We start from the raw sequence: 57,671 nt of genomic DNA, 5'->3' as shown, positions 1-57,671 counted from the left end.
CGCACATCCTGATATTATTCAGGCAGTACAAACTGCGGCGGAAGATGGTTTAAGTTTTGGTGCACCAACCGTACATGAAACTACTTTAGCGGATACGATTTGCGAGATCATGCCTTCAATTGAAATGGTGCGTATGACCAGTTCAGGTACAGAAGCGACGATGACCGCAATTCGTTTGGCACGTGGTTATACAGGGCGTGACAAGATTGTAAAATTTGAAGGGTGTTATCACGGTCATTCAGATTCGTTATTGGTGAAAGCAGGCTCAGGTTTACTCACTTTAGGTGAAGGTGAACCAACCTCAAAAGGCGTACCTGCTGATTTTGCAAAGCATACTTTAACGCTGCCATATAATAATATTGAAGCTTTAAAAGAATGTTTTAGCAAGTTTGGGCATGAGATTGCTGGTGTGATTATCGAGCCAGTTGCAGGCAACATGAACTTGGTTACGCCAATTGATGGTTTCTTGCAAGCGATTCGTGATGTATGTGATGAGTACAAATCGGTATTTATTATTGATGAAGTGATGACGGGTTTCCGTGTTGCTTTAGGTGGCGCACAATCGGTTTATAATGTTAAACCTGATTTAACCACTTTGGGTAAAATTATTGGTGCGGGTTTACCGGTTGGTGCTTTCGGTGGTAAACGTGAAATTATGCAATGCATCGCGCCTTTAGGTGGTGTTTACCAAGCAGGAACTTTGTCGGGTAATCCATTGGCAATGCGTGCCGGTATCGCGATGTTCAAACATCTACGTGAACCTGAATTTTATGACAAGCTTGCGGCACAGTTAGCAAAATTGCTTGCAGGGTTACAAGCTGCGGCAGATGAAGCAGGTATTCCATTTAAAACCCAACAAGTCGGTGGAATGTTCGGTTTGTATTTCACAGATCAAGATGACATTACGAGCTTTGATTCGATGTTAGCGTGTGATGTTGATGCATTTAAGAAATTTTTCCACGGCATGTTAGCGCGTGGCGTATATCTTGCACCATCTGCATTTGAAGCTGGCTTTATTTCGTCTATGCATTCAGATCAAGATATTGCAGCGACCATTCAGGCAGCAAAAGAAACTTTTGCTGAAATGAAAGCATCTATTTAAATTAAAATGATGAAAACACCACAGTAACTACGGTGGTGTTTTTTTCAGTGAGAATAAAAAGTAGAATTAAATTGATTTTTTGATTGTATTTCTAAGCTAAGCTTTTTATGATTGCCCGCTTGTTTTCATCCAGTCGTTGGAAGGCTACCTTGATAGATTTTCTAAATGAACATTTGATTCATCGTGATGAAGATTTTATGGTCATCCATAAACCTGCTGGACTTCTGACAGTGCCGGGGAAAACACCTGATTTACAAGACTGTCTGATCAATCGTTTATTAAAATTAGAACCGAAAACTCTACTCATTCATCGTTTAGATCGTGATACCTCGGGTATTTTGGTGTTTGGTTTATCCAAATTTGGACAGAGCAATATTTCACGTCAATTCCAAGACCGTCAAACCTCAAAAATTTATCAAGCTTTGGTTGCTGGTCATTTAGAGGGTCAGGGCACAGTTGATATTCCTGTGATTTATGATCCAAGTCGTCCGCCATTACATATCGTTGATGCAGCACATCACAAGCCTGCATTAACCGAATGGCAAGCCATTGAGCATTTCGAAATTCAAGGACAAGCAGTAACCCGAGTTAAATTGACTCCGATTACAGGGCGTTCACATCAGCTTCGTGTACATATGCAATATTTAGGTCATCCGATTTTGGGTGATACTTTATATGCCACACCAGAACAACAGCAGCTTTATGCGCGTTTGTGTTTACATGCAATGCAATTAAGCTTTGCTCATCCTAAAACAGGCACTCAACTCAGTTTTGACTGCCCAGTGCCGTTTTAATCGTATTTTTTTGATCAAACTAGATGTAAAGCGCGCTATTTGAGCAAGCTTTATGTCAAAATATTAGGGTTATTTGCGCAGTTGATTGCTCGTAAATACCAAATTTAAAACTACATAAAGTAGCTTAAGCTTTCGTCAGTTTAAGGCATACAATATGTGGGCTAACATGAAAAAAGGTGGAATAAATTGCAGCCGTTTGCTATTGGTCAACGTTGGTTATCGGATACAGAAACTGAACTCGGTCTAGGTGTTCTTATTGATGTAGATGAACGTTCTATCAGCATTTTATTCCCGAAAAGTGATGAAACGCGTGTTTATGCACGTAACAACGCGCCTTTGTCTCGTATCATCTTTAATGTCAAAGATGAAGTACAAGATCAAGAAGGTGTTAAGTGGATTGTTGAATCGGTTGAAGACCGTCATGGCGTGCTTCGTTACGATGTCGTCCGTAGCCTCGAAAATGGCGAACAAGAACGTAAGTCATTGAACGAAACTCGTATTGGTGCGCAAATCCAACTATCAAAACCTTTGGAACGTCTGTTAGCTAGCCAAGTTGATTATAAAGAATGGTATGACCTGCGTATTGAAGCGATGCTATTGCAAGCGCAAATGCATACCAGTCCTTTACGTGGTTTTTTGGGTGCGCGTGTGGGTTTGATTCCACATCAACTGTATATCGCACACGAAGTGGGTAAACGTTTTGCACCACGCGTATTGTTAGCCGATGAAGTCGGTTTGGGTAAAACCATTGAAGCGGGTTTGATTATCCATCAACAACTGAAAACAGGACGTTCAGAGCGTATCCTAATTTTAGTACCTGATTCATTACAGTATCAGTGGATGATTGAAATGCGTCGCCGTTTCAATTTGCAATTTTCTCTATTTGATTTAACTCGCACAGCATCAATCAAAGAGCACGATCCTGATCTAAATCCTTTCCTGACTGAGCAATGCATTATTGCGAGTGTCGATTTGATGGTTGACCATGATGATTTGCGTGAGCAAGCGGTTGAGGCAGGTTTCGATTTACTGGTGGTTGATGAAGCACATCATTTGATGTGGAGTGAAGAAGAAGGCGGCAATGATCGTTATGATCTTGTTGAAGAATTAGCTGAACAAACTGCGGGTGTGTTACTGCTCACCGCAACACCTGAACAATTAGGTGTTGAAAGTCATTTTGCACGTCTTCGTTTGCTCGATCCGCAACGTTTCAGTAGCCTCGATCGTTTCCTTGATGAAGAAGAAAAATATCAACACACAGCAAAAGTTGCAGAAGTGTTGATGTCAGATGAAGCATTGACGGAAGAACACCTTGCTGCACTAGACGGCTTATTAGGTCATCGTATTGATGATCAGCCTGAACAGCGTATGCGTGCGATTCATGAATTATTAGATCGTCATGGTACAGGTCGTATTCTATTCCGTAACACGCGTGAAGCAATACAAGGCTTCCCTGGTCGTGATTGCCAACCAGCACCTTTGCCAGCACCAGAAGATTGGTCATTCGATGGCAAAATGCGTGAGCAAATGTGGCCAGAAGAAGGTCAACTTGATGGTGCATGGATGGAAAATGATCCGCGTGTGCCATGGTTGATGGAAGTGCTACGCAAAGATTTAAAACACAAAAAAGTGTTATTGATCGCACGTAGTGGGCCAGTGGTTGAAGCACTTGAAAATGTATTGCGTTTACATGCAGGCATTCGCACAGCCATGTTCCATGAAGGTATGAGCTTATTAGAGCGTGACCAAGCTGCGGCATATTTTGCAGAAGACAGTTATGGCGCTCAAATTCTCCTCTGTTCTGAGATTGGTTCGGAAGGACGTAACTTCCAGTTTGCCAGTGACCTCATTTTATTTGACTTGCCTGCAAACCCAGATGTACTTGAACAACGTATTGGTCGTCTGGACCGTATTGGTCAGGAAAATCGTATTCAAATTCATGTGCCATATTTGGTGGGTACCGCACAAGAACGTATGTTCCGTTGGTATAACGAAGCACTGAATATTTTCAGTAGTATTTCTCCAACCGCACAAACGTTGCAAGAAAACTTTATTATTGAACTCAAAGATTGTTTATTGGCAGATCAAGGTCAGACTTTTGAAGATTTACTTGAAGAAGTAAATGTACAGCGTCAGGCATTGGAAGCTGAGTTGCAAGCAGGTCGAGACCGTTTGCTTGAGTACAACTCTTGCCGTCCAATTGTGGCACAAGGTATTGTGCAAGCACTTGAGGACTATGATGACAACACGACTTTACCGATGTTTGTGAAGCGTTTCATGTCATCAACCAATATTGATTTTGATGAGCAAAGCAACGGTACCGTGATCATCAAACCAACAGATCAAATGCAAGTTCAAGGAATCACCTTGGATGAAGAAGGGATGACGGCAACCTTCTATCGTGATCAGGCACAAATCCGTGAAGATGCACAGTACTTAACTTTGGAACACCCATTTATTGAAAGTGTGATGGAGATGATCCGTACACAATCATTTGGTAGTACCAATGTGGCATTGCTTAAATCCAATGCGTTGAAACAAGGTTCAGTTTTATTGGAAGTTTGGTTCAAGGTCGATGTCGTTGCACCAAAGGCATTGAATTTACCATCTAGCTTACCGAAACAATTAATTCGTGTCTTATTGAGTGAAACTGGTCAGGATTTATCTGCCAAGATCGATCCAAGTATTTTACGTCCGTACTTACACCACTTAGATGGTAATAGCTGTCGTCAAGTTGTGAAAGCACGCCGTGATGTCATTGAAACACGTTATGCACAAGCTTTAGATATTGCCAAAACCTCTTTGCCAGAGTTGATGCAACAAGCAAAAGAACATTATGGCAGTAAATGGCAATATGAAATTGACCGTTTAGCATATCTCAAGCAATTTAACCCAAGTATTCGTCAAGATGAAATTGAGCGTTTACAAAAGTTCCAGAAAGAGGGTCTAGGCTTATTAGATGGTCTTTCTGTGACTCCAGAAGCGATTCAAGTTTTGGTTGTGGTTAAGCCTTAACTGAAACAGTAATAAAAAAGAGGACAATTAAAGTCCTCTTTTTTATGCCAATTGATTTAGTGATCAATATTGGCTTCTAAGAACCATAAATATTGATCTAAGTCCTCTAATGCGGCATGGATAATATCTTCAGAAATAGGGTCTTGAATTTTATTAATGGTGTCACGTAGATGATTGGCGACCACACCATAACGATCAGCTAGTTCTTTTAAATGATCTTGTACCGCATGAATTGCAACAGGATAAGGCTTGAGATGTGATGTCTCTGCAACTGTTTGGGTAGTTCCCAGTGCTGTGCCACCAATTTGTACCGCACGCTCAGCGACATTATCTAAATGAGTAATAATTGAGGTGCGGAATGTATCTAACATTTCATGCACTGCAATAAAGTTGCTCCCACGCATGTTCCAATGCGCTTGTTTGGTCAGTAAAGAGAGATCAATAAGATTGGCAAGTATTTGATTTAATATTTTAACGGTGGCTTCTTTGATGGCGTCATCTAAATTATTACGTGTATATACTTTCAAAGCCGCTGCTGAAGAATTCATAGTTACCTCATTCAATTATAATGTGATGAAACATCGTGAATAAAATGATTCATTTAGTCTTTAGCATATGCTTTGAGTGGGCATGTGAATGTTTTAATTCGCAAGGATTTTGTAATTTTGCTTATCATTATTTTTCTTTTGATCACATAGGTGTTTATAAGTATAAATAATGCATGAATTTGTTAACTTTAAGTTGAGCTGATTAAACACCCGTTAGATCAGCCCTGCATCTTTACATTCCAATTTGATATAAGCGTAAAAGATAGGCGCAACGATTAAGCCACTTAACCCAAAGATAGCTTCAAAAATCAGCATTGCAAGCAGGACTTCCCAAGCGTTCGCATTAATTTTTGTACCAATGATTTTGGCATTTACGAAGTATTCAAGTTTGTGAATAATCACTAAGTAAGCTAAAGCGATTGCTGCTACAGAGAGTGAAATCGTCAGCCCAGCCATGATAATCAAGGTATTCGAAATCAGGTTGCCAATAATTGGCAGTAAACCGAAAATAAAAGTAAGAATGGTGAGTGTTTTTGCGAAAGGTAAGTGAATATTAAATAAAGGAAGTACAATAAAAACAAAGATCATAAATAACACTGTATTGATCAAAGAGATCTTCACTTGAGCAAATACAACATTTTTAAACGAAGTCGAAAGTTTTTTAATACGGTGCATTATTGCCGCTTTAAAGACAGGTTGTACAGCATGTTGTTTGAAGTTTTGAATCGAAACTAAAATACCAATAATCAGACCAATCAACATGGTTGCAAGGCTGTGTAAAATATCTGTGCCAGTATTTTTCACAATTGAAATATTATTTTTGATAAATGAAAGAATCTGATTTTTGATGTCGGCAACACTATGAGGGAGATAACCCGGAACATATCGACTCATTTCTGCTTGGAATTTAATCAGAGTTCGATCAATTTTAAAATTAAAGGAATTGAGCCCCGTACCTTTTAAATCATAGATCACAAAACTGATTAGACTGGTAATAAAAAAACCAATCAAGAAAGTGGTTAAAATCCCGAGAATAATACTGATAAAGATACGTGCACGTTGACCATCAATGTGTTTTTCAACAATTGAGCTTAAACTATTAATAATTTCGAAGATGAGAAAACCTGCGAAAAAACTAGGCAAAAGATGCAAGGGAATGACCATCACCAAAAACAAAAACATCAGTAAAAAACTGGCGATGATGCTTTGACGGTCATTCAAAAGATTCATGATCTGTATGCCTAATTTAGCTTGTAGTTATGATAAATGACAAAGGTGAAGTCTTAATTGCTCTAGTTTATGCTGATGAAATTGCTTAATCAATTTCCATTTTATCGAAATGACGAGCACCCTCTAAAATCATACGAATCATCACCATGGTTTGCTCTGCAACTTCAGTGCGTAGTTCTGGGGGTAAATCAATTACTTTTGCGCCCATGTTAAAAACCAATTGGGTAATTGCTTTTGCTGCAATATCGGCATGACTGATTTTACTGTCATTCATTTGTTCCAAGCGAATCAAATCTTCTTGAAGTTCTTGTTGAAAGAAATTCAGCTGACGATCTACAGCCGATTTATACGAGGTAGAACCTGTATAACCTTCACGAAGTAATAAACTGAGGTAGCCTTCATCGGCATCTAATTGTTGAATGAAAACTTCAACTGAACTGCGGATAATGCTTTGCTGCATAGAAGCTTGTAAACGTGCTTCACGAATAATCTTACGTAACACCAAACCTGCGCGATCAATTAAGGCGATTGCAAGTTCATCGATGTCTTTGAAATGGCGATAAAAACTATTTGGTGCGATACCTGCTTCACGCGCCACTTCACGTAAGCTTAAAGAGGCAATACTTTTTTGAGGACCGATTAAATTTAAGGTCGCTTGGAAGAGTTCTTCTCTTGTAATGGTTGCTTTTCTACCAACCGAGCGTACAGGAGATTTCATGGCAATGACATCTTGTTCATTTATTGTGTCATGACCGAGCGGTAAAAAAGAAGAAGACTGAACCATTATTTTCAAAATATAAGTAAGCTACTCGGGATTATAGCGATTGTCTGAGTACTTGGGAAATGTAAATTCTTATACGAATATATATACAAATATATATACATATGTATAATAATTAAAAAATGATCAGAGTTCCCGCTCATGCAAGTAGTCGAAAAGAGAATTTCTCTATTCAATTCAATAGCCCAAAGCGTAATCACGAACCATGATGCCAATTTTTGGCTACAAAAAATCAATCCACTTTGGTCGGTCAACCAATCACTTGCTAAAGTCGTAAAAAAACAAACAGTGGCTAAAGATACGGTTAGCCTTATTTTGCAATGCAATCGTCATGTACAGCGCGGTGCAGCAGGACAACATCATCCTGTCACTGTTGAAATCGCAGGGCGTCATTACGAACGTACTTATAGCTTGATGCAATTAGACGCAGATCATCTTTGTTTAACCGTCAAAAAAGTTGATCAAGGTTTGGTGAGTTCATGGTTGGTCGAACAATCTAAAGCTGGGGATATTGTCTATTTAGGGCAACCTTATGGCGATATGCAGCAGCATATTCAAACCCCCAATCTGTTATTACTTGCAGCAGGTAGTGGCATTACGCCAATGCTGAGCCTGATCGAAAGTTTGAGTCAAACTAAACAGTTTTCAACGACATCTGTCCAGTTGCTGTATTGGGTGAAAACTCAGGCTGATGCCGCCTATGCTGAATATTTAAAAGAAACGGCAGAAAATTTCTCTCAATTCAGTTATCAAATTTTTTATACCCAAGAGCAAGATCAACGTTTAAATCAAAACCATGTAGACCAAATTTCAGCTTTAAATGCGACCACTGTATATGCCTGTGGGCCATCAGGTTTTGCTGCGACCGTAGAAACATTATTTTCTGATGCTGCCTTGCTTCAAACAGAAGCTTTTAGTTTGAGCCAATTGGATGTGGATGCTTCGGAAACTGGTTTTGTAAATGTGCGATTGACTCAATCCAATAAAACAGTCGTGATTCCTAAAGGACAATCCATTCTTTCTAGTTTGGAGCATCAAGGTGTTAAACCTAATCATGGTTGCCGTATGGGTATTTGTAATAAATGTGCTTGTACCAAAGCCCAAGGCTCAACTCAAAATTTATTGAATGGTTCAGTGAATCATGAACCTGCTCAGTTGCTAAAAATTTGCGTAAATTCCGCTCAATCTGATCTTGTGATTGATCTATAAGTGAGAAATTGATTATGAATATGCCTGTTAAAATTGAATATTTTAAGAATCCTAAAAACAGTGAATTGACTGCTGCTGAGTTAGATGCATTTGCTCGAGAACTCGATCAAATCAAACAAGAAGTTTTGGATGATTTGGGTGAGAAAGATGCGAAGTACATTCGTCGCGTTTATGCTTCAGTTCGTTATAGCAGCTTACTCGGAAGAGCTTTGTTGTTTGCAGGATGGTTTCCACCAGCATGGTTGTTAGGAACGGGTCTACTGGGTTTTGCCAAAATCATGGAAAATATGGAACTCGGTCATAATGTGATGCATGGGCAATATGACTGGATGAATGATCCAAAATTTAATGGTCAGACTTATGAGTGGGATACTGTTGGAACCTCAGATAACTGGCGCCAAACGCATAATTACAAGCATCATACCTACACCAATATTAAAGGGATGGATGATGATATTGGCTACGGTTTGCTACGATTGTTCCCTGAACAACGTTGGAAGCCTGGTTTCTTATTTCAGCCTGTTTACAGTATTCCATTTTGTTTATTGTTTCAGTGGGGCGTGGCGATTCAAAATCTCGAAATAGGGAAATTGATTTATAAACGTAAATCAATGGCGCAATTCAAACGTGAATGGCAGCCTGCACAGAAGAAAATTGCCAAGCAATTATTAAGAGACTATGTGTTTTTTCCATTAATTGCAGGGCCATCAGCGATTCCTGTGTTTACTGGAAACCTAGTTGCCAATGGCATTCGCAATATTTGGACGTTTAGTATTATTTTTTGTGGTCATTTTACTAAAGACGCAGAAGTATTTCCAAAAACGGTCTTGCAAGATGAAAGTCGTGGACACTGGTATATGCGCCAAATTCGCGGTTCATCTAATTTAACAGGTTCAGAAGCATTTCATATTTTGACAGGGCATTTGAGCCATCAAATTGAGCATCATTTATTCCCAGATATTCCTGCACGTCGCTATCGTCAAATTGCACCTAAAGTAGAAGCTGTATGTGAGAAATATGGTTTAAATTACAATAATGCTAGTTTTGTAAAACAATTCGGTGAAGTGGTAGGGCGTATTTTTAAATATGCGCTTCCTTTTAAAAAGTAAAAAACTAACTCAAGCAGAACAGCCCCGAATACCATGTTCGGGGCTTTTTACTTTTATTTTTTCTTTTTTGAAACCCACATGGTAATAGTGGCATGAAAGACTTTATCGTTGTGCTGATCGAGTACATCGACATTCACTAGATATTCTCCAGCTTTCTCCCAATCATAGTGATCCTCTACAGGTGTTGCGATCGCGATGAGATCTGTATCTGCTTTCTTTAAATATTCGACAGTCATACCTTTTGGAATCCAGCGATGTGTGGCTGGAACAGTCACCTCAGTCATGGTGCCGCCTGCAAGTTCTGCCATATTACACATTGCAATCGCATGAACTGTACCAATGTGATTCAGTACAGAACGTTTTTTCTTAATCGATATTTTGCAAGAGTTTGGTTTTAACTCCTCAAATAAGGGCGAAATGCTACTGAAATAAGGGGCTTTTAAACATAACATCCGTGTGAATGTCCATTTTCCAGCAGGTAGAGCCGAAGCTTTGTTCCATAATTCCAAAGTTGAAGGCATTTAGAGTTTCCTATTAAACAGAATTAAATTCTTTAATGGAATATAATTCTGTTTACAAGTTGTGGTCAAGTCATTCACAATAGTTCCGATGATTGGTAAATTTAAATAACTTATGCAAACGGCTCAGCAATTATTAGAACGCTTATACCCACAACGTAGATCATTGTTAAAAAGACAAATCTTATTGGATGCCTTGTCGTGTTTTCTTGAATATGGTTTAGATGCAACCAGTATTGAAATGATCCGAGACAAGTCTGAAAGTAGTGTCGGGGCAATTTATCACCATTTTAAAAATAAGGAGGGGATCATTGCTGCACTGGTTTTTGCTGCTTTGGATGATCAAGCTTTGTTGAGAGATCAATACCTCGACAATACGCAATCTTTAAAAGAGGTGCTGAATGCTTTGATTTATAGCTATGTTGATTGGGTTGCTGATCAACCACATTTTGCAAAATTTTTAATGCTTGCTCATTTTAATGTGATGCAAAGTGAGTACCGACCATTGTTAAATGAAAAAAATAAACTGAGAAATCAAAAAATCGTGAGCTATATGTCGACATATAGCGATGCTAAGTTATTGAAATCAGTACCGCCTGAATTGATGATCTCATTGGTGATTGGTGCAACTGAAAGTTATTGTCGAGCATGGTTATCTGAAAAAGTGCTTACCAACCCAAATGTTTATCGGGAAAACTTGGCTCAGGCTGCTTGGGATTCATTGCAGAACTTATAGCATGACACTATTATTTTGCAAACTGCACAAATTGAAAGAATGAGACTCAAAATTTTCTCTTAGATTTTGCTTAAATAAAATTAAAATTGCTTATATTCGGTGTGTTCATATCATTCAAACAACACCTTCGCCAGTGAGCAAAAAGCAATTAAATTCTTGATTGGGTGTATGCGATACGCCCCTACAATTATGCATCAATATGAAAGAGATCATTTTCCCATGTTCGAGGATTATTAATAATATAGTTAGAAATTACCGTATAGGATTTTTCATTACGAATGATATGTTCATAGTAATTTCTTTGCCATACTTTTTGATTAAAATCGAGTTGATTAAATTGTTTTGTAACTGCAGCCTTATAGCCACGAATGATCGCACCAATATTATTAGATGGTGATCGTAGGGGCGTATTGCATACGCCAAAATCACTACACATGCCTAGATTATCAGTAGTTTGAGTAATAGAAATATTCTCTATATCTGGCTTTTTTAGATGGATGATTGCATGCATATGATTAGGCATAATAATAAAATGGTCTAAAACAACATTGTTTCTTAAATTGATAGTATTTAACCATTCATCGTAGGCGATTTGCCCAAATTGATTTAACGTCATTTCTTGCTCAGTAATTTGACCAAATATACATTGTCGGTCTGCGCAGCAAATTGTAATAAAATATATTCCATTTTGTGAATAATCATAGCCTTTTAGGCGGATAGTTTTTCTGTGATGTATATTTGGGGTATAGGTATTCATTGTTCTTATCTTTATATGTTGAATGGATTATATTATAGAAATAGGGCGTATCTGATACGCCCTTATGTGAATATTTAATTATTTAAATTGGATTGAACCATTGGCACTGACAGTAATCTTGGATTCACCAGCTGCCATATCTTGTGCAGGTGCTGCTTCCGCCATTGAGAATTTTGCCATACCGCCACGCATCATCGGTTGTGGAAAATAATTACTGGTATTTAAGTTCAAGCTAACGAGATTGTATTGTGCTTTATCCCATGCACGTGTAATTGCTAATGCACGTTGACGAAAGTTATTAGATGCTTCAATCATCAGCTCATTTTCAACTTTTTTACGTTGCTCATCCGATACGGTGAAGCTAATCGATTGAGTTTGGAAGCTTTGTTGTAGTTCACTAATCAACTGGCTTGCTGCTTTAAAGTCTTTACTTTCAATTTGGATTTCTGCACGAGCGCGCCATTCTTTCAATTTATTATTATCATTGTCATAAATAGGATAGGTACTTTGTGCGCCTGTTTCGACTTTCACTTGTGCGTATTTACGAGAAATTGCCTGAGCCTGATTCATCAATTGATTAATCTGGTTAGAAAGCTCAGCAGGTTGCTTATTACTTCTTTCAATGTAGAGTACGGCGCGCATTTCATCATTTGCAACTTGACGCGCAGCATCCGCTTGAATGTTGACAATATTGTAGTTCAAGTTCTCAGTTTCATGAGCAAAAAGGCTTGGACTTAGTGTCGCCCCAATCATCATCGCGGTAAGTGCTAAAGTACGCATAAAAACTTCCTTAAAATTTGGTATTAGAGATTTATTTTTTACAAGTCTGATATTAAAAACAACTGATGAGGAACTTCTGCATATTTTGTGGTGTCTTTGTAATATATTAGCAGTGTTTTGCAACGAAAAATAAAATAAAAAATATTATAAATTATATAATTAGCTTTGTTGATTTGAACATTCATCTAAAAAAAATAGTGCTGTTAAAAAAAGCTTACTTTCTTTCGCTTGTCACATAGTATGATGATAATTCATCATACTTATTGGAATGAAGCATTTTTTCAATAAGATTAGATGAATGTAAGGCATAAAAAGAGTTTATTTTCTTTCAAAATTAGGTATCATCTCGCTCCTAGTTGAAAGATATAAAAATTTGTGTCTGCACTAGATTCTAAAAAGCACCGAGTCAAACGACCGCAAGTCACCAGACTTATTTCTTTTACCCATATCAGAGATGGTAATTCGATATGAGCGTTACTTCCGTAAATCCTGCCGCTAATGCAACCAACGAATATTATTTGACTCGCCAAAGTCAGATGGAATCAAATGTTCGTAGTTACCCACGTAAACTACCGTTGGCAATAGCAAAAGCACAAGGCTGCTGGGTTACTGATGTTGAAGGTACAGAGTACCTTGATTGTTTAGCTGGGGCAGGGACATTGGCTTTAGGTCATAATCATCCTGCGGTGATTCAAAGTATTCAAGACACATTGGCAAGTGGTTTGCCCTTGCATACTTTAGACTTAACAACGCCTTTAAAAGATGCGTTTACTGAAGCGCTTTTGGCTTATTTGCCAGGCGGTCAAGAAGAATATTGCCTACAGTTCTGTGGTCCATCTGGTGCAGATGGTACAGAAGCGGCAATTAAATTAGCGAAAACTTATACGGGTCGTAGCACAGTGATTAGTTTCTCTGGTGGCTATCATGGTATGACGCATGGCGCGCTTGCAATGACAGGTAACTTGTCTGCAAAGAATGCAGTCAATGGCTTAATGCCAGGCGTTCAATTTATGCCATACCCGCATGAATATCGTTGCCCACTTGGTTTAGGTGGGGAAGCAGGTGTTGATGCTTTAACATACTTCTTTGAAAACTTCATTGAAGATGTTGAAAGCGGTGTAACCAAACCTGCTGCTGTAATTCTTGAAGCGATTCAAGGTGAAGGTGGTGTGGTAACTGCGCCTGTGAAGTGGTTACAAAAAATTCGTGAAGTGACTGAAAAGCACAACATCGTTTTAATCTTGGACGAAGTTCAAGCTGGTTTTGCTCGTTCAGGTAAAATGTTTGCCTTTGAACATGCGGGCATCGAGCCTGATGTTGTCGTGATGTCTAAAGCGGTAGGTGGTAGTTTGCCACTTGCAGTATTAGGTATCAAACGTAAGTTTGATGCTTGGCAGCCTGCGGGTCACACGGGTACTTTCCGTGGTAACCAACTTGCGATGGGTACAGGTTTGGCATCACTTCAAGTGATCAAAGAACAAAACCTTGCTCAAAATGCGCAAGAACGTGGTGATTTCTTACAAGCTGAGTTCAAAAACCTTGCTCAAGAATTCCCATGTATTGGTAACGTACGTGGTCGTGGTTTGATGATTGGTGTTGAGATCGTTGACGAGCGTAAACCTGCGGATCATATGGGTTCATTACCTGCTGATGCTCAACTTGCTGCTGCAATCCAAACGGCTTGTTTCAACAATAAATTATTGCTTGAAAAAGGCGGTCGTAACGGTACTGTAATTCGCTTACTTTGCCCATTGATTATTACTCAAGAAGAATGCGTAGAAGCGGTGGCTCGTTTCAAGAAAGCGGTTGCTGAAGCATTAAAAGCAGTACGAGGATAATCATGGTTGATTTTGCAGAACATCGTAAAGCGTTACTCTGCAATGATGCTCAATCTATTGCTGACTACCAGTCAGCAATGGGTGAAGCGGTAAATGCCGTTTCAGCATGGTTGCAAAATGATAAAATGTACACAGGTGGAAGCATTAAAGATTTGCGTGCAGCAATCTCTTTTAATCCATCAAAACAAGGTTTAGGTGTACAGCAGTCATTACAACGTATGATTGAGCTTTTCCTTAATAAGAGCTTAAAAGTACATCACCCACATTCATTAGCACATTTACACTGCCCAACGATGGTGATGAGCCAGATTGCGGAAGTGTTGATCAATGCGACCAACCAATCAATGGATTCATGGGATCAAAGCCCAGCGGGTTCTTTGATGGAAGTTCAATTGGTTGATTGGCTTCGTCAAAAAGTCGGTTATGGCGCAGGTCAAGCAGGCGTGTTCACTTCTGGTGGTACACAGTCAAACTTGATGGGTGTATTGCTTGCGCGTGATTGGTGTGTCGCGAAAAACTGGAAAGATGAAAACGGCAAACCGTGGTCTGTTCAGCGTGATGGTATCCCAGCAGATGCAATGAAAAACGTCAAAGTCATCTGTTCTGAAAATGCACATTTCTCTGTGCAAAAGAACATGGCGATGATGGGCATGGGCTTCCAGTCAGTTGTGACTGTTCCTGTGAATGAAAATGCACAAATGGATGTCGATGCGCTAGAAAAAACCATGGCACATCTTCAAGCTGAAGGCAAAATCGTCGCGTGTGTTGTTGCAACAGCAGGTACGACAGATGCTGGAGCAATTGATCCACTCAAGAAAATCCGTGAAATTACCACGAAGTATGGTTCATGGATGCATATTGATGCTGCTTGGGGCGGTGCGCTGATTCTTTCAAATGACCATCGTGCAATGCTCGATGGAATTGAATTATCAGACTCAATCACGCTTGATTTCCATAAACATTATTTCCAAAGCATTAGCTGTGGTGCTTTCTTATTGAAAGACGAAGCAAACTATCGCTTTATGCATTATGAAGCAGAATATTTAAACTCTGCTTATGATGAAGAACATGGTGTACCTAACCTTGTGTCTAAATCATTACAAACGACACGTCGTTTTGATGCATTGAAATTATGGATGACGGTTGAAGCATTGGGCGAAGAGCTTTATGGTTCAATGATCGATCATGGTGTGAAATTAACACGTGAAGTTGCTGATTATATTAAAGCGACTGCTGGTCTTGAATTATTGATCGAACCACAGTTTGCTTCAGTCTTATTCCGTGTTGCGCCAGAAGCTTATCCTGCTGAGTTTATCGATAGCTTGAATCAAAACGTGGCAGATGAACTATTTGCTCGTGGTGAGGCGAATATTGGTGTAACTAAAGTTGGTGATGTTCAATCATTGAAAATGACCACTTTAAGCCCAGTTGCGACACTTGAAAACGTTCAAAACTTGCTTGCATTGGTGCTTGCAGAAGCGGATCGTATTAAAGATACAATTGTAGCTGGGACTTATGTTACAGCGATTGACTAATCGATTTGCTTTCTAAGAGAAAGGCACATTCATGTGCCTTTTTTATTTTTTAGTCTTTGCGATTGGGCTTAGAAAAATTTAGCTCATCTGAATATACTTTTAATTTATTCTCAAATAATTTTCGGAATAGCTTAAGATAGACGTGTAAATCGCTATTGGAAACCTGATTTTATTTCATTTAGAATCGAATTGACGGGTTAAAACCAACATTACAAAGACATTTGTCATATAGTTTTCATTACTAAGGTCGTCAAATTTATATTTCTAGTTTGATTTCTTATATGTTGTATTGTAAGTAAAAAATTATAAATTACAGCCATTAAGATAATTTTTCTTTCGCTATTTCTATTCAAAAAACTCTTTTTTTATGACTGAAAATTTTCAAATAAAAATGATCATCATAAAAGCGTCATAAAGTTGTCACTTAATTGTCATATTATCTCCTCAAAATGCAGTTAACTAAAGTACAACACTTGAATTAAAAAGAGTTGTAAATCAAATTGTATAAATGAGAGAAAACAGAATGCGCTTAAATCCACGTCATATCGCAATTGCATTAGCTGTATCTGGAGTAGCCGTAGCAACAACTGCGAATGCAGCTCGTGATACGATTCAAATCGCTGGTTCTTCAACTGTATTGCCATACGCAAGTATTGTTGCTGAAGAGTTTGGTAATACCTTCCCGCAATTTAAAGCACCCGTTGTTGGTTCAGGTGGTACTTCAGGCGGTTTAAAGCAATTCTGTCAAGGTGTTGGCGATAATACCATCGATATCGCAAATGCTTCACGTAAAATCAAAGATTCAGAGCTTGCTGCATGTAAAAAAGCAGGCGTAAATCAAGTTCAAGAAATCAAAATTGGTTATGACGGTATCGTATTTGCGTCTAACTCACGAAAGGGTGCTTATAACTTAGATCCAGCACATATATTTACTGCATTGGCTGCACAGCTTCCTTCAGGTGGTAAATTGGTTCCAAACCCATATACACGATGGAACCAAATTGATGATGACTTACCAAATGAACCGATTACTTTAGTTATTCCAGCAACAAACCATGGTACGCGTGAAGTGTTCCAAGAAAAAATGGTTGATGCGGGTTGTGAATCATTTGCTTATTTCAAAAATTTAGACAAAGAAGAACAGAAAAAAGCATGTTCAAACTTCCGTAAAGATGGTCGTGTGATTGAAATTGCAGGTGATTACACTGAAACACTGGCTCGTTTAAAAACTTCTCCTAATGCAGTGGGTGTATTTGGTTTAGGTTTCTATGATCAAAACCGCGATAAATTACGTGTTGCGACAGTAAATGGTGTTTTACCTTCTGAAAAAACAGTTTTAAGTGGTCAATACCCAGTATCTCGTGCACTTTACTTCTATGTGAAAGGCGAGCATTTAAAATCAATTAAAGGTTTACCACAATACGTAGAATATTTCTTAAATAAGAAAGCTTCTGGTAAAGGTTCTAAATTAGAAAAAGCAGGTTTGATTGCATTAAATGATAAAGAACGTGCAAAAATCCTTGCTGATTTTAAAGCTGGTAAATCAGTGAAATAAGATTGTTTAAAGGGAGGCTGGTGAGACATTGGATCATCAGCCTTTTTGTCTAGCTAAGTTTTTTCAAATGATGAAAATTGAGAAAACAGTGGAGATTACATGAATCTGCTACTTATCGGTGTGTTATTAGCCCTTGTGGCAATTGCATATCAAATCGGGCTGAGTAAAAGCCGTAGCCTAGCAGGTAAGGGAAATAACTCAGCAACACTACATTCACGCCCTGGCTATTATGGAATTTTGGTTGCTTTGTGGTGTGGTATTCCTGCTTTTTTAATTTTGATCATTTGGAACTTGGTCGAACCGAGTGTTCTACAACATATTATTTTCAATAATATACCAGCATCAGTAAGTGGTAGCTTAGATGAAGCAGGTCGTGATGTTTTAATTGATCGTGTACAGGCAATCGCCTCTGGTTTTGGGGTGACTGATCAAGCAGCAGCATATGAAATTACAGCAGCACAGCAACTTGCTAAATTCGAAACTGTAGGCTCTTTTGCAAAGTTAGCAGTTGTGATTAGTGCTGGTTTAGCTGGATTAGTCTGGGCAAAACGTCACGTTAGTCAGCAATTTCGAGCACGTAATGAAGTCGAAAAAGCCATCAATGTCGGTTTGATTTTATGTTCTGGTGTCGCGATTCTCACAACAATAGGTATCGTACTTTCGATGCTAAGTGAGGCGTTACATTTTTTCCATTTTGTAAGTCCAGTTGATTTCTTCTTTGGTACTGAGTGGAATCCAGGGTTTAGTACCACTGGGAATGCAGAGGGTAGTTACGGCATATTACCCTTACTATGGGGTACTTTAATGGTCAGTGGTATAGCATTATTAGTTGCTGTACCTGTTGGATTAATGATTGCGATTTATCTTGCTGAATATGCTTCACCAAACTTACGTTCTTGGGCTAAGCCAACAATTGAAGTTTTAGCAGGTATTCCAACGATTGTTTATGGTGTATTTGCCTTAATGATTATTGGTCCATTTTTTAAGATGCTTGGTGAAAGTGTGGGCATTGATATTAATGCAACAAGTGCCTTAACAGCTGGTTTCGTGATGGGGATCATGATCATTCCATTTGTTTCGTCTCTCTCCGATGACATTATTACTCAGGTTCCTCGTGCATTGCGAGATGGTTCTTTGGGCTTAGGTGCAACCAAATCAGAAACGATTCGTCAGGTTGTTTTACCGGCGGCTTTACCTGGTATTACAGGTGCATTTTTATTGGCAGTTTCTCGCGCAGTGGGTGAAACGATGATTGTGGTCCTTGCTGCAGGGAATAGTCCCTTATTACATGCAAATCCATTTGAAGCTGTTTCAACGGTCACCGTTACAATTGTTAAGCAGTTAACAGGTGATACAGACTTTGCCAGCCCACAAGCCTTAGTTGCATTTGCTCTTGGTCTAACCTTGTTTGTGATTACTTTGGGTTTAAACATTATTGCACTATACATTGTGCGCAAATATCGTGAGCAATACGAATGAGTTCAAATACATCTCGTCTGGATCAGAACGTATTTGATCCACAAGTAGCTGCTGAACAACGTGAACAGCGTAAAAGAAGAATTCAAAGTTCCTTGGCTAAGCGTCATCGTAAAGAAAAGGCATTCCGTTTTGGTGGTTTCTCCGCCGTTATTATTGGCTTAGCATTTGTTGCTTTATTATTTGGTAGTATTTTAATAAAAGGTTTGCCTTCTTTTTGGCAAAGCAGCCTAACGGTTCCTATTTATTTTGACCCAGCCATAATTAATGTAAGCGCAAAACCAAAACCGACTGCAGGTGAAACACCAGCACACTTTGAAGAGCGTTTTGTTGCTTGGCAAACTGAAGTAGGAATGGTGGATTGGGATGCGATTATTGTTAATGGTATCATTGCAAAAGATCCAGTTTTAGCAGCTCAACGTGACTATTTAAACAGTATTTATACGAGTTCAGAAGCGTATCGTTTACGTGATATGGTGCTTGAAAATCCTGCTTTGATTGGAACTAAAGATGAAATTAAATTCTTAGCTGATGCCAATATTGATGTTTGGTTAGCAGGTAACATTGATCGATCTTTACCTGATGAGCAACAGCAACTTGATCCTGAAGTTCGTCAGCTTGCAGATCAATTAAAAGCAAAGGGTATTATTGAAAATACATTTAATACTAATTTATTTTTTAGTCCAGACTCTCGTAGTTCACCAGCGACCAGTGGTTTAGCGGGTGCATTTATGGGCTCATTATTCATGATGTTGATTGTTATTGTAATTTCAATTCCGATTGGGGTTGCAAGTGCGATATACCTTGAAGAGTTTGCGCCTAAAAACTTGATGACCGATATTATTGAAGTCAATATTAATAATTTAGCTGCTGTACCTTCGATTGTATTTGGTTTATTAGGCGCCGCAATTTTTATTGGTTGGATGCATTTACCACTTTCTGCACCGTTAGTGGGTGGTTTAGTTTTAAGTCTGATGACTTTACCAACTGTGATTATTACAACACGTGCATCTTTAAAAGCAGTCCCACCTTCGATTCGTCAAGCAGCTTTAGGTTTAGGTGCATCGAAAGTACAAACTATTTTCCATCATGTATTGCCGTTAGCGTTACCTGGGATTATGACGGGTGCAATTATTGGTGTGGCACATGCATTAGGTGAGACGGCTCCGTTACTTCTTATTGGAATGAGTGCTTTCGTTGCAAGTGTTCCAGCAACACCCTTGGATCAGGCAACGGCATTACCTGTACAAGTTTATTTATGGCAGGGTAATGAATTACGTAACTTCTTTGAAGGGCGTACCGCAGCTGCAATTATTGTTTTACTTGCATTAATGATTGGTTTAAACAGCCTTGCGATTTGGCTTCGTAAGAAATTTGAAGTGCGTTGGTAGTTGAGGAGAGTACAATGAATACGATTGATATTATGAACGCCGTAGAAAAGGATAAGTCAGTGAATCCACAGCAAACAGAATTTACGTCATCTGAAGCGCAAGTTCCACAATCAAATACTGCATTTGTCTCTCAGTTTGAAACAGCTTCATCAAATAAAAAACCTAAAGTAAGTGAAGTTAAAATTAGTACTAAAGATGTTCATGTTTATTATGGCGAAACTGAAGCAATTAAAGGCATTGATATTGATATTTATCAAAATGAAGTGATTGCATTTATTGGGCCATCAGGCTGTGGTAAATCGACTTTTTTACGTACTCTAAACCGTATGAATGATACGATTGATAGCTGCCGTGTAACAGGTAAGGTAACGCTAGACAATCAAGATATTTATGATCCAAGTCTTGATGTTGTGCTGCTACGTGCGCAGGTCGGAATGGTATTTCAGAAACCCAACCCATTCCCAAAATCAATTTTTGATAACGTGGCTTATGGACCTAAACTTCATGGTTTAGCACGTGATAAATATGATTTAGAAGAAATTGTTGAAAACAGCTTACGTAAAGCGGGTTTATGGGATGAAGTAAAAGATCGTCTCAGCCAACCAGGTACTGGTTTATCAGGTGGTCAGCAACAACGTTTATGTATTGCACGTACTATTGCTGTCAGCCCAGAAGTGATCTTAATGGATGAGCCATGTTCAGCACTTGATCCAATTGCAACGGCAAAAATTGAAGAGTTGATTTCAGAACTTTCTGAACAATATACGATTGCAATTGTAACTCACTCGATGCAACAAGCTGCACGTGTATCTGATCGTACTGCATACTTCCACTTGGGTGATTTGATTGAAGTCAATTCAACTGAAAAAGTGTTTACACAGCCTGATCATCAGTTGACCGAAGCGTATATTACGGGTCGATTTGGTTGATTGTTGATCAATAAAAAAAAGAGCCTCAGGGCTCTTTTTTTATAAAATAAATGAAAGTGAATCTATTTTGCAAAATCACTATTGAATTTTTATTGAACTGACCACATCTTAGACGGATAAAGCCGAACTTATAGAGCACTTACTTTATGTTATTCCATTTACCTAAATTTCCTGCTGAGATTCGTATTAGTCATTTAAATGCGCGTGTGAATGAACAAAGAAAAAGAATCGCACAAACTACAGCTTCTCGTTTGGAATTACTACAACTTATTCAACAGCTTGCTAAAGAAGCTAAAGTTCGTAAGAAAAATGATCAAAAAATCTTTGTACTTGATTTCAAAGGTGATATTCAAGCATCTGCTGTTGATACTATTCGTGAAGAAATTACATTGATCTTGGCAACTGCGAAAGCAGGACATGATCGTGTCGTAGTTCGTTTAGAAAGCCCAGGTGGAATGGTTCATGGTTATGGCTTAGCTGCTGCACAATTGGTTCGTTTGCGTGATGCAGGCTTTAACGTGACTATTTGTGTTGATAAAGTAGCAGCAAGTGGTGGTTATATGATGGCATGTATTGCCAATCAAATTATTTCGGCTCCATTTGCAATCGTAGGTTCAATTGGTGTTGTTGCACAAGTACCTAATTTTAATCGGTTATTGAAACAGCATAATGTTGATTTTGAGCTATATACTGCTGGGCAGTACAAGCGTACTGTGACCATGTTTGGTGAAAATACGGCTGAGGGTAAAGCAAAATTTGAGGAAGAGTTGCAACAGACTCATGTACTATTTAAGCATTTTATTGAGAAATATCGTTCACAGCTTAATGTTGAAAAAGTTGCGACAGGTGAACATTGGTACGGTGAAGATGCTCTTGCACTGAATTTAGTGGATAAGTTACAGACTTCTGACGAATATTTATTGAGTTTGTTATCTCAGCATGATGTTTATGTAATTAATACACGTAAGCGACCAACTTTTGGAGAAAAACTAGGATTACAAGCCGCACAGATTGTGGAAAATTTAATCCCAACAGTTATAGGGAAAGTGACGGATAGTTTGGCTAAAGCAAATGGTAGCCTAGTGCAAATGCGTGATCCTAAATTCTAAAGTAACTCTAAAATAAAAAACCAATCCATTATGATTGGTTTTTTATTTTAGAGAAATATTTTAAAGTCTTATCATATAGAAATCTCAATATTTAACTGAAGAAATCAATTTGATAAAACTTAGTTGAGAAGCGATTGTTCTTATCTTCATCATTTGATATTTTAACCGCTAGATTAATTACCTAATTATTCATTAATCGACAAGCATTTAAAAATATAATTGATCAGTGAGCATAAAAATGACAAGAGTTGTCGTTTCTTCGAAGAAAAGCTTAAATATTTTACAAGATGCACAGATAAAAGAGGTGATATTAAATCAACCTTCAATTATACAAATCGGAGTAAACTTAGAAGATATTAAATCAATTATTAAACAAGGTCATGATCTTATCATTACACTTAAAAATGGTGAGAAAATTGTTATTAGTGATTTTTATAACGATAAAAATTTAAGCGAACACACTTTAGCAATCCCTAATGAAGATGGAACTTATGCGATTGCTCAATTCGATGATGCAGGGAAGTTTAGCCGTTACTCTTCAGTAACTCAACTATCTCAGTTTGTTTATACTGAATCGCCTACCCAGGTTATGACAACTGAGCAAGGGGGAGACGATTTAGGAATTAGCAAGGCACAATTATTGAAAGTAGGTTTAGTTGCCTTAGCAGCAGAAGGTGTGTATTTATGGGCAGTGAAAGACGATGACAAAGATGATCAACCTAATCAAAATCAGCCTATTGATATCATTCCTCCAGTTGCCCCAACTGCAACATTAGCTGAGGATATGCAAACCATCGCAGGTAAAACTGAAGCGAGTGCAAAAGTTGAAATTAAAGATACGACAGGAAAAGTAATTGCAACTACACAGGCCAATCAGGAAGGTAATTATACAATTAAGCTTGATCAACCTTTAGCAAATAACAATAAAGTAACCGTGACAGCAATAGATGGTGCTGGTAATCCATCGAAAGCCATTGTGGTGACTGGTACTAAAGATACAATTGCACCAGATGCTCCTAGTGCGCAATTAAATGCAGATGGGACGATTGTCTCAGGTAAGACAGAAGCAAATGCTAAAGTATCTATTTATGATGCAGATGGAAAATTATTAGGCTCTGTTAATGCAAATAGTGCAGGATTGTATTCCATTAAACTTTCATCACCCTTAACGAGTGATAAAGGCGGAACAGTCATTGCTGAAGATGCGGCTGTTAATAAATCAACCCCTTCAAAGGTCTTTGCTGGCAAAGATACTCTAGCGCCTGATCAACCATTAGTAGAAGTAAATAAAGAAGGAACTTCAATTCTTGGTCGAGCTGAAGCAAATGCAAAGGTTCAAATTAAAGATGCTGATGGAAAACTAATAGGCAGTGGTATCACTGATGCACAAGGAAAATTTCAAATTGTTATTTCACCAGCGTTAGCAACAGATAAAAAAGGTTTAGTTATTATTGAAGATGCTGCCGGTAATCAATCTAAACCACTTGAGATCACAACAGGAAAAGATACGATTGCACCTGATAAAGCTACAGCTCAATTGAATAGTGCTGGAGATTCAGTTTCAGGGACTGCTGAAATAGATGCAAAAATTCAAATAAAAGATGCAAATGGAAAATTAATAGGAACAGGCGTTGCCGATGCTCAAGGTAAATTTACAATTCCAATTTCTCCAGCACTTACAGAAAAAAATATTGGAAAAATTTATGTGATTGATGCATCGGGTAATCAATCTGATGCTACTGATATTTTAGGGACCAAAGATGTAACTGCACCTGCTAAGCCCTCCATTCCTAAACTAGATGATGATATTGGTGATGTTAAAGGACAGATTGCTTCAGGTGGTACTACAGATGATCTTAAACCAACGATTTCTGGAATAGTGAACTCTGCTGAGCCTAAGGCTCAGTTAACTATTTATGATAATGGACAAGCAATAGGGGTTGTAACAGTTGCCAATAATGGTAGTTGGAGTTTTAACCCAAATCATGATTTGGCATTAGGGCTTCATAAAATTACATTAACTCAAACTGATGCTGCAGGTAATACAAGCGAAGTGAGTGAGTCTTTTATTTTTACGATTGTTGCACCAACGACTACCGTAACATTGTTGAATAATGAAACTTCGGAGTTGTTGTCCGAGCAAATTTCTCTTGCTGATCATATTGAACTTAATTCTATTCAAATTAATCCTGCCGTTTTTGCAGAATCAACACAAGTTGAAAAAATTTCGATCAATGACCTATTGGTGCCCTCTGATCCGTCTGTGGTTCAGTTAAATGGGGTCCTAGATGAACTTGGACTCATCGAAACATCATCTTCACCTAATGTAAGTCTTGCTAGTTCAATAAGTTCTGATTTTCTGCAAATGGTGAAATTAGATCCTTTGGATCAATTGGAGTTAACTCAAGATCTTATAGCTTAAAATATCTAGATAAATGAAACAAAAACTCTTATTTTCGAATAAGAGTTTTGTCTTTATAGTATTGAATTACTCCAATAATTATTGCTCCAATTGTTGCAAGAAACATATCTTTATGGGCATCCCATATGTCACCTTGTTGCCCATTATAGTTTTCAGCATCTTTTGGGGATAAGCCCATTGCAATCCACCATTCAATCAATTCATAAAACAAGCTTGTTGCCATGACAAACTGAATTACCAACAAGAATAGAGAGAATGGTTTTACGTTAGGCAACCATACTTGGAAGCAGCGATAAAAAAATGGATAAAGTAATAATCCATAAGCAAAATGTACGAAACGATCATACATGTTTCGTGACCAACCCATACTTTGATTTAAGTCAACATGGAACAGTGTATTGACCCAATCGTTATAAGGAACATAAGAATATAGGTAATGTGCACCAATAATATGAATGAAAAGAAAGGCGAGATAGAGACAGAAACTATAAAATGTAATGCCAATTTTTTTAACTGCGACCAATAGTGCAATAAGCATCAGAACAGTACCCGTCTGATGCAGTAAATAGGATTCAAACTCTAGAGGGTTAATGCTTGCTAAAATTACGCTGAGCAAAATGATTGCTAATGCCATGTAGTGTTTGAAATAAAGTTGTTTTTCTATCATGCCATACCCAAAAATAAAATCAGGTAAATTAGATTTACCTTACTTGGTTACGTTTATGTCAATTGGTTCTTTGAATGTAGATATACCACCAAGTGCCTGACATGCTTGTTTATATAATTGATATTTTTGTTGTACAACTTCATCTAGAGGAATGTCAAAAAGATCTTCTCCATTTTCATATTGCTCTATATAAGTTGAAGCTTTTTCTTTATTTACTGCAAGTGTCTGTTGGTAAAAATTGGACATAGAAGATGGTGCAAGCTGGTTTGATTCAACATTTTTACATTGAAAAGCTTGTAAAATTTTCTCTGCACGTTTGATTTCACTAGATTTTCCGAAAAAACAGCCAGTTAGGCCTATAGCAATGGTGAACAACAAAAAAAGCTTCATGATAAATGAGGTAAAATTTTAATTACTGCATTATTCTATATTAGATTAATTTTATAAATTAATTATTAATGTCTAACACAATAAAAATTAAGAAAATTTTAATATCATATGTTTTTGGTTGAAAAATACACAAATTGGGGTGAGGAATGAAAATAAGAAAAGCAAAAAAGGAGGATGTATACGCATGTGTACCACTCATCTATAGTGCAGCTATGCCTTTGTTTGATTATATTTATCAACAATGTCCGATCACAGCAGAGAACTTTATTCATAAAGAGTTTTTATCTGAGAGGGGTTATACCAGTTATAAATTACATTGGGTCGTTGAACATGAGGGACAGGTTGTTGCGGTAGTTGCATGTTATGCGAAAGAAGATTTACCCAATATGGATGGTGGAACAATTAGAAATATTCTATCAGTCTATAAATTAAAGTTTTCTCGTGTTTTGATTCGGGCCTTTTATTCTGGTTCAGTTGTTACTAAGCCCAGTATCACTAGTTTGCACGTAGCAAATTTTGGAGTATCTCCAAACTATCGCAGTCAAGGGATTGGCAGGCTATTACTTAATTACTTGAAAACTCTAGCGGAACAGCAAGGTTATTCTTCATTATCGTTAGATGTATCTTATGCAAATCCAAGAGGGCAAAAGCTATATGAGAAGATAGGTTTTGTTGTGGTTCAAGATTCTAAATTTAAAGGGATTGAAGGAGAGTTAATTCCAAATGGGCACAGAATGGAGTGGAAATTTTAAATTTTTATGATATCAGTCAATTGCTATAATTGTTTTTGTTAGCTTCCTGTGAAAGATATTTTTTAATAAATTTTTAAAATAAGAACAATATATTGATCAAAAATGATTTTGGGCGTTATGCTAAATAAGTGAGTGATCAATAAAATTTTATGCAAATGATGCAATATTTTCTGTTTTGTGTACTTTTAGGTATTTCATTCGTGGTTAATGCAGAAAGCTACAATTTTTTTGCGGTAATGGACGAAGATACTGAAGAAATGTTTGATGAAGCATACCCGCAAATAAAAACGGATTATTCAGTTTTGCATAATCTATTTTTTCAAGATGAGCAGTGGCGAGTTTACAATTATACTGCTTATCAAACGCATCAGTTTAGCCATAAGATGTTAACGGGAGATACAAGCAATCTTTCTTTAGATGATTTTTCGATTTCACTTGGATATGGCATCGTGTATCAATTGAATCAGAATAATCGAATTGGTTATGAATATCTCTCAAGTTTTCCGTTTGATCGTGGACAGTTAATCCGTTTATTCTGGTTACGCATTTTTTAATGCTTTTTTTGATACAAACCAGCTCTGACAATCCCTGCTTTGGTTTCTTTGAGCTTTTGCCATGTCGATGGAAGTTGTAAGTGAGTCAGTTCTCGATCAGCTTCTACATAGATAAATGCATTTTCAACAATAAATGGATCCGCTAATGTAGCAAGCTCTTGCCATAAGTCTAAGTCATAGGGTGGGTCTAAAAAGACCATGTCAAAAGAAGTATTTAGTTTCTTTAATGCTTGCTGTGCAGTGAGCGTGAATAGCTGACAATTTTCGGCTTTTAGGAGTTGGATATTTTCTTTTAAAAAACGTGCTTGAATTGGGTTTGGTTCGATCATCACAACCTTGGCAGCACCACGTGATAACGCTTCAAAAGCTAATGCGCCAGAACCACTACACAGGTCTAAAACCTGTGTATTTTGAATATCCCACATGAGCCAATTAAATAATGTTTCTCTTACGCGGTCTGGGGTTGGGCGTAAACCATCAATACTGGCAAATGGAAGTGTTCTGCGCTTCCATTCACCACCGATAATACGTAATTGATTTTTCATTATTCAGAAACTCCATCAGTTGCATGAGAAGCAGCAGGGGTTGTGGTCTGATTAGAGGTCACTGGAGCAGATGCTGGAGAACCACCACTACTTGGTAATTCACCTGGTTTAATACCAGCAGTCATTAAGCCACCACTCACTTGATGATTGGCTGGGCGAAGAGGATTATTTTTACGAGTTACTAACCAATAATCAAAAATTGGGCGAGCAAGTTGGGCAGCTGAACCACCATGCTTACCATTTTCCCAGACCACTGCGATCGCAATTTCTGGTTTATCTGCTGGAGCAAAACCAACAAACAAGCCATGATCCCACTGTCGAGATGAAAGTGAAGCCTCATTATAACGTTTGCCTTGAGCAATACTTTTGACTTGAGCTGTACCTGTTTTACCCGCAATAGAATATTGTAAACCACCTTTAATTCCGCGACCTGTTCCTGTTTGGATCACATCAATCATAGCGGCATGCATATTGAGCCAATCTTGTTCAGTTCCATTAAATTGGATTTTTCCATCTGGTGCATTATGAATAGAATATTTTTTTGCACCTTTGTTATCTCGCAATACATGCGGGGTAACATGTGAGCCTTTATTTGCTGTAATGGCTGTTGCCATAGCAAGTTGTAGGGGCGTTGCTGTGAATGCACCTTGACCGATACTGACAGAAATTGTTTCGCCCTTTAACCATTTCGATTTTCGGGTACGCATTTTCCATTCTGGACTTGGATATAAGCCCGTACTTTCACTTGGTAAATCAACTCCAGTTTTTTCACCAAAGCCAAATTGGCGCATCCAATCATTCATTTTTTCAATACCCATGCGATAAGACAGGATATAAAAATAAGTATCACACGAAACAACTTGAGCTTTGTGTAAGTTAACAGCACCATGACCAGTTTTTTTATGGTCACGGAAACGATGACTGTCTCCTGGCAGTGAAAAGTAACCAGGATCTGAAATAGCAGTTCCCCAATCGACTAAACCATAGTGAATTCCGCCGAGACCGAACATTGGTTTAATGGTCGAGCCGGGAGGGTAAGCCCCCTGAACAGCACGGTTATATAAAGGTTGATCCAAATCATCTCTTAAACCGCTATAATCTTTCGAACTAATTCCGGTAACGAATAGGTTAGGGTTAAAACTTGGACTGGAAACTAAAGCTAAGATTTCTCCAGTCCGTGGATCCATTGCTACAATTGCACCGCGACGGTCTGCTAACTGTTGTGCTGCAATCGTTTGTAACCCATAATCAATTGATAAAAATAAATCATTTCCTCGAATAGGTGCTTGTCGGCCCAAATTTCGAAGCACATTGCCATGAGCATCTGCTTCAACAGATTCATAACCCGGTGTGCCATGTAATAAATCTTCGTAGCTCTTTTCTGCACCAATTTTACCAATTAGGTTAGTACCTGCGTATAAATCTTTATCAATTGATTTAAGTTCTTTATCGTTGATTCGTCCTACATAACCAATTACATGAGCAAATAGTTCACCATGTGGGTAGTAGCGAGTCATTTGCGTTTCAATTTTAACGCCAGGAAAAGCATATTTAACTTCACTAAACTTCGCAATTTCTGCTTCAGTCAAGTTTAATTTAATTGCAAGACGCTCAGTTTTTCGAGCGGTTTTTACCCGACTTTTAAATCGATCTACATCCTCTTGAGTTAAGCTTAAGACTGGAACTAAACGTGCAATTGTTCCATCAATATCACTTACGTCGGTACGGCTTAGGGTTGCTGTGAAGACAGGATAGTTGTCTGCTAAGAGTATGCCATTACGATCATAGATATAGCCACGAGCAGGAGGAAGCGGTTGTAGTCGAATTCGGTTTTTATCAGATGCAGTCGTAAAATCATCATAATGCACAATTTGTAAATAGGCATAGCGACAAATCAATAAAAGTAGAAAAGTTATGACGATAAAAATAGCAAAAAAGATTCGACCCTTATAAATGCGCTTTTCTTGTTGCATGTTTTTTAAAGGAAAGTGCTGTTTCATAGGGGGTCGACTTAAATTACAAGAGAGAGAAAATGCAGAAGCAACTTATTTTAGCGTAAGTTGCATATTCATACTGTAGAATTTTCAACAGATCATATCAATGATGATGCGACAGTTTTTGACTTTGCAGACATTAAAATTGTAGGGACTTGTATATTAGAAGCAAAATAATTCTGTTAAAGTCTCAAACTGTTTGAAATAGGATTGTCCAATATACACTCTTAGGGAAAATGGAGAAAATAATGAAAAAACTTTATCTTTTAATAGCGGTATTAGCATCGAATGGATTTGTTCATGCTGAAGAAAATCCATATATGCCTGAAGCAAAATTAAAAGGGGCAAAAGATGTAGCGGCATGGAACATCGGTGCTGGTTTTACTAAAAAATTACTACACGGTAATCTTGAATGGGTTAATCCGTATGGGATTGCCTATGCAAAAGTAGGTGCATTTTTAAATGATGACAATGAGCTAGGGGGGCAAGTTGGATTTCGTTATCCATATTATCTCACTGGCACAGATAAAAATGGTTACTATCTAGGCGTATATGCAGGTCATTTAGATAGTAAAAATTATGGTGGAAAACAAAAAGGCAATTTGGGTGTCGGTGCTGATCTAGCTTTTGTTTGGCTAAATAGTGAACGCATTAGTACATTCAGTGTTGGCGCAGGGGTACGTGATAAAATAGAAGATGCAAGCGGGAATACTGTCAAAAAAGTAGAACCTGTTTTTCAGATTTCTTACACGTTAAGTTTTGGTTTATAAACGAGGCATCAAGTTTCATCTTTTATAAGCCATAATGTATCAATAATTCTGAGAGTCATGCATGTTTGATTACGTCAATGAATTGTGGCAAATTTTCTTAAATCGACCTGACCATCTGGCAGTCCTAAGTATTATTCCAGTGACTGCCCTAGTAACATGGGCTCACGTATGGATGGCATTAAAAATGGTGTTTTACCCAATTAACTTTTGGGGATTCCATTTAGGACCATTACCCGTTGGTTGGCAAGGGATTGTGCCACGTAAAGCAGGACGTATTTCTGGCATTATTACAGATAATACATTATCAAAATTAGGTTCATTGCGTGAATTCTTACAGGCGATGGATCCTGAAGATATGGCAATGATCATTGGTGAACAAGTTGGATTTGAACTTGAACATCTGATTGATGAAGTCATGGTCGATCGAAATGCGGTGTTGTGGGAAAATTTACCCTACTCGATTAAGCGTCGTATTTATGCCCAAGCGCATAAACAACTGCCAAATACATTAAGGGAACTTGTGACTGAGCTGACCATGAACGTAGAGTCACTTGTTGACATGCGTGAAATGGTGGTGAGCCAAATGGAAAATGATCGCCGTTTGATGGTGCGCATGTTCCAGAAAGTCGGTCAAAAAGAAATTAATTTTATTTGGCATATCAGTGCATTAATTGGAATGTTCTTTGGTATTTTCCAAATGATCGTTTGGTTCGTTGTACCGTGGCATTGGACAGTTCCTTTTTGGGCTGCGATCTGGGGCTTTTTGACCAACTGGATCGCAATTTGGATGGTATTTAATCCGATTGAACCGCATTATATTCGTTATCCGCAGATTTTTCGTTTGACCAAAGATCGTAAGTTTCCTTGGATTGTTCCTGTACTAAAGCTTGGTACATATAACGTTCAAGGTGCATTCATGAAACGCCAAGAGGAAGTTTCGGATGTCTTTGCGAGCGTGGTAACGGAAGATTTGATTACTCTAAAATCCATCATGACTGAAATGATGTATGGCAGTAAAAAAGACAAAACTCGTCGTATTGTCAAGCGCCATATTAATGAAATCATGGAAACTCCATTGGTTAGAACATCATTGCAGCTTTCATTAGGTCCAAGAGAATATGCTAGACTCAAGACTGACTTGATTGATCGCTCAATTGAAATTACTATGGGTCCAGTGTGTGATCCAGCTCTGAATGCAAGTCGTGCGCAGAAGATCTTTCAAATGTTTAGAGACCGCATCCGTGAACTGACACCGAAAGAGTTTCAGAATCTATTGCGACCTGCATTCCAAGAAGATGAGTGGATTTTAATTGTATTGGGTGGTGTAACTGGTTTTTTTGCAGGTTTAATCCACTTATTTGTTGCTTTCTTATAATTAATTTGATGTTGGTTGAGCAATAAGTCTGTATTATATTGCTCAATTTAAGATTTATTGTTTTTAAATGAGGATGTTCTTTTATGCGCATTATTTTACTCGGACCACCTGGGGCAGGTAAAGGTACTCAAGCTCAGTTGATCTGTAAGCGCTACAATATCCCACAAATTTCAACCGGTGATATGCTCCGTGCTGCAATTCGTGAAGGAACTGAACTAGGTCTTAAAGCGAAAAGTGTTATGGAGTCTGGTGGTTTAGTATCAGACGAACTCATTATTGGTTTGGTTAAAGAGCGTATTGCTCAACCAGACTGTGTAAACGGTTGTATTTTTGACGGTTTTCCACGTACGATTCCACAAGCTGAAGCTTTGGAAACAGCGGGTATTTCAATTGATCACGTCATTGAAATCGAAGTTCCGGATGAAGAGATCGTGCAACGTCTTTCAGGTCGTCGTCAGCACCCAGCTTCTGGTCGTGTTTACCACCTTGTTTATAATCCACCTAAAGTGGAAGGCAAGGATGATGAAACAGGTGAAGATTTGGTACAACGTCCAGATGACCAAGAAGAAACGATTCGTAAACGTTTAGATTCATATCATAGCGAGACTGAGCAATTAGTCGGTTTCTATCAAGGTCGTGCAGCGTTAGGCGAAAATGCACCAACTTATGATAAATTGAATGGTCTACGTGCAATCGATGAAGTTCAAAAAGAATTATTTGCAATTTTAGATAAATAATTTAGATTCTTGATAAAACTGCCTTATGTGAACATAAGGCAGTTTTTTTATGCCAATAATTTCCTACGACATAAGATGTCGTCCTATCTAATTAGATGATATAAAAGTTGACTGAAAAACATTATAGTTCATTCAAGCGTAAAATTTAAAAATACTGAAACTTAGAATTATTTTAAAGGGTTAACTATGTTGCTGACGATTCAATCTGATCAAGTCGAGCAGATTATTCCAGATGCAAGTTCGGCAAAATCAGCCAAGCAGCTCGCAAAATTTGAAGCATGGAACAATATCTCAGGTTCGACTGATCAGTGGATTTGGGGAGAGATTCAGGGCAGTGCGATTTATCAAAGTGCAATTTTTTTACCTGAGCTTAAATGTGAATGTAGCTGTCCAAGTTTTAAACGACCTTGTAAACATGCCTTAGCATTATTGTTTGTCTATACTGAGTATCAAGATAAATTTATTGTGCAATCAGATGAACAGAGCATACCTGATCGAGTACAAAAATGGCGGGATAAAAAAACCAAAATACTTGAGAAAAAAGAAAACAAGATTGATAAGCCGATTGATGAAGAAGCACGTGCAAAACGCCAATTAGCACGTGAGAAAAAAATGGATTCAGGTATTGAGGCATTACAAACATGGTTGAATGATGTTGTCACGATGGGACTTGGGAGATTGCGTCAGCAACAACATGAAAAGTTCCGCGATATTCAGAGCCGTTTGGTCGATGCTCAAGTTGCAGGTTTAGTCAGTTATTTAGATGAGTTCTCGAGTGCGCTGTATCAAAGCAATTGGCAAATGCAGAGTTCATTTTGGTTAGCTAAATTACAAATAGCCGTTCATTTATGGCAAAACCGTCAGCAGCTTCAGCCAGAACTCTGTGAAGAAGTAAAACAGCTTTTTGGTGTGAATTTACCCACGGATGCGTGGGATCAAATTGCAGTACAGTCTTTAAATGTGTATGCACTGGGACAAGTAACACAGGAATTGGTCAATACTCGTGGACGTTATCGCCGTCAATGGCTATGGGATAGTCAAAATTTACGTGACTATTTGCTATTAGATTTTGAAATTCCGCCTTATTCAAACTTTGGCTTAACGTTGCCTTTCCAAAAACAACTGGCTTTAAATGCCAAACTTTATCCAGTGGTAAGCCAACAACGTCTTCGTTTGGAAGATAATTTAATGTCATTCAATGATTTGAGCCTAACGCTGGTTGCGCCAAAAGGCTTTAAAAAGTTTGATCAAGCATTTACTCAATATGCGAATGGCTTGAAACAATATCCTTTGCAGTTAGTACGCTTTTTCTGGCTAGAGCAATTGCATTTAGTCAAACATGACAAAGTAATTTATTTGGTCGATCAGGATCAAAAGATGTGTGAAATTGAAATTAAACAATTTGTTGAGCTATGGTTTTTAGTGGGGGCTGAGCCATTTAGTGCAGGCGTTGAATGGAATGGATTGCAACTAAAACTGGTGAGTATTTGGCAAGGAGGGCACTTTGAATGTCTTTAAGCACATCATACAGTGAGTTTAACCAGCAATTACTACTCAAACTGACGCTAGGACAGCAATTTAAACAGACTGTAAAAGTTCCTAATGAATTGCAAGTTTATGCGCCTCAACAGATTGATTCAGCCCAAGACTTATTGGTTTTGAATCAATATTGGGTGCTCATGCAACAAGCAGGTTATCAAGCACAAGCACAAGGTGTACCTGAAACGATCCAAAAAAACATGACTAATACCGCTCAGGTATACAATGAAAAGCCATTGGATTATGAGCTTGTTCAAATTTTGAAATGGGTTGTTGCACAAGAGTCACCATTTTTGTATCAGGATTGGGTCAATCAAATTTTCAAACTTGCTCAACTGCAGCAGCAAGTGATTCCTCGTTATTTGGTGTTAAAAGTTTTACCACTGTGTCGGAACCCCGTGTTGTTGGCATCAGTCTTACCTGAGTTTGCATTTCAGGGCGATGTGACAACGCGTTTGGATGATGCAAAAAGGGTATGGAAATATGTGAAGCAACAAGACGCAGCACCATTGATCCGCCAATTACTGAAATTAAAAAGTAGCGAATGGTCATTCTTGATGAGCCAATTATGCGGTCAATTGCCGAACTTTATTCATCAATATATAGCAGAGTTTTGGTCACAATCGATTCAGAGAAATCATTTGCAAAGTCATGCTGAAAGTCTTGTGACATATAATATGCCAGTGACTCAATTTGAAGCTTTATACCAGCATGTAAAAACATTAGAACCACAGAATGCAGCGACAGTAAGTAGTAATGCTGCATTAGCTTTCTATTTATATTATCAAGATAATGCGCTTTATAATGAAGTTATGGCGTTAGTGCGTGCATGTTTGAGCTACGATGCTCAAGCTAAAAAAGTTAAGTTCGACATTAACTTAGATCAAGATGATGCACTCAATGATTATGGCTTTTTTGATCGAGAAGCTAATTTGGTTGAAAGTCGTAAAAGTTTAAAAACAGCTTACCAAAGTGCTCAAGTCGAGCAAGCTTATCAGGCATTTTGTGCAAGTTCGCAGGGCGTGCTTTATCTCAAAAGAATTTTAATCCAATTGCCACTTGCGTATTGGTTAGAATTATTTGGTGCTTGGGAACATTTATTCTTATTGCATTCACAGCAAAAAGATTCACTTTGGAATGCGTTTATTGTGTGTTGTTATCGAGAGCAACGACATGATTTAGCTTTATGGTTTTACCAACATCAAGTCAAATGGTGTGAAGCTGTAACGGCATCAAGTGGGAACATGTTTGAACGTGAGTTAGTCTTTACTTTACTAGACCAAGAACCAGCAACTGGATTGTTATTAAAGCAACTTGAGTCCCATTACCAAAATCAAGATTTAGAACATTTCTGGTTGTTGTTTCAGCGTGCTAAGGCGCTGCATGATGTTCAAAATATCTCAGAAATGGCAGTCGTTTTATTACAACATGCATATGCGAACTTAGATTTGCAGCAGGATCAGAAGAAATTTGCATTATTAAAAGAGCGGGCGCAATGGCTGATTTTGCAAGCCTATCCAATCGACATCAGTAGTTTACAAGCTCTTTTTTCTATTTCTGAATGGAAACAGCTCATTCAATTTAATCAGTACAAACAAAAACTTATTGCTTAATGATCAAGAAATCATAAATTAGGATAATCAACATGTCTCAACAAGTTTTACGTGCGCGTGCAGAACAACAGTTTTCTCATGAATTAGATGCATTAAAAGCACATGATCGTTTAGCTAAACCTCCTCAATGGCAGCTTTCACCAAAAGCAGTGGTGGATTATTTACTAGGAACAACTTTAGCTGATGGCACAGTGATTTCACCAAAATATATTGGTAATCGCCGTTTGATGGAAATTGCAGTCGCAACGTTGGCGACTGATCGTGCCTTATTATTATTAGGGGTGCCAGGGACAGCAAAATCATGGGTATCTGAACATTTGGCTGCTGCGATTTCAGGTAATAGTGCTTTATTGATCCAAGGTACGGCAGGTACGAGCGAAGATACCTTACGTTATAGTTGGAATTATGCACAACTTTTATCCAAAGGCCCAAGTGAAGATGCTTTGGTGAAAAGTCCGATGTTACGTGCGATGCAAGAAGGTAAGATCGCGCGTGTGGAGGAACTGACTCGTATTCCTGCCGATGTCCAAGATACCTTGATTACCTTACTTTCTGAGAAAAATTTGCCTGTTCCTGAGTTGGGAATTGAGTATCAAGCCGTACAAGGTTTTAGTGTGATTGCCACCGCGAATAATCGTGATAAAGGGGTGAATGAACTCTCTTCTGCTCTCAAGCGTCGTTTTAATACGGTGATTTTACCGCCGCCTGCCACCATCGCAGAAGAAGTGGAAATCGTACAAAAACGTGTTCATTCATTAGGTAAAAGTTTACAACTGCCTGAGATTCAGCCTTTGGATGCTCAAATTCAAAAACTGGTGACGATTTTTAGAGAGTTGCGTCATGGGCAAACCTTGGATGGCAAGCAAAAACTCAAAACCACTACAGGAACTTTATCCACGGCTGAAGCCATTTCAGTGATGAGTCATGGTTGGGTGATGGCAGGGCATTTTGGTTCGGGCAATGTTACGGATCATGAACTAGCAGCAGGTCTACAAGGTGCAGTATTAAAAGATCCTGTTCAAGATATTGTGCCTTGGAAGGAATATGTTGAAACTGTAATTAAACAACGTGAGGGTTGGCAAGACCTGTATCGTGCTTGTCGTGACTTAGAATAAAACTAAATAATAAATGACCTCATCCCAATCTTCTCCTTGACAAGGAGAAGATGTGATCGGAATAAAGGATAGAAAAATGCTGCATATTCTCGGTATTCGTCATCATGGGCCTGGTTCGGCACGTAGTGTATGTAATGCTTTGGCTTCGATTCAACCTGATTGTATTTTGATTGAAGGGCCACCTGATGCCAATCCAATCATTGCTCAATTGCAACATGCTGATTTTAAACCACCTGTTGCATTATTGTTGAATACGCCTGTACAAAAAGAAGTGCGTTCACAAGCGGTGTTTTATCCCTTTGCTGAATTTTCGCCTGAGTGGCAAGCCTTACAATATGCGTTGCGTCAGCAAGTTGCAGTAGAGTTTATGGATCTGCCTTTGCAACATCGTTTTGCACTGGAAAAACAATGGGCAGAACAACGTTTACAGCAAGCTTCAGCAGATGAACAAACATTCGCAGACGATGCTGAGATTGAGCCAGAGCTGCAAGTGGCTGATGAAGTCGAGCAGAATATGGAACAGTATTATCTTTCGATTCGCCGAGATCCAATTCAACTGTTGGCAGAACAGGCAGGCTATCAAGACAGTGAGCGTTTTTGGGAACATTTGGTTGAACAGCAACCACATGCTGGGCAAATGTTTGCCGCGATTACTGATGCGATTGCAGCTTTACGTGATTATCTGCTGAGCCAACAGCCTGAAAACTATAGCAGCGAAGATCAATTGCTGGAGCAGTATCGCGAAGCCTATATGCGCAAAGTGATCAAGCAGGCAGAAAAGCAGGGCTATCAAAATATTGTGGTGATTTGTGGAGCATGGCATGCACCTGTATTGGCGGATTTAAAAGCACAGAATAAAGCGGATACTGTTTTGCTGAAAGGCTTGCCTAAAATGAAAGTGGATGCTGCATGGATTGCGTGGACACATGGACGATTGAGCCGAGACAGTGGCTATGGTGCAGGTGTACAAGCGGTGGGATGGTATACCCATCTTTGGAAGCATTATCAACAAGCTTTAGACGAAAATGTTGATGGCGAGAAAATTAGCATTGATTGGTTAAGCAAATTTGCCCATGCCTTACGCCAAGCAGGTCATGATGCTTCTAGTGCTCAGATTATTGATGCGGTACAACTGATTCAATCTTTATTGCAATTACGTGGACGACGTATTCCTGATTTGGAAGATTTATTTGAGGTGATTCGCTCGGTCTTGAATCACGGCTTAGATATTCCACAACCGATTTTAGCCAAATTGCTTGAAGACGAGCAATTGGGGCAAGTACCTGATGAATTGGTTGAGTTGCCCATTCAAAAAGATTTCTTGCAGCAAGTGAAGCATTTCCGTCTGAAGCTCGAAGCACCTCATCGTGACATCAGTCTGGATTTACGTGAAGCATTCGACTTGGCAAAAAGTCAATTTTTACATTGCGTTAAATTACTCGGTCTTGCTTGGGCTGAATTGGCAGGTACAGGCTCGAAGCAAGGTAATTTTAAAGAAACATGGCAGTTGTCTTGGCAGCCTGAGAGTAGTTTATATCTGAATGAAATGTCGTTGTGGGGCAATAGCATTCAGCTTGCTACACAAAGTTATTTAGAAAATCAGATTCGACAATGTGAGGATGTGGCGCAAATTGCACAACTGATTGAAAATATTTTATTGTCTGGTTTGGATCAAAGCTTAAATTTGGCTTTAGATAAACTGAATGAACTCACCACTCAGCATCAAGACCCTAGTATTATTTTGGCAACTTTAAAGCCACTGATTACGGCAATTCGTTATGGCAGTGTGCGCCAATTTTCAATGCAACATTTACATCAAGTGGTAGAACATTTAGCGATTCGTTTGATGTTGAGTTTGCCAAGTTATTGTGTACAACTGAATGCCGAAATGGCTCAGCAGTTTGCCCAACAACTACAAAATTTATATGAACTTTTAGAACAATTACAAAAAGATGCATTGCTACAGCTCTGGCAAGAGACCTTGCAACAGTTATTGCAATTAGAACAGATGCAAGGTTATTTGCATGGTTGTTGTGTGCGTTTAGCACGAGAACAGCAGTTGATTGATGTGGAGCAAACACAGGGATTTCTGTCTCGAGCTTTGTCGATCGGGCAGACGGCGGACTACAGTGCAGCTTGGTTTGAAGGTTTCTTGACTCATCAAGCTTTGTTATTGATTCATGAGCAAAGCCTTTGGGGCACAGTGAGTCAATGGGTCAATCAATTACAAGAGCAGCAATTCATTGAGTTATTGCCAATTTTGGCCAGAACAGCTTCAAGTTTTAGCCCTGCTGAAGCACAGCAATTAATTCAGAAAGTGACGCAAAAATCGACTGCAGTCAAACAAGAGGTCGGTACTTTAGATATTGCACGTGCTCAAACTGTGTTAGATGAAATTTTCGCGTATTTACAGCCTGTTGCTGTCGAGGTTTAAGTGATGAACATGAATGAAGAATTGATCACTTTAGAACAACCTGACCTTGCGGAACAAGAACGACGTTGGCGATTAATTTTAGGGCAAGTCCCAAATTCGACCTCGCATTTACCGAATTGGTCGGTGCAAGATACCAAAATGCAAGAATGTCTGAATGAGTTGTATCAGGCGCAACAGCCTAATCGCCGTGGTGGTTTGGGGCATTCTAGTCCTCGGGTGGCACAATGGTTGGGGGATATTCGCCAGTATTTCCCATCTTCTGTGGTAAAAGTTATTCAAAAAGATGCTTTAGAGCGTTTAAATTTACAACAAATGTTGTTAGAGCCTGAATTGTTGGCGAGCGTAGAAGTCGATATTCATTTGGTTTCTACCTTAATTTCACTCAATCATTTGATGCCTGAAAAAACCAAAGAAACCGCACGTATCGTGGTACGTCAGTTGGTAGAACAGCTTGAAAACCGTCTAAAACAACCGTTGCAGCAAGCGATTCGAGGTAGTATCAATCGCTCAGCGCATACACGTCGTCCTAAACGCATGCAAGACATTAACTGGAAACGCACCATTCAAGCCAATTTGAAACATTGGCAGGAAGATTTTAAAACCATTATTCCACATGAACTACATGGGCATCCACGCCAACAAACGGCTTTAAAAGACATTGTGCTGTGTGTCGATCAAAGTGGTTCAATGGCTCCTTCGGTGATTTATTCCAGTGTTTTTGCCGCAGTTATGGCAAGTATTCGTGCAGTCAGTACGCAAATGATTGTATTTGATACGGAGTTGGCCGATTTAACCCCTTTGCTCGAAGACCCTGTGGATGTGTTGTTTGGAACGCAGTTGGGTGGGGGAACCGATATTGCCAAAGCGATTAAATATTGTCGTGGTAAAATTACTCGTCCAGAAGATACCATCTTTATTCTCATCAGCGATTTGTGTGAAGGTGGTGATGCCAAGCAAATGCTCAAGCAAGTCGCTGAAATGTTGGATAGTGGTGTGCAAGTGATTGCGCTACTGGCATTGTCTGATGATGGCGCACCTTGGTACGATACCCAACATGCACAGATCTTTGCGGATATGGGGATTCCAACCTTTGCTTGTACACCTGATCAGTTCCCAGAATTGATGGCAACTGCAATTGAAAAACGAGATATTCATGCATGGTATGCAACCCAACAAAATCTGACATAATAGAATATGAAGATGACGTTTCGGTATGCAAGTCGAAACGTGTGAGCTGATTGAGGATACTTCGTTGCTGAAAATTATTTTGATTGTGGTAGTAATTTTAAGTTTAGCTTTACTGTTGTTTTTATTGTATCAAAGTCAAAAAATGCTGCGCCATGTGCAGAAACAACACGCTTTGGAAAATAAACAAAAGGGCAGAGAGCGTCAGCTGCATCCAAAATTACAACAGCGTAAAAAACCTCAGGATTAACTGAGGTTTTTTGTTGGAATTGCTTTTATAGCACCAAATTCAAAACGATCAGGCCAGTTGCAGACATCGGATACAATACATTCGGCACATTTGGGTTTGCGTGCAATACAGCAATAGCGTCCGTGTAAGATGAGCCAGTGATGGGCATCAATCATAAATTCTTTAGGAATGACTTTAACTAAGCGGTCTTCCACTTCTAAAACATTTTTTCCTACAGCCAAGCCTGTACGATTACCAAGACGGAAAATATGCGTATCGACTGCCATGGTCGGTTGACCAAATGCAGTATTCAATACCACATTCGCGGTTTTACGACCCACACCCGGCAAGGCTTCGAGTTCCTTACGAGTCTGTGGCACTTGCCCTTGATGTTGATCCACTAAGATTTGGCAGGTTTTAATGACGTTTTCAGCTTTAGAATTATACAGCCCGATGGTTTTGATATATGTTTTTAAACCATCAACACCGAGAGCCAAAATCGCTTGAGCGGTATTGGCAACAGGATAGAGTTTATCAGTGGCTTTATTGACACTGACATCGGTGGCTTGTGCCGACAGCATCACTGAAATGAGTAACTCAAAAGGAGAGCTGTAGTTCAGCTCAGTTTGAGGATGTGGTCTTTGCGTACGTAAACGTTCAAAAAAAGTCTGAATCTGTTTTTTAGTCATATTTTTTACAGACATTTAGACCTCCTGTAATTCATTTAAACGTTGTTGTAAATCGAACAATTGTGCCTGTTTTTGCTCATCAGCACGTACGCTTAATTGTTTTTCTAACTTTTTGATTTGCGTTCGGATTTTTGCAAGTTCAATCGTCGTTTTAGCATCCAGTGCAAGGCTTTCTTTGGCTTTGTCTACCAGTGTAATTACAGGTACATTGTTAAGGGATTGAGAAAATTGAGCAAAAAATTCGGTATCAATTTCAGCACGTACAATCGGTCCTTTACGGCTGAGGCGACGTTTTTCTTCACGTTGGATATGGGCGTAATAACGATGTCTGAGATCATCTTGTTCAAGATTACGTTGTTGAACTGTAGGTAATGAATTGGTATCTGCGACCAGATCAATACAATCTACAGGACAGGGGGGAATACAGAGTTCACAGCCCGTACATAGATCGGTCAAAATACTGTGCATTAATTTCCCGCTACCAATAATGGCATCCACTGGGCAAGCACTAATACATTTGGTACAACCAATACACTCATCTTCACGAATAACCGCTTTCATTTGCTGTGGTCGACCATCGGTTTGAATATCCCACACACTTGGTTCAGCAAGCCGTGTTGGTCTTTTTAATAAGATTGCAAGTGCATCGGCAACAGGTTGTCCACCAGGAACACATTTATTTGCATCTTCACCTTCCGCGATCGACTTTGCATAAGGTAAACAGCCGTCACGATGTCCACATAAACCACATTGCGTTTGTGGTAAGAGTTGGTCTATTTGAACGATAAGAGCGAGTTGCTGTGCTGAAACTGACATGAAAGAAGATAGGATGAAAACAGTGAATTCATTATAGCAAAGAATAGTTTCGTGGGCGGCGATCGTTGATTAAATCTAAATTTAAGTGGTTGTATATTTTTGTAATAAAATGGTGCTTTTGTGTGTTTTATTGGTGCGAAAATTAAACATCTAAGTCATTTTCTATAATTTATTGCTGAGCTAATCGTCATTTTTAACTTAATTTTTTAATATTTATTATAAAAATAATGAATATTTTTAAATTTAAAATATTGATATTTATATATAAATAATTAAATTAATTAAAATTAGGTTGAGTGTTGATCACAATCGGTATTAAATGTATTTAATATTCTATTTTGGTGCGTTTATAGCACCAAATTAAATCATTATTTAAAGGGGTGAGAGTTGAAATACAATAGCTTAAATGATTTTTTGGACTATGTTAAAGCTAGAGATCCGTATCAACCTGAATTTTTGCAAGCTGTCGAAGAGGTTATGACCAGTTTATGGCCTTTTATCGAGAAAAACCCTAAATATGCTCAGTATGGTTTATTGGAACGTTTGGTTGAGCCTGAGCGTGTTATTCAATTCCGTGTATCGTGGATGGATGATCAAGGTCAAACTCATGTGAATCGAGCTTTCCGTATTCAATATAATTCAGCGATTGGACCATTCAAGGGTGGAATGCGTTTTCATCCTTCAGTAAATTTATCCATTTTAAAGTTCTTAGGTTTTGAGCAAACGTTTAAAAATGCTTTAACGACCTTGCCTATGGGTGGTGGTAAAGGTGGTTCTGACTTTGATCCAAAAGGAAAGTCGGAAGCAGAAATTATGCGCTTTTGCCAAGCGTTAATGTTGGAGTTATACCGTCATTTGGGATCAAATACCGATATTCCAGCAGGCGATATTGGGGTTGGTGGTCGTGAAGTGGGCTTCATGGCTGGTATGATGAAAAAGTTGAGTAATGATACGGCTTGTGTTTTTACGGGCAAAGGTATTTCTTTTGGCGGAAGTTTAATGCGTCCAGAAGCGACGGGTTATGGCACTGTTTATTTTGCTGAAGAAATGCTGAAAACCCGTGGCGATCGTTTTGCAGGAAAAACGGTTTCGATTTCAGGTTCGGGTAATGTCGCACAATTTGCAGCAGAAAAAGCTATGTTTTTAGGTGCAAAAGTGGTGAGTCTTTCAGATTCGAATGGCACGGTTTTTGTAAAAAATGGTTTTACTGATACATTACTTGCCGAAGTGATGGAGCTGAAAAATATCAAGCGTGGACGTATTTCAGAATTTGCATCGAAGCATGGTTTTGAATATTTTGAGGGTAAAACGCCGTGGCATATTCCTGTTGATATCGCATTACCTTGTGCCACTCAAAATGAATTAGGTGCCGAAGATGCAAAACTATTGCTAGAGAATGGGGTGATTTGTGTTGCTGAAGGGGCCAACATGCCATCTACTTTAGATGCAGTTGAGCAATTTATTGCGGCTAAAATTCTTTATGCACCAGGGAAGGCATCAAATGCGGGGGGAGTTGCGACATCAGGTCTTGAGATGTCTCAAAATGCATTACGCTTTGGTTGGACTCATGGTGAAGTCGATGAACGCCTACATGCGATTATGAAAGATATTCATGCCAATTGTTTAAGATATGGAACTAAAGAAAACGGTACGGTTAATTACGTGGACGGAGCAAATATTGCTGGATTTGTCAAAGTAGCTGATGCCATTCTTGCACAGGGTATTTATTAAATATCTCCCTAAATCTCTCTTTAATAAAGAGAAACTTTCCATAAAAAAATCCGATGTTGAAACATCGGATTTTTTTATTTAACTGACTAAATTATGGTTTTTTCACGGTTTCTTGTTCAACGACCATATCTAAGACATCAGCTAAGCTTGATTGATCCGCTGCTGGATTTTTAATTTCATAGCGTTTAACACGAACGATCACACGTTGGTTTGGATTGTGTTCAAAGCCTTCGATTTGACCGTAGTAAAGTGACCAATTTTTATCAGCATAGGTTTTGATGCCTTTGTCATCATATTTGATCTCACGAACTTGCATACATGTTTGTGGTGCGACACCCGTACAAGATTTCGTTTCAGGAGAAATCTCCATAAATACAGTTTTGCCTTCGGACTGATACTTGGCTTCAGCTGTCATTTTACCGAGGAAGGTATATTTCTGACCATTGGCATCGCTCAAGGTTAAGCTTGGTTGGTCTAAATTAGTTGCATTGATTTCAAATGGAACCTTACGTTTCTGTAAAAGTGTACCTACAAATTGCTCTTGTTTCATCAGAGCTGGTTCACATGCCATCATTGTTGAAGCGCCATTACCTGTAACAATTGAACCATTTTCAATTTTCCATGAGGTATTTAAGCGGTTACAACCAGTGTCTACAGATAAACGATCATTGGCTAAGAAACTTAATACGATTGGTTTTTTGGTATCAGTTGGTTGATATGACCATGTATAGTTGGTTAACACACTCGTATTCACGATTTTGCTTCCTGTAAATACATGTTTTTGACCTTTACTATCAGTTACCGTCAAGATCGCTTGATCATTTTGGGTACTGAGCGCGAAAGGAACTTTTTTATCACTGAAAATATCAGCAGATAAACGTTCTTGCTGCATTAAATCATCCGCACATGCCATCATTGTTGATGCCAGTGGTGAGGTCACAATGGTATTGCCTTCAACATTCCAAGTACCACCTTGGTTATTGCAACCAGTTTGAATGGATAATCGTTGATTATCGTTAAAAGCTAAAACTAAAGGTTTCGATGCTTTAGAACCTTGGTAAGTCCATGTATATTCGGTTAAATTTTTTGCTGCATTTGTATTCATTTGAGAAATAACATTATCAGTCACATTTTGTACTGTTTGGCATGCCATCAAAGAAAGTGGCAATAAAGCAAGAACTAAATATTTAATTTTCATAGTCAAACAACAGTAAATAAATAACAGTCATTAGCTTAAAGTATTCTTAAAAAAAGAAAATGTAATCCGTTTATGGATTAAGTTCGTTAAATGTATCCAATTGTAAATTTAAGAAAAATGACTTGCTTAGAGATAGGCAAGCCATTTGCAACAGACAATGAGCCGATTTTAATCAAAACGATAAATATCCATGCCTAATGATCCCATTGAGAAACTACTATGTACGATACTGAAACGATGTCCTGTTCCCATTGCAAAGAATAGCGGGGCAAAATGTTCAAGTGTTGGGTGATTTCGTTGCATATAGGGTAAAGATGGCCAGTCAAGCACGGCATCATAATCTTGATGCGTAAGTTTACTGACCACGCTGTTACGGAATGTACTTGCCCACATTGGAACTTCGGCATTGGCATGCCATGTAAGCTCAGAGAGGTTATGGGTAATGCTGCCTGAACCAATCAATAGAATTTGTTGTTCACGCAAGGGGGCTAAAACCTGTCCAATTTTGTAAATCTCATCAGCATTCATTTTGATCGGTAATGAAATTTCAATGACAGGAATATCTGCTTCTGGGTACATATGCAATAAAGGCATCCATACACCGTGATCTCGTGGTCGGGTGCTATTTGCATGTGCAGGAATATCTGCTTCTGCAAATAGAGTCAGTATTTCCTCAGCAAGTTTTGGAGCGCCCGCAGCAGGATAACGAATCTCGTAAAGTTTAGGAGGGAAGCCACGGAAATCATGCCATGTTTCAGGTCGAGTCGATGTACTGACTTCTAGTGCTTGGCTTTCCCAATGGGCGGACATCACAATAATTGCTTGAGGCTTCGGTAAATTACTGCTTAAACGATGCAGTGCAGGACCGACTTGTTCTGGATCAAGTGCAAGCATGGGTGAGCCATGGGAAATAAATAATCCGGGTAAAGTCTGGAAATTCATAAATAAGCACCTGATTGGAAATACATCATTATCGTGACAAAATCATTGAAACAATGACAGCCCTTAAATATCAACAGTTTGTTCTATAATCAGAACAATTCTACTGAGATGTTAAGCACGATGATAAGGATGGTTATGGTTAATACTCATAGCTCTGTATAATTGTTCAATTAGTAAAATACGTACCATTGGGTGGGGCATAGTCAGTTTAGAGAGAGACCAATGCCAAGCTGCAGCTTTACGAACTGCATCTGAATGTCCATCAGGTCCACCAATTGCAAGTGCAATATCATTGCCTTCAAGCATCCATTGTTTCATGGTATCAGCCAGTTTTTCGGTACTGAGTTCGCGACCACCGACTTCTAAAGCTATTAATATTTCATTCGACTTGAGCGCATTTAAAATACTTTCGCCTTCAATTTGGCAATATTTTAAAATGTCTGCTTCAGAATCATTTTTTCCACGTTTTGCCATAGGTAGTTCAATGACTTGAGTTTGTACAAAAGGTTGGATACGTTTGAAATAATCTTCAAAGCCCGTCAGTACCCAAGCAGGCATTTTTTGACCAATGGTCAGAATACGAATTTTCATAGAACAAACTGATGGGAAAATGAAGTCTATTATAAACGCTGTCGATGCTTGATGGTGATGAGAGTAAGCATGAATGTTGTTCGATAGTATAAATGCTTTATTCCATAACATAAAAAACGCAGCTCAAAATTGCGTCTGAGCTGCGATCAAAGTGTCATCAGTCTGGAGTTCGGATGACACTAAAAAAATGAGTTTACGGAGTCAAGCTTCGTCTTTATTCTTATCGACTCTATTTCATTATGCAACATATTGGTTATTTTTCAATCATGATTTGTAACAAAAAAAGAGAGCCGTAGCTCTCTTTAATTTTCAAATATTTAGTCGATTAGTGGCGTGCAGCCTTTGCTTCTTCTACTGGTTTAACAATCGGTGTTTTAGGCAAAGGTTTAGGTGTATCCGTCAATGCTAAAGGTAGGATGTCATCAATACTTTTCACAGCTTTGATTTCTAAACCTTCTTTTACATTGTCAGGGATTTCAGCTAAATCGCGAACATTATCTTGTGGAATGAAAACCAATTTAATTCCACCGCGGTGCGCTGCAAGAAGTTTCTCTTTTAAACCACCAATACGCATCGCACGACCACCAAGACTGGTTTCACCTGTCATGGCAATGTCTGGGCGAATCGCAATACCTGTAAATGCCGATACAAGCGCAGTCGTCAGTGCTAAGCCAGCAGATGGACCATCTTTTGGTGTTGCACCTTCAGGTAAGTGAACGTGAACATCAGTTTCTTCAAAACGTGAAGACTCGATCCCCAATTCATCAGCACGTGTACGAACAACGGTCATTGCTGCGGTAATTGATTCTTTCATAACATCGCCGAGTGAACCCGTCGTAATGAATTTACCTTTACCTTTGACTGCTGCAACTTCAATTGTCAATAACTCGCCACCGACAGAAGTCCAAGCTAAACCATTAACACGACCGACTTGTGCTTCATCCTCTGCGATACCAAAGTCAAACTTATGTGGACCTAAGTATTCTGGAAGGTTGGTCGATGTGACTTCAACTTGTAAGTTTTTAGACTTCTTGCTCACCGCTTCTTTCACAACTTTACGTGCAATTTTAGACACTTCACGTTCTAAACTACGTACACCTGCTTCACGGGTATAACGTTGTACGATGTCACGAATCGCTTCTTCGTGAACAGTCAATTCTTTAGCACGTAGACCATTGTTCTTGATTGCCTTTGGAACAAGGTAGCGTTCAGCAATATTCACTTTTTCATCTTCGGTATAACCTGGTAGACGAATCACTTCCATACGATCTAATAAGGCTTCTGGAATATTCATGCTGTTAGCAGTACAAATGAACATCACTTCTGAAAGGTCAAGATCAAGATCTAAGTAGTGATCGTTGAACTTATTGTTCTGTGATGGATCAAGTACTTCAAGCAATGCTGATGCAGGATCACCACGGTAGTCTTGTGCCATCTTGTCGATTTCGTCGAGTAAGAACAATGGGTTTTTTACACCGACTTTCGTTAATGACTGCACAATTTTACCTGGCATCGCACCAATATACGTACGACGATGACCACGGATTTCAGCTTCATCACGTACACCACCCAGCGCCATACGAACAAACTCACGACCTGTTGCTTTTGCTACAGATTCGCCAAGTGAAGTTTTACCAACACCAGGAGGGCCCACTAAACACAAAATTGGACCTTTGAGTTTTTTCACCCGCGATTGAACTGCAAGATATTCAACAATACGATCTTTCACGTCATCTAAGCCGTAGTGATCTTCATCAAGAATTTCTTGTGCTTTTGCTAAGTTAATGCTGACTTTGCTTGCTTTGTTCCATGGGGTATCTAGAATGACTTCTAAATAGTTACGCACCACAGCAGCTTCACTCGAAGCAGGTTGCATCGCTTTTAGTTTACGAAACTCAGCTTCAGCTTTTTTGCGTACGTGTTCAGGTAAATCGGCTTCAGCAAGACGTTTTTCGATTTCAGCAACGTCATCTTCAGCACCGCCATTCATATCAGAAAGTTCACGTTGAATGACTTTCATTTTTTCATTTAGAAAGTATTCACGTTGGTTCTTTTCCATCTGACGTTTTACACTGTCATGCAGCGTTTGTTCAATTTGCTGTTCAGCAGATTGATTCATCAAATAGCTCATTAACTCTTCTAAATGCGCTTCAAACTCATCGTGCTCTAAAAACTTTTGTTTTACTTCAATGTTTAAAGGCACACGAGTCGCAACGAAGAACATTAACTGTAATAAGTCTTCGATTTTATTTGCTGCTGCAACAAGTTCACGTGCATTACGCAGTTTTGCTTCTGCATATTGAGCAAACAAGGTGCGTAATTCATTTAAGCGAGTTTCTTGAGTCTCTTGATCCAATGGTAATGTGATTGGGCTTAAATGATGTTCAGCTGTTAGGTATTCTTCACCATCAATAATGCGATCTAATTTAGAACGATGTAGACCTTCAATCAGTACTTTGATGCAGTTTTCATCATTCTCATGATTCACCACTTGTACGATTTTAGCTACAGTTCCATATTGATAGAGATTATCGTGATCAATTTCTTCTGTAAGCGAATCTTTTTGCGCAACCACAAATACTAGATTGTCACCGTTACGAGCTACATCCACTGCATTGATCGATTTTTCACGACCCACAAATAGCGCAATTTGCATGTGCGGATAAACCACAACATCACGTAATGCTAAGAGTGGTAATACACTTGGAACCTGTGGCTCTAAGCTAGTTTCGTTATTTAAAATATATTCAGACATGAGCACTCCTAATGAGTGACAACGGTGTTGCCATGTTTTTATAGTGATGTGCATTTTAAAAATTACAAGGGTTTTTGCTTAGAAAATATTAAAAAAAGACTAAATTACTCGGATTTGTTCTAGAAAATGTTTAAAAAATAAACCTAAGCTTTGAAAATATAAAATTTTTCTGAAGTGAGTAGAGCATTGAGTGGTTGATCCCATTTTTGTCTAGGCAATGTATGATCAATATATTGGAATGTGTGAGCGAGGCCTAAACGAAAAGGTCGGTGTGGTGCGGTTGCTAAAGTGCGGTCATAGAAACCACCTCCCATGCCGATTCGAGTACCTCGATGATCACAAGCAAGTAAAGGCATAATCAGTAAATCTAGTGTTGAAACATGATTGCCTCGGCTTGCCATGGGTTCTTTCATGCCCAATGGGTGATGAGAAAAACGTTTGTTGATGTATTGGTTTGAATTGATTTTTACCCACACAAGGTTTTGATTCATCGTGCAGATCATGGGTAAGTAAACTTGTTTTTTATGTTGAAAACAGAGCTGGATCAATTTTTTTGTATGGATTTCACCAAAAGCATGAAGATATAACCCAACTTTCTTCGCAGATTTGAATTGAGGTGTCGATTTTAATCGGTTTAAAACCTGTTGCTCATTTTTTTTATGCTCAAAATGATTCACGTACTTTCTTTTTAAACGAATCTGTTTTCTTAACGTATTTAAAGTCATGTTCATGATGTTTAAAAAGTTGATTGCTCTTCAGAATAGCAGTTGATTTGCTTATTGTACTTAAACATTTAAATAAAAGAAGTTGAATTCTAGTTCTCTATTACACTCAGATAAAAAAATAAGAGAAGTTTGTATTTTCAAGAAACTCCCAAATTTTTTCAGAAAACTTGTCTAAGCAGATGCTAATTTTCTAAAAAAGAGCATAAAGTGTCTTTTTTTATATATTTGTGACAAAAATAAGACATTGTGAGTTAAAAATAACCTATACTTGAATTGGTGAAATTCTTGAGACCATTTCATTTCACACATTTAAATAATTAAAAGGGATATTTTTAGAGTTATAGATGAGCTTCTAATTCGACTAATCAATAGATCTATTCATGATAGGACTCATTAATCGACTTTATAAAAATATTCAAGAAAAGCAGGAATGCTATTTTAGAGGGAAAGGTATGTTTGATTCAAAGAAAGTAATTGTATTAGATCAGATGCTTATCTTAACAAAAGAAGGTAAGCGTGATTTAGTTTATCAAAATGATACATTACTTAAAGTAATGATGGTTTCAAATCAGCATATGGTGGTAACTGATGATCATCAGACTAGTTTTTTGTTAAAACGACAAGATGAAAATGTAGTCTGGTCTTTTATTTAAAAATAACGACAAGTGTTTGATGATAACTTTTCAGATGCTTGTCATTGTAATTAGGTTAATTTTATTGCTTGAGTTCAATTAATATCGGGCAGCAGTTATTTTCTGTGGTTTTACAGTCTTCTAACCATGTCGAAAGTCGTTGTTTCAAACCGACTAATTCTTGAATACGCTCATCAATTTTGTTTAAACGCTGTTCAATCACATGCTGTACTTGAATACGATCTTCTAAGTTTAGTGTGAGCAACTCTTTAATTTCATTCAGTTGTAAACCTGCATCTTTGGCTTTTTGAATAAAACTCAAGGTTTCCAAATCCTGTTGATTATAATAACGATAACTTTGCGTACTTTCAGGGATACGCATTAAACCAATACGTTGATAATAACGAATCGTTTCAACATTTATATTGCATGATTTTGCTAGTTTTCCGATGGTCAAATTCATGTTCTGATGCCTGCATTTAAAGATTAAAAAGCACTTGACTCTGTACCTAGGTACAGACTTTATCCTAGACCTATCAAGAAAGAAAAGATAGGTGTCGTGATGGCTCATCAACAACCTTCATCATGTTGTTCTAAAAAAGCAACAGCGTTTGTTTATGAATATATTGATCCTGTTTGTGGTATGCAGGTCGCTGAAACTTCTCAGTATTACTTTGATTATCTAAGTATTCGATATTTGTTCTGTTCAGCAGGCTGCAAGCAAAAATTTAGTCTACAACCTGAAAACTTCTTAAAACAAGATAACGTGCAAACAGCATCATCTTGCTGCGCTAAAGAGAAACAAAAAAAACAATCTTCATGTGGTGAGGGTGAATCAGAGCAGAAGATTGCGCCAGTCAAACCATCATCTTGTTGTGCGCCAAAACCAATAGAGCAAAAGCTAAGTTCATGTTGTAGTGGGCAGCAACACACGCATGCGAAAGAAGTGGGGCAAACCGAGATTGACCCCGTGTGTGGTATGTCTGTCAAAACCACGACAGATTTAAAAACAGATTATGAAGGTCAAACTTATTATTTCTGTAATCCTTCTTGCTTAGACAAATTCAGCAATGATCCTGAATTCTATTTGATTCCTGCTGATCAACGTCCTGTACCAGAAGGTGCGATGGAGATGGATTATACCTGTCCAATGGATCCTGAAATCGTACAAAAAGGACCAGGGACTTGCCCCATTTGTGGTATGGCACTTGAACCAATGCAGCCGACCTTAAATGACAGTCCAAATCCTGAACTGGTGGATTTTAGTCGGCGTTTTTGGACAACGCTGCCTTTGAGTTTGTTGGTAATGATTTTGGCAATGGGTTCACATATTCATGCTTTTATTTCACCGCATATTCAGCCGTGGATTGAGTTGGTTTTAACTTTACCTGTCGTGCTATGGGCAGGTTATCCCATTTTACAACGCTGTTGGGTGTCCTATAAAACTGGACATCTGAATATGTGGAGTTTGATTGGTGTCGGGGTACTTGCTGCATTTATCTACAGTGTGGTTGCCACGGTTTTTCCATCATTGATTCCAGTTGAAGCCAAAACAGGACATGGTGTTGCTGTGTATTTTGAAGCAGCATGTATGATTGTTTCATTGAGCTTGCTAGGTCAAATTTTAGAACTAAAAGCACGCTCACAAACAGCAAATTCATTAAAAGCTTTGCTACGTTTACAACCTGCTAAAGCAAAACTTGTGCAGCATGATCAAGTTGTTGAAGTGGATATTGCGATGGTCAAACAAGGTGATATTTTGCAAATATCATCGGGTGAGCAAATTCCACTTGATGGTGTCGTGGTTGATGGAAAGACCTATGTTGACGAATCCATGATGACCGGTGAGCCTGTTGCTGTGAAAAAGGAAAAAGATGATCTAGTCATTGGCGGGACGATTAATCAACAAGGTGCTATTCGAATCCAAACCACTGCGGTCGGGGCGAACACGACATTAGCCAAAATGATTCAGACTGTTGCCGATGCTCAACGTTCGAAAGCACCGCTGCAACGTATTGCGGATGTCGTGGCGAAATACTTCGTGATCGCCGTACTCAGTATGAGTGTTTTGACTTTTATTGCATGGATGGTATTTGGGAAAGCACAATTTGATTTAGCCTTAATGTGTGCTGTTGCAGTTTTGATTATTGCTTGTCCGTGTGCTTTAGGTTTGGCAACGCCAATGTCCGTGATGGCAACCACGGGTCGAGCCGCTCAAAAAGGCGTGTTGTTTAAAGATGCTGAGGCGATTGAAGCTTTAAGTACGGTCAATACTTTGATTATTGATAAAACGGGAACATTAACTGAAGGTAAGCCAAGTTTAAAAGAGATTCGGCTTTTATCTAAAACCTATAACCAAGCACAAATTGAATTATGGATTGCATCGATTGAACAATATTCGACGCATCCAATTGCCCAAACCTTAACTCAATTAGTTGATGCAAATCAATTACTCAATGTCTCTGATTTTGAAGATCTCGCAGGCTTTGGTGTGAAAGGAAATATTGATCGTCAGACCTTGTATATTGGCAGTCAAAAGCTTATTGAACAGTTAGCTTTAACTTTGAGTGATGATTTAGCCCAAGCGCTGGATCAAAAGCGTGCGCAAGGTGATGTGATTAGTTTTCTGATGTCAGAACAAGAGTTAATCGCTTATATCTCAATTCATGATGCAATCAAACAAAATGCCAAAGCGGTGATTGAGCAACTGCATGTCGATGGAATTGAAGTGGTTATGGCAACGGGTGATCATCAAAAAAATGCAGACATGGTTGCAGGTCTTTTGGGTATTCAAACCGTTTATGGCAATCTTGATCCTCAGCAAAAGCTTGAAATTGTGAAACAAGCACAAGCTCAAGGAAAAACTGTGGCAATGGCAGGAGATGGGATCAATGATGCACCAGCACTTGCACAGGCAAATGTCGGTATTGCGATGGGAACGGGAACTGATATTGCTAAGCAAACGGCACAAGTGACTTTAGTTAAAGGGGATATTCAAGGGGTTGCTCAAGCCGTACATATGGCAAAACTGGGTGTGAAGAACATGAAGCAAAATCTTGCATTCTCTTTTGTTTATAATGGATTAGGTGTGCCTATTGCAGCAGGGTTATTTTATCCATTCACAGGATTATTACTTACGCCAATGTTTGCCGCAGTGGCAATGTCATTAAGTTCACTCTCTGTTGTGGTGAATGCTTTACGTTTAAATAAATCATAATTCACTTTGTAAGAATAAAGCCTCTATTCTCATAAGTTGAGAGTAGTGGCTTTATTTTGACCCAACTGACATCATCAAAATGAATGCAGTCAATTCTATTTCTTGGTTTTATCCTTAACTTGAATCAAAACTATTGGGAAATAGCTAAGGATGGATCGAAATATGCAAAAAAATAAACTCACTCGGATTGTAAAATCATTATTTACTACAAGTATTATCGCATCATCACTATTATTGACGAATGCTAGTCATGCAGCACCTGAAGGTAAACTAGATTTAACACTTTCTGCACATTCACAAAATAAGATTAAACAGCTACTTAACGATCCTAAAACGTGGCAGCAGATTCCGAAGCAAGTCACTTTATGTGTCTTTTCTCCAAATGGAGAACATAGTGAGGCTTTTGAGCAGGCAACCAGTTACATTACTGAAATTCCGCGCATGGTACGTGTCGCCAAGCAATTTGGCGTCAATATGAATGTGACACGCCCTTCGCATCTACAATTCAAATTAGACTTCGATTACCCAAAATTGAAAAAAGAGGCATCCACCTTAGTGAATCTAAAAGTTTATACCAATGAAGCGGTATTAACAGAAGATTTCCGTAGTAAGCGTTGTGATGGTGCAGGGATTAGTAATTTACGTGCAAAGCAGTTTAATAAATTTGTGGGGAGTATTGATGCGATTGGCGCATTACAAACCTATAAGCAATTGAGTTCGGTGATTCAGGTTTTGGCGAATCCAAAATTTGATGAAAAAATGGTAAATAAAGATTATGAAGTTGTCGGTATTGTGCCACTGGGTGCAGCATATATTATGGTCACAGATCGTAATATTAATACTTTAGCAAAAGCAGCAGGTAAAAAAGTTGCTGTTTTCCAATTTGATGAAACTCAAAAGAAATTAGTACAGAGCATGGGTGCTCAACCTGTTTCAGTGGATTTAGTCACTGTTGGAGGTAAGTTTAATAATAAAGAAGTCGATATTATGGCGGGACCAGCTATTCTATTTGAGCCACTTGAATTACAAAAGGGTATGACTGATAAATCAGGTAAGGCTGTTGGCGGGATTATCAAGTTTCCTGTGATTCAAGTGACAGGAACTTTGATTATGCATCGTAATAAATTCCCCGCAGGGATGGGGTCTATTGCGCGGGAAGTCATTTCTAAACAGTTAAATCCTGCATTTGAATTTGTCGACAAGATTGAAGCGAAAGTTCCCGATAAATTTTGGTTGAATTTACACGAAAGTGATAAACCTGGTTATGTCAGATTAATGCGTGAAGCACGTATTCAAATGACTAAAGAAGGGTTTTATGACAAAGATATGATGAAGTTACTCAAACAAGTACGCTGCTCACAAGATCCAAGTAATTATGAATGTACTTTGAAGGATGAGTGAGATAGTTTTAACACTTTAGATTAGAGCTCTTGTAAAAGTGTAATTTTTAATAACTGTTTAAAAGTTATAAATTAAAGTTATTTATTGTTGGCTTTTGCAAAGGCTCTATTAATATCGCTTTTTAATATAGATGGGAATTTGCTGATTATTTTTAATCTAAGACTCGCTACTTATTTATTTATCAACTAAAATGAATTTAAATTTTAGTACTTTTTAATTATTGATAAAAAATGACAGAATCAAAACCTTTAATAGCAATCGATCTCGGAACAAGTAACTCTCTTGTTGGTATTTTTGAAAATGGTCAATCTAGACTGATCGAAAATCCATATGGATGTAAGTTAACACCTTCTGCAATTGCAATGGATGAGCAAGGACAAATATTAATTGGGCAAGCTGCTTTAGAATTAAGAAGTGGCGGAAATGAAGTCCTCACCAGTTTTAAGCGGTTGATGGGAACATCAAAAAGATTGAAACTCGGTCAACAGACTTTTTCAGCAGTTGAATTGTCATCACTTATTCTTAAATCTTTAAAACAAGACGTTGAACATGAGTTGAAATGTGAGGTTGAGGAAGCGGTCATTACCGTTCCTGCATATTTTAATGATATTCAACGTCAAGCAACTATTTCTGCAGCAGAGCTTGCAGGTTTAAAGGTCAGTCGTTTGATTAATGAGCCAACAGCCGCAGCTTTAGCCTATGGTTTGGGACAAACGGAAGATAGTTGCTTTCTGATTTTTGATTTAGGTGGAGGCACGTTTGACGTTTCAATTGTAGAGCTATTTGATGGCATTATTGAAGTTCGGGCGAGTGCTGGCGATAACTATTTAGGTGGTGATGACTTTGTACAACTTTTGATGAAGCAGTATTGGAAAAAAAATGCTTCAGTCTTTAGTTATATTGAAAATACAATCCCATTGGATATTGAAATTGCATTAAAAGCAAAAGCACAACATTGTTTACATGTATTAAGTAAAGAGTCTCAAACAACATTAAATTTCAAATGGAAAGATAAAGAAGCAACGCTTGATGTGAGCCAAGAAGAGTTTGCGAGTTGGTCTGAACCATTGCTTCTTCGCTTACGCCGTCCATTAGAACGTGCTTTAAGAGATGCGCGAATATTACCGCAGCAAGTAGATCAAATCATTATGGTCGGTGGGGCAACTCGGATTCCTGCAGTTCGTAAAATGGTGACCAAGCTCTTTGGTCGTTTCCCATCAACGAGTGTACAACCAGATGAGGCGATTGTTCGTGGAGCATGTGTACAAGCTGGACTAAAATCAAAAGATTTATCCTTGAAAGAAGTGGTATTAACAGATGTCTGCCCATTTAGTTTGGGAATAGCAGTTGGTCTTGATGAGCAATTTTCACCAATTTTGGAACGAAATACGGTCATCCCTGCAAGTAAAGTGAATACTTATACTGCAATGAATAAAGGGCAAAGAGAAATTAATGTTAGGATTTATCAAGGTGAACATCGTTTATGTAAAGAAAATATTTTCTTAGGCGAATTGAATATTCCTTTACCATCAAATGATGATCATTTATCGATTGAAGTTCGTTTTTCTTATAATCCAAATGGGATTTTAGATGTTGATGTAGAGGTACCTATAACTGGTGAGAAGCTACAAAAAGTTGTGATCAATCATCAGAGTGTGATGAGTCCTGAACAAGTTGAGCAAGCTCGTAAACAACTACAAAAACTCAAAATTCATCCTCGTGATAATTTAATGAATAAAAGCTTATTGCTACGAGCAGAACGATTGTTTAGTGAGCGTACAGGTGATATTCGTTTACAGATTGGTGAACGAACACAGCAGTTTAATCATATTTTAAATCTACAAGATGAAAGACAAATTCGAGAAGTACGTCAATACTTTGAAGCATTTTTAAATGAAATTGAAGATTTAAGCTTATTTGAAGAGTATTGATAAGACTACCCATATCATAAATTTTTGGTAGTGCTCAAATATGACGTGTTAGCCATTTCTTTTTCATGTCTTGATTGTATTTTAATAAAAACATATGCAAGACAGCTTCATGATTTTCTTTCTTCTTCGAAAAGCTTAAAGTTTTCCGTGTAAAACGTCCCAAGCGATTCCTTAATGTCGCATTGAATCGCTCAACATGGTTAGTTAAGCCTGTATGTTTACCCACAGAGCGATGAGTATCAGGGTTAAATACCTCAGCATAACTTGACCAATAATCACTACATGTTGCTAAATTAAAATAGGCTGTAGG

At 38.4% G+C, this 57,671-nt stretch carries 49 protein-coding genes (1 of these 49 running past the window's edge); 30 read left to right on the top strand and 19 right to left on the bottom strand.

Going from position 1 to position 57,671, the window contains the following annotated elements; genetic code table 11:
- The 3 genes from hemL to rapA form a co-directional block, all read left to right on the top strand.
- Positions 1-1,102, top strand: the 3' portion of a protein-coding gene (hemL, locus tag C502_RS0100245; RefSeq protein WP_018676850.1) for a glutamate-1-semialdehyde 2,1-aminomutase. The gene continues 206 nt to the left of window position 1, outside the view; only the last 1,102 of its 1,308 coding nucleotides appear in the window; the start codon falls outside the window, past its left edge; it ends in the stop codon at positions 1,100-1,102.
- Between the two features lie 149 nt (positions 1,103-1,251).
- Positions 1,252-1,896: an RluA family pseudouridine synthase gene (locus C502_RS0100240; RefSeq protein WP_171067592.1), complete on the top strand. Its 645-nt coding sequence runs from the start codon at positions 1,252-1,254 to the stop codon at positions 1,894-1,896.
- A gap of 186 nt (positions 1,897-2,082) precedes the next feature.
- On the top strand, positions 2,083-4,911 hold the full coding sequence (gene rapA / locus C502_RS0100235; RefSeq protein WP_018676848.1) for an RNA polymerase-associated protein RapA: 2,829 nt from the start codon (positions 2,083-2,085) through the stop codon (positions 4,909-4,911).
- A gap of 56 nt (positions 4,912-4,967) precedes the next feature.
- Here rapA and dps read toward each other — a convergent pair whose 3' ends face one another.
- From dps to fabR, 3 genes are all read right to left on the bottom strand, one after another.
- Positions 4,968-5,459, bottom strand: a complete 492-nt coding sequence (dps, locus tag C502_RS0100230) for a DNA starvation/stationary phase protection protein Dps (RefSeq protein WP_018676847.1) — start codon at positions 5,457-5,459, stop codon at positions 4,968-4,970.
- Between the two features lie 213 nt (positions 5,460-5,672).
- A complete protein-coding gene (locus tag C502_RS0100225) occupies positions 5,673-6,689 on the bottom strand; it encodes an AI-2E family transporter (protein WP_018676846.1) in 1,017 nt (338 codons plus the stop codon).
- A gap of 85 nt (positions 6,690-6,774) precedes the next feature.
- Positions 6,775-7,473: an HTH-type transcriptional repressor FabR gene (gene fabR, locus C502_RS0100220; protein ID WP_018676845.1), complete on the bottom strand. Its 699-nt coding sequence runs from the start codon at positions 7,471-7,473 to the stop codon at positions 6,775-6,777.
- 138 nt (positions 7,474-7,611) lie between these two features.
- On the opposite strand from fabR, the gene C502_RS0100215 reads away from it, so the two are divergent.
- Positions 7,612-8,679 carry a ferredoxin reductase gene (locus C502_RS0100215; protein ID WP_018676844.1) on the top strand — a complete coding sequence of 356 codons (1,068 nt, stop codon included), beginning with the start codon at positions 7,612-7,614 and terminating at the stop codon, positions 8,677-8,679.
- A gap of 14 nt (positions 8,680-8,693) precedes the next feature.
- Entirely contained in the window at positions 8,694-9,788 is a 1,095-nt protein-coding gene (locus C502_RS0100210; RefSeq protein WP_023274706.1) for a fatty acid desaturase family protein, read from the top strand.
- A gap of 53 nt (positions 9,789-9,841) precedes the next feature.
- Here the strand turns inward: C502_RS0100210 and C502_RS0100205 are convergent, their stop codons facing one another.
- Positions 9,842-10,309 carry a hotdog fold domain-containing protein gene (locus C502_RS0100205; protein ID WP_018676842.1) on the bottom strand — a complete coding sequence of 156 codons (468 nt, stop codon included), beginning with the start codon at positions 10,307-10,309 and terminating at the stop codon, positions 9,842-9,844.
- Positions 10,310-10,421: 112 nt separating this feature from the next.
- On the opposite strand from C502_RS0100205, the gene C502_RS0100200 reads away from it, so the two are divergent.
- A complete protein-coding gene (locus C502_RS0100200; protein WP_018676841.1) occupies positions 10,422-11,042 on the top strand; it encodes a TetR/AcrR family transcriptional regulator in 621 nt (206 codons plus the stop codon).
- Positions 11,043-11,229: 187 nt separating this feature from the next.
- Here C502_RS0100200 and C502_RS0100195 read toward each other — a convergent pair whose 3' ends face one another.
- Positions 11,230-11,799 (bottom strand): transposase, encoded by a 570-nt coding sequence (locus tag C502_RS0100195; RefSeq protein ID WP_018676840.1) that lies wholly within the window; start codon positions 11,797-11,799, stop codon positions 11,230-11,232.
- Between the two features lie 78 nt (positions 11,800-11,877).
- A complete protein-coding gene (locus tag C502_RS0100190; protein ID WP_018676839.1) occupies positions 11,878-12,579 on the bottom strand; it encodes an SIMPL domain-containing protein in 702 nt (233 codons plus the stop codon).
- 467 nt (positions 12,580-13,046) lie between these two features.
- On the opposite strand from C502_RS0100190, the gene C502_RS0100185 reads away from it, so the two are divergent.
- The 8 genes from C502_RS0100185 to blp2 all read left to right on the top strand — a co-directional run bounded on the left by C502_RS0100185 (position 13,047) and on the right by blp2 (position 24,834).
- A complete protein-coding gene (locus C502_RS0100185; RefSeq protein WP_018676838.1) occupies positions 13,047-14,417 on the top strand; it encodes a diaminobutyrate--2-oxoglutarate transaminase in 1,371 nt (456 codons plus the stop codon).
- 2 nt (positions 14,418-14,419) lie between these two features.
- Positions 14,420-15,952, top strand: coding sequence for a pyridoxal phosphate-dependent decarboxylase family protein (locus tag C502_RS0100180; protein WP_018676837.1), 1,533 nt, complete (start codon positions 14,420-14,422; stop codon positions 15,950-15,952).
- A 523-nt stretch (positions 15,953-16,475) separates the two neighbouring features.
- Entirely contained in the window at positions 16,476-17,507 is a 1,032-nt protein-coding gene (locus tag C502_RS0100175) for a substrate-binding domain-containing protein (RefSeq protein WP_018676836.1), read from the top strand.
- 99 nt (positions 17,508-17,606) lie between these two features.
- The gene (gene pstC / locus C502_RS0100170) at positions 17,607-18,986 is read left to right on the top strand and encodes a phosphate ABC transporter permease subunit PstC (protein WP_018676835.1); all 1,380 of its coding nucleotides are present in this window, start codon (positions 17,607-17,609) and stop codon (positions 18,984-18,986) included.
- Positions 18,983-20,374 (top strand): phosphate ABC transporter permease PstA, encoded by a 1,392-nt coding sequence (gene pstA, locus C502_RS0100165; RefSeq protein ID WP_018676834.1) that lies wholly within the window; start codon positions 18,983-18,985, stop codon positions 20,372-20,374. Before pstC ends, pstA begins: the two co-directional genes overlap by 4 nt.
- Positions 20,375-20,388: 14 nt before the next feature.
- Positions 20,389-21,303 carry a phosphate ABC transporter ATP-binding protein PstB gene (gene pstB, locus C502_RS0100160; RefSeq protein WP_018676833.1) on the top strand — a complete coding sequence of 305 codons (915 nt, stop codon included), beginning with the start codon at positions 20,389-20,391 and terminating at the stop codon, positions 21,301-21,303.
- 146 nt (positions 21,304-21,449) lie between these two features.
- Positions 21,450-22,412 carry a protease SohB gene (gene sohB, locus C502_RS0100155; RefSeq protein ID WP_018676832.1) on the top strand — a complete coding sequence of 321 codons (963 nt, stop codon included), beginning with the start codon at positions 21,450-21,452 and terminating at the stop codon, positions 22,410-22,412.
- 238 nt (positions 22,413-22,650) lie between these two features.
- The gene (blp2, locus tag C502_RS0100150) at positions 22,651-24,834 is read left to right on the top strand and encodes an Ig-like repeat protein Blp2 (protein ID WP_018676831.1); all 2,184 of its coding nucleotides are present in this window, start codon (positions 22,651-22,653) and stop codon (positions 24,832-24,834) included.
- Positions 24,835-24,862: 28 nt separating this feature from the next.
- Here blp2 and C502_RS0100145 read toward each other — a convergent pair whose 3' ends face one another.
- Positions 24,863-25,501, bottom strand: coding sequence for a DUF2238 domain-containing protein (locus C502_RS0100145; protein ID WP_018676830.1), 639 nt, complete (start codon positions 25,499-25,501; stop codon positions 24,863-24,865).
- A gap of 39 nt (positions 25,502-25,540) precedes the next feature.
- Entirely contained in the window at positions 25,541-25,891 is a 351-nt protein-coding gene (locus C502_RS0100140) for a hypothetical protein (RefSeq protein ID WP_018676829.1), read from the bottom strand.
- Positions 25,892-26,037: 146 nt separating this feature from the next.
- Here C502_RS0100140 and C502_RS0100135 point away from each other — a divergent pair, with 146 nt between their 5' ends.
- Together C502_RS0100135 and C502_RS0100130 are read left to right on the top strand one after the other, a co-directional pair.
- Positions 26,038-26,643 carry a GNAT family N-acetyltransferase gene (locus C502_RS0100135; protein WP_018676828.1) on the top strand — a complete coding sequence of 202 codons (606 nt, stop codon included), beginning with the start codon at positions 26,038-26,040 and terminating at the stop codon, positions 26,641-26,643.
- Between the two features lie 149 nt (positions 26,644-26,792).
- Positions 26,793-27,197: a hypothetical protein gene (locus C502_RS0100130; protein ID WP_018676827.1), complete on the top strand. Its 405-nt coding sequence runs from the start codon at positions 26,793-26,795 to the stop codon at positions 27,195-27,197.
- On the opposite strand, the gene rsmD is transcribed toward C502_RS0100130, so the two are convergent.
- Positions 27,194-27,742, bottom strand: a complete 549-nt coding sequence (rsmD, locus tag C502_RS0100125) for a 16S rRNA (guanine(966)-N(2))-methyltransferase RsmD (protein ID WP_018676826.1) — start codon at positions 27,740-27,742, stop codon at positions 27,194-27,196. The genes C502_RS0100130 and rsmD overlap by 4 nt on opposite strands.
- A complete protein-coding gene (gene mrdA, locus C502_RS0100120; protein ID WP_023274707.1) occupies positions 27,742-29,742 on the bottom strand; it encodes a penicillin-binding protein 2 in 2,001 nt (666 codons plus the stop codon). The genes rsmD and mrdA overlap by 1 nt, the downstream gene beginning before the upstream one ends.
- A 242-nt stretch (positions 29,743-29,984) precedes the next feature.
- On the opposite strand from mrdA, the gene C502_RS0100115 reads away from it, so the two are divergent.
- From C502_RS0100115 to C502_RS0100075, 9 genes are all read left to right on the top strand, one after another.
- On the top strand, positions 29,985-30,506 hold the full coding sequence (locus C502_RS0100115) for a hypothetical protein (RefSeq protein ID WP_018676824.1): 522 nt from the start codon (positions 29,985-29,987) through the stop codon (positions 30,504-30,506).
- A gap of 61 nt (positions 30,507-30,567) precedes the next feature.
- Positions 30,568-31,881, top strand: coding sequence for a membrane protein (locus tag C502_RS0100110; protein ID WP_018676823.1), 1,314 nt, complete (start codon positions 30,568-30,570; stop codon positions 31,879-31,881).
- A gap of 83 nt (positions 31,882-31,964) precedes the next feature.
- On the top strand, positions 31,965-32,618 hold the full coding sequence (gene adk / locus C502_RS0100105; protein ID WP_018676822.1) for an adenylate kinase: 654 nt from the start codon (positions 31,965-31,967) through the stop codon (positions 32,616-32,618).
- Between the two features lie 186 nt (positions 32,619-32,804).
- Positions 32,805-34,136: an SWIM zinc finger family protein gene (locus C502_RS0100100; RefSeq protein ID WP_018676821.1), complete on the top strand. Its 1,332-nt coding sequence runs from the start codon at positions 32,805-32,807 to the stop codon at positions 34,134-34,136.
- On the top strand, positions 34,127-35,770 hold the full coding sequence (locus C502_RS0100095; protein WP_018676820.1) for a hypothetical protein: 1,644 nt from the start codon (positions 34,127-34,129) through the stop codon (positions 35,768-35,770). Before C502_RS0100100 ends, C502_RS0100095 begins: the two co-directional genes overlap by 10 nt.
- A 32-nt stretch (positions 35,771-35,802) precedes the next feature.
- Positions 35,803-36,885, top strand: a complete 1,083-nt coding sequence (locus C502_RS0100090; RefSeq protein WP_018676819.1) for an ATP-binding protein — start codon at positions 35,803-35,805, stop codon at positions 36,883-36,885.
- 76 nt (positions 36,886-36,961) lie between these two features.
- The gene (locus C502_RS0100085) at positions 36,962-39,319 is read left to right on the top strand and encodes a DUF5682 family protein (RefSeq protein WP_018676818.1); all 2,358 of its coding nucleotides are present in this window, start codon (positions 36,962-36,964) and stop codon (positions 39,317-39,319) included.
- A gap of 3 nt (positions 39,320-39,322) precedes the next feature.
- Positions 39,323-40,507, top strand: coding sequence for a VWA domain-containing protein (locus C502_RS0100080; protein WP_018676817.1), 1,185 nt, complete (start codon positions 39,323-39,325; stop codon positions 40,505-40,507).
- A gap of 64 nt (positions 40,508-40,571) precedes the next feature.
- Positions 40,572-40,754, top strand: a complete 183-nt coding sequence (locus C502_RS0100075; protein WP_026315697.1) for a hypothetical protein — start codon at positions 40,572-40,574, stop codon at positions 40,752-40,754.
- Here the strand turns inward: C502_RS0100075 and nth are convergent.
- Both nth and C502_RS0100065 read right to left on the bottom strand, forming a co-directional pair.
- A complete protein-coding gene (nth, locus tag C502_RS0100070; RefSeq protein WP_018676815.1) occupies positions 40,751-41,437 on the bottom strand; it encodes an endonuclease III in 687 nt (228 codons plus the stop codon). The two genes, C502_RS0100075 and nth, sit on opposite strands and share 4 nt — an antisense overlap.
- A complete protein-coding gene (locus tag C502_RS0100065) occupies positions 41,438-42,253 on the bottom strand; it encodes an RnfABCDGE type electron transport complex subunit B (RefSeq protein WP_228129316.1) in 816 nt (271 codons plus the stop codon).
- 372 nt (positions 42,254-42,625) lie between these two features.
- Between C502_RS0100065 and gdhA the strand changes: the two genes are divergently transcribed.
- Complete coding sequence (gdhA, locus tag C502_RS0100060; protein WP_018676813.1) at positions 42,626-43,969, top strand: NADP-specific glutamate dehydrogenase; 1,344 nt, start codon at positions 42,626-42,628, stop codon at positions 43,967-43,969.
- Positions 43,970-44,060: 91 nt separating this feature from the next.
- Here gdhA and C502_RS0100055 read toward each other — a convergent pair whose 3' ends face one another.
- The 5 genes from C502_RS0100055 to C502_RS0100035 form a co-directional block, all read right to left on the bottom strand.
- On the bottom strand, positions 44,061-45,167 hold the full coding sequence (locus tag C502_RS0100055) for an META and DUF4377 domain-containing protein (protein ID WP_018676812.1): 1,107 nt from the start codon (positions 45,165-45,167) through the stop codon (positions 44,061-44,063).
- 168 nt (positions 45,168-45,335) lie between these two features.
- Positions 45,336-46,109 (bottom strand): DODA-type extradiol aromatic ring-opening family dioxygenase, encoded by a 774-nt coding sequence (locus C502_RS0100050; RefSeq protein WP_023274708.1) that lies wholly within the window; start codon positions 46,107-46,109, stop codon positions 45,336-45,338.
- 111 nt (positions 46,110-46,220) lie between these two features.
- A complete protein-coding gene (gene rlmH / locus C502_RS0100045; protein ID WP_018676810.1) occupies positions 46,221-46,700 on the bottom strand; it encodes a 23S rRNA (pseudouridine(1915)-N(3))-methyltransferase RlmH in 480 nt (159 codons plus the stop codon).
- Positions 46,701-47,025: 325 nt separating this feature from the next.
- The gene (lon, locus tag C502_RS0100040; protein WP_018676809.1) at positions 47,026-49,455 is read right to left on the bottom strand and encodes an endopeptidase La; all 2,430 of its coding nucleotides are present in this window, start codon (positions 49,453-49,455) and stop codon (positions 47,026-47,028) included.
- Between the two features lie 143 nt (positions 49,456-49,598).
- Entirely contained in the window at positions 49,599-50,186 is a 588-nt protein-coding gene (locus C502_RS0100035) for a 5-formyltetrahydrofolate cyclo-ligase (protein WP_026315696.1), read from the bottom strand.
- A gap of 446 nt (positions 50,187-50,632) precedes the next feature.
- Here C502_RS0100035 and C502_RS0100030 point away from each other — a divergent pair, with 446 nt between their 5' ends.
- Positions 50,633-50,833 carry a hypothetical protein gene (locus tag C502_RS0100030; protein WP_023274710.1) on the top strand — a complete coding sequence of 67 codons (201 nt, stop codon included), beginning with the start codon at positions 50,633-50,635 and terminating at the stop codon, positions 50,831-50,833.
- A gap of 61 nt (positions 50,834-50,894) precedes the next feature.
- Here the strand turns inward: C502_RS0100030 and C502_RS0100025 are convergent, their stop codons facing one another.
- Positions 50,895-51,275, bottom strand: coding sequence for a MerR family transcriptional regulator (locus C502_RS0100025; protein WP_018676806.1), 381 nt, complete (start codon positions 51,273-51,275; stop codon positions 50,895-50,897).
- Positions 51,276-51,374: 99 nt separating this feature from the next.
- Between C502_RS0100025 and C502_RS0100020 the strand changes: the two genes are divergently transcribed.
- From C502_RS0100020 to C502_RS0100010, 3 genes are all read left to right on the top strand, one after another.
- Positions 51,375-54,029, top strand: a complete 2,655-nt coding sequence (locus C502_RS0100020) for a heavy metal translocating P-type ATPase (protein ID WP_018676805.1) — start codon at positions 51,375-51,377, stop codon at positions 54,027-54,029.
- Positions 54,030-54,191: 162 nt separating this feature from the next.
- Positions 54,192-55,430 carry a putative solute-binding protein gene (locus C502_RS0100015; RefSeq protein ID WP_018676804.1) on the top strand — a complete coding sequence of 413 codons (1,239 nt, stop codon included), beginning with the start codon at positions 54,192-54,194 and terminating at the stop codon, positions 55,428-55,430.
- A gap of 230 nt (positions 55,431-55,660) precedes the next feature.
- Positions 55,661-57,361: an Hsp70 family protein gene (locus C502_RS0100010; protein WP_018676803.1), complete on the top strand. Its 1,701-nt coding sequence runs from the start codon at positions 55,661-55,663 to the stop codon at positions 57,359-57,361.
- Between the two features lie 34 nt (positions 57,362-57,395).
- Here C502_RS0100010 and C502_RS19385 read toward each other — a convergent pair.
- On the bottom strand, positions 57,396-57,671 hold a 276-nt coding region (locus tag C502_RS19385), incomplete at its 5' end, for an IS1 family transposase (RefSeq protein ID WP_018676802.1).

This window comes from Acinetobacter tjernbergiae DSM 14971 = CIP 107465 (assembly GCF_000374425.1).
Classification (GTDB): Bacteria; Pseudomonadota; Gammaproteobacteria; order Pseudomonadales; family Moraxellaceae; genus Acinetobacter; species Acinetobacter tjernbergiae.
The sequence above is the reverse complement of the archived record's forward strand: the minus strand, read 5'-3'. Positions and strand labels throughout refer to the sequence as shown.

Coding starts and splice junctions, on each gene's coding strand:
- dps (WP_018676847.1), bottom strand. CDS start 5,459: ATGAATTCTTCAGCAGCGGCTTTGAAAGTATATACACGTAATAATTTA.
- C502_RS0100225 (WP_018676846.1), bottom strand. CDS start 6,689: ATGAATCTTTTGAATGACCGTCAAAGCATCATCGCCAGTTTTTTACTG.
- fabR (WP_018676845.1), bottom strand. CDS start 7,473: ATGGTTCAGTCTTCTTCTTTTTTACCGCTCGGTCATGACACAATAAAT.
- C502_RS0100215 (WP_018676844.1), top strand. CDS start 7,612: ATGCAAGTAGTCGAAAAGAGAATTTCTCTATTCAATTCAATAGCCCAA.
- C502_RS0100210 (WP_023274706.1), top strand. CDS start 8,694: ATGAATATGCCTGTTAAAATTGAATATTTTAAGAATCCTAAAAACAGT.
- C502_RS0100205 (WP_018676842.1), bottom strand. CDS start 10,309: ATGCCTTCAACTTTGGAATTATGGAACAAAGCTTCGGCTCTACCTGCT.
- C502_RS0100200 (WP_018676841.1), top strand. CDS start 10,422: ATGCAAACGGCTCAGCAATTATTAGAACGCTTATACCCACAACGTAGA.
- C502_RS0100195 (WP_018676840.1), bottom strand. CDS start 11,799: ATGAATACCTATACCCCAAATATACATCACAGAAAAACTATCCGCCTA.
- C502_RS0100190 (WP_018676839.1), bottom strand. CDS start 12,579: ATGCGTACTTTAGCACTTACCGCGATGATGATTGGGGCGACACTAAGT.
- C502_RS0100185 (WP_018676838.1), top strand. CDS start 13,047: ATGAGCGTTACTTCCGTAAATCCTGCCGCTAATGCAACCAACGAATAT.
- C502_RS0100180 (WP_018676837.1), top strand. CDS start 14,420: ATGGTTGATTTTGCAGAACATCGTAAAGCGTTACTCTGCAATGATGCT.
- C502_RS0100175 (WP_018676836.1), top strand. CDS start 16,476: ATGCGCTTAAATCCACGTCATATCGCAATTGCATTAGCTGTATCTGGA.
- pstC (WP_018676835.1), top strand. CDS start 17,607: ATGAATCTGCTACTTATCGGTGTGTTATTAGCCCTTGTGGCAATTGCA.
- pstA (WP_018676834.1), top strand. CDS start 18,983: ATGAGTTCAAATACATCTCGTCTGGATCAGAACGTATTTGATCCACAA.
- pstB (WP_018676833.1), top strand. CDS start 20,389: ATGAATACGATTGATATTATGAACGCCGTAGAAAAGGATAAGTCAGTG.
- sohB (WP_018676832.1), top strand. CDS start 21,450: ATGTTATTCCATTTACCTAAATTTCCTGCTGAGATTCGTATTAGTCAT.
- blp2 (WP_018676831.1), top strand. CDS start 22,651: ATGACAAGAGTTGTCGTTTCTTCGAAGAAAAGCTTAAATATTTTACAA.
- C502_RS0100145 (WP_018676830.1), bottom strand. CDS start 25,501: ATGATAGAAAAACAACTTTATTTCAAACACTACATGGCATTAGCAATC.
- C502_RS0100140 (WP_018676829.1), bottom strand. CDS start 25,891: ATGAAGCTTTTTTTGTTGTTCACCATTGCTATAGGCCTAACTGGCTGT.
- C502_RS0100135 (WP_018676828.1), top strand. CDS start 26,038: ATGAAAATAAGAAAAGCAAAAAAGGAGGATGTATACGCATGTGTACCA.
- C502_RS0100130 (WP_018676827.1), top strand. CDS start 26,793: ATGCAAATGATGCAATATTTTCTGTTTTGTGTACTTTTAGGTATTTCA.
- rsmD (WP_018676826.1), bottom strand. CDS start 27,742: ATGAAAAATCAATTACGTATTATCGGTGGTGAATGGAAGCGCAGAACA.
- mrdA (WP_023274707.1), bottom strand. CDS start 29,742: ATGAAACAGCACTTTCCTTTAAAAAACATGCAACAAGAAAAGCGCATT.
- C502_RS0100115 (WP_018676824.1), top strand. CDS start 29,985: ATGAAAAAACTTTATCTTTTAATAGCGGTATTAGCATCGAATGGATTT.
- C502_RS0100110 (WP_018676823.1), top strand. CDS start 30,568: ATGTTTGATTACGTCAATGAATTGTGGCAAATTTTCTTAAATCGACCT.
- adk (WP_018676822.1), top strand. CDS start 31,965: ATGCGCATTATTTTACTCGGACCACCTGGGGCAGGTAAAGGTACTCAA.
- C502_RS0100100 (WP_018676821.1), top strand. CDS start 32,805: ATGTTGCTGACGATTCAATCTGATCAAGTCGAGCAGATTATTCCAGAT.
- C502_RS0100095 (WP_018676820.1), top strand. CDS start 34,127: ATGTCTTTAAGCACATCATACAGTGAGTTTAACCAGCAATTACTACTC.
- C502_RS0100090 (WP_018676819.1), top strand. CDS start 35,803: ATGTCTCAACAAGTTTTACGTGCGCGTGCAGAACAACAGTTTTCTCAT.
- C502_RS0100085 (WP_018676818.1), top strand. CDS start 36,962: ATGCTGCATATTCTCGGTATTCGTCATCATGGGCCTGGTTCGGCACGT.
- C502_RS0100080 (WP_018676817.1), top strand. CDS start 39,323: ATGAACATGAATGAAGAATTGATCACTTTAGAACAACCTGACCTTGCG.
- nth (WP_018676815.1), bottom strand. CDS start 41,437: ATGTCTGTAAAAAATATGACTAAAAAACAGATTCAGACTTTTTTTGAA.
- C502_RS0100055 (WP_018676812.1), bottom strand. CDS start 45,167: ATGAAAATTAAATATTTAGTTCTTGCTTTATTGCCACTTTCTTTGATG.
- C502_RS0100050 (WP_023274708.1), bottom strand. CDS start 46,109: ATGAATTTCCAGACTTTACCCGGATTATTTATTTCCCATGGCTCACCC.
- rlmH (WP_018676810.1), bottom strand. CDS start 46,700: ATGAAAATTCGTATTCTGACCATTGGTCAAAAAATGCCTGCTTGGGTA.
- lon (WP_018676809.1), bottom strand. CDS start 49,455: ATGTCTGAATATATTTTAAATAACGAAACTAGCTTAGAGCCACAGGTT.
- C502_RS0100035 (WP_026315696.1), bottom strand. CDS start 50,186: ATGAACATGACTTTAAATACGTTAAGAAAACAGATTCGTTTAAAAAGA.
- C502_RS0100030 (WP_023274710.1), top strand. CDS start 50,633: ATGTTTGATTCAAAGAAAGTAATTGTATTAGATCAGATGCTTATCTTA.
- C502_RS0100025 (WP_018676806.1), bottom strand. CDS start 51,275: ATGAATTTGACCATCGGAAAACTAGCAAAATCATGCAATATAAATGTT.
- C502_RS0100020 (WP_018676805.1), top strand. CDS start 51,375: ATGGCTCATCAACAACCTTCATCATGTTGTTCTAAAAAAGCAACAGCG.
- C502_RS0100015 (WP_018676804.1), top strand. CDS start 54,192: ATGCAAAAAAATAAACTCACTCGGATTGTAAAATCATTATTTACTACA.
- C502_RS0100010 (WP_018676803.1), top strand. CDS start 55,661: ATGACAGAATCAAAACCTTTAATAGCAATCGATCTCGGAACAAGTAAC.